The sequence below is a fragment of the Cognaticolwellia aestuarii genome (assembly GCF_002000025.1).
Lineage (GTDB): Bacteria > Pseudomonadota > Gammaproteobacteria > Enterobacterales > Alteromonadaceae > Cognaticolwellia > Cognaticolwellia aestuarii.
Genome location: NZ_MUZV01000002.1, coordinates 346,029 through 403,699 on the forward strand (window position 1 = coordinate 346,029; position 57,671 = coordinate 403,699).

Here is a 57,671-nt window from a genome sequence, read left to right on the forward strand (position 1 = left end):
ATATAGTAGTTAAACACAAAAGCGCTAACAAATATGATTTGTCCACTTCAATGTTAGCTTTACATCATCTATCATCCGTGAATGTTAATAAAATAAAGACGATTTTAAAGCAGTCCTTGATAGATTCGATACAATATTATTTTTATATAGTTACGTCAACTATGGGCAAAAAAGTTACGCCAATTTAGTTATATGAACGGCAGGTTTGGTAACTTAGTTGATGTAATTACCCATTGTATCACTGTCATTGCAAAGTTTAACAACCTGCGGGGTCACAACCTGCGGGGTCAGGTTCGCTGAAAAATAAAAGTCACTTAGGTTTGGATGAGTTGAACGCTTTAGATCTCCTATCACCGCCTTGTGGTAGTGGCTTGGCTCTTCTAGATAAGGTATTAGCAACCTGTTCAATAAACGAATCATCACCTAACGCCCATGCCTTATTTGTTGCATCGCGAATAGCCTGAATTGTATTTTCAGATAGATGTGAAAGAAAAAGGCTTTGGTAAGCAGACTTTCTTTCCGCTTGAGTATTTCCTAATGCCAAATACAAAGGGTGGGGTGTCAGTAGTGCAATATTGCTATCGCCCGCATTACCTTGATAACTTGACCATGGATACGCAGCCGGATGTTCAACCATCCTAGCTCTAACAGGGTTCAATTCGATGTAACGATATAGAGTTAATAGGTAACTTTCAGTGTCTACTAACGTCGATTTAAAACGACCTTCCCACAATGTTCCTGTTCGCTGATAGGTTTGATTTACATACCTTACGTAATATCTTCCTAAATTTTGCATAACTTGACTGATGCCATCAACCGAAGGAGCTGTCATTAATAAATGAACATGGTTAGTCATTAGAACAAATGCATGAATGGAAACATTATGCTTAGTAGCGGAATCTTTGAGTTTATCTAAATAAACGGTGTAATCCTGCTCAGCAAAGAAACACGCTTGGCGATTATTGCCTCGTTGAATTATGTGCTGAGGACAGCCAACGATGGATAGTCGAGGTAGACGAGCCATTTTGTATTCCTTTACATTCTTTGGGTATATAAAGTCTAATTCATAATTCTGTTTATTCAATTGAGACTACTTTCAACGAACCTGACCCCACAGGTTTCTTTATGGGTATCTAATCCAATAAAAACTATGTTATCTTTACTCATGCTAGCCTCCAGTTTTAGTTGTTTAACACACTAATTATGGCTCTGGTTTTACTGACCCACGAATTTGGAGGCTAGTACCTCGTGGGGAGTCATTATGTCTAGGTGATTATGTCGGCATTTTACACGCTGAAAGTTTTGGTTCTATTTATAGTTTGCCTAATATTCGACCAATTGATTATGATTTACGGGTATGCTACTTATTTACCTCAATTCGGTTCAGATGTTAACGCAGAATATATTAGTACTATGTGGTTTCATTTTTCTATTTTGGGCATAGCTTGCGCTTTACTCACATTTTTCTTATCGAAAATTTTTCTGTTGTCTTTTAAAGTGTCACTGATAATATTTACGCTCTCTGGAATTATGTTCAACTTATATACACCAGAGGGTAACCAATGGCATTGGAACAATGGTTATAAAGATCTTACTTTTCTTTATTTATTGTTTGGATTACTGGTTTTATTTTTACTAAATCATGCAAAAAAAGTGGTGCAAAAAACAACCTAACAAGCTGTTAAACAAGGATAATGATCTTCCCCCTCTAAAACGGACACCAAAATCTAACTAAGATGAGGTGTCTCATGCCAAAATACAACAATCCAAGACGAACTTGGAAGTACTCAAATGAATTCAAAGTTAATGCTGTTCAACTAAGTTATGTTGTTGGCGTTACCATTAAATCAGTCGCTGAAAAGCTCGACATACACCCATTTATGCTGTCACGATGGCGAAAAGAATATCGTGAAGGAATCATTGTGGCTGATAAACGTAAAAAAGTAGCTGGTCAATCTAAAATAAAAAAAGTACTGACTAAAGAACAAAAACTTGAACGAGAGAATAAGCAGCTTAAGGAGGAGTTGTACATTCTAAAAAAGTGGCAACGGTTTCTTGCCGAGGAACATCAGGCCGATATCGATTCATTGAAAAGCTCAGAGCAGACATAAAAGTTGTTAAATTATTAGATTTCTTTGGTGTGTCTAAAAGTGGATATTATGATTGGCGAGAACGACAACCGAGTAAAAGGGCGATAGTCGATAGTGAATTGAAACAAAAAATTCTTCACCTATTCTCTGAGCATAAAGGTCGATATGGCAGTCCTCGTATTTTTAAGGCGTTACAAAAGCAAGGATATAATATCGGTAAGAAACGCGTTGAACGCTTGTACCGTGGGCTTGGGCTGGTTGCTAGAGTCATGAAAGTAACAACACGTTCGGCTGGTTTAAAACGTTATCTGGCGACAGGCGATAACTTGCGTCCTGATGGTGATGTCCCATTAGCCGTAGATAAAGTTTGGGTTGCTGACGTGACGTATTTAAAAGTCAAAGGAGTCTGGCGTTATTTGTCGGTAATAATGGATTTATATTCACGGCGTATTATTAGCTGGAGTTTAGATCAAAATAGAACAGCACACGTAACGAAACGGACATTACAAAATGCGCTTAAAAAGCGAAAACCGTCTGGAGATTTAATGCTTCATACTGATAGAGGCGTTGAATATCGTGGGCAAGTGTATCAAAAAGTATTACAGCGACATGATATAACACATAGCTTAAGTCGCGCAGGAAAGTGTACTGATAATGCGCATATGGAATCATTTTTTCATTCAATGAAGACGGAAGTGATTCGTGGTAATGTTTATAAAACAGATGGGCAGTTGCGTGCAACGCTTGGCAATTACACAAAATGTGTTACAGGGTCTGTTCGCCAGTTGAATATGAAACACTGGCTGCGTGAAAATAAATGTGTCCGTTTTATCGGGGGAAGATCACAGACAATTAACCTAGCAATAACGTTCATATCTCAAATTATAAAATTAGCGCGAGACTACCGCTTTAATTCACAACATCAAAGGCGGAGTAATAAATAGCCGATCAGCAACTTTCACCATGTTCTATGTGATAAGAAATTACAACTGAGTTAGTAGCTCTATTAATAAATAGTTCAGCAGCTTTAATGCCTTTTTCTTCACTATTTTGATGCACAGTAGTTATGGGTAGTGTTGAGCGTAAAGCCTCATCAATGCCGTCAAAGCCAACCACTCTAATATCTTCAGGTATCTTAAGACCCATTGCATGAATTTCTTTAACTGCCGCCAAGGCAATAATATCACTCATACAAAGTAAAACATTAGGACGGGGGGTTGATGTTAGCGCTTCTCTAGCCGCAATTAATGCAAAGTGATGGTTACTTTTAGGAAGGTTCCATACACGATCCGATCTTAAATTAACATTCGAATCTTTAAGTGCTTGTCTGTAACCATTTAAACGTTGATGAGAGATAGAACACAAGGCATTACTCGTCGTAGGTAATTCATATACACGACACGTTAGATCAGACTCTAGTAGCCTTAAGCCTAAAATAGCAACTTCATCATCAGTTGATTTAATGGCCAGTTTTGCAATCTCATAAGCCGCTTTTTCATTGTCTATTCCAACAGAGGCATTACGGTCTATATCAAAATCGGCAGTGACAACTTTTTTCGAGGTTACTTTTAGCTGTTCTATTAATTCAGGGTTTCTAGGTGAGCCATAACAAATAAAGCCATCAACAAAATCAGCAACAGTATTAATGTTATCTGAGATACCTGAAAACAAAAGTAAGTGAACTTTATTTTTCTCTAAAACCGACGAAACCCCTTTCACAAAGTCACTTGCTACCGGGTCTGTTACCATATATTCAAGGCTGTCTGGCAACACCAAAGCTACAATATTAAACTGACCTTTTCTTAACGATTGGGCTGCTTTATTTGGACCTGAATATCCCAGTTTTTTGCACGACTCAAGAATATCAATGCGTTTATTTTTGGAGAGTTGGTCAGGTCTATTAAATGCATTTGAAACGGTGGCATTTGATACACCGAGTTCTTTAGCAACACTTTTAAGCGTCCAAACTTTCTTGTTAGTCATGTTTACCTTTTACCGTTATTTTAATAAAAAACCAGCAACTATTGAGCTGTTGATTAGTATACTACTGATTTTACGATATAAAAAACGCTGTATTATTATCTATTTGGCATTATATGTAATACATCATTACTTAAGACAACTTTAACAGGTTATTTAAACTGATAGTACGAGAGCTGTTATCTTTATTTATTTCAATATGTGAATTATTTTCAACTAAATCAACCACTAACGTAATGTTCTGTTTTTCATTTTTCCAAGACATTTTTAATGTCGATTTTTCACTGACAATCGAAAAATCACCATTAAAAGCCGCACAATTATTGCGTAATTGAATAAGTTCGATCATCGCTTTGGTAAATGGTTTTTTTAGTGCTGCTTCAATATCGGCACTATCAAGGTATGGACGATTTATATCTCTACCAACATTCGAGTTTGCTAATAATTCCATGGCATTCTTCTCAGCCAATAAACCTGCGTAATATACCTGTGGTGTTCCTGGTGCAAAAAACTGAATAGCTCTGGCAACTAAATAGTCAAAGTCACTTTGGCCAAGTGCATCGTAATAGGTACAATTTACTTGATATAAATCGACATTACTTGCAGCGGCACCTGTTGCTTTTTGGCTTTCACCAGCGCTGTTTACATGAATAGTTTCCACGAGATTATCAATTTCATCATTATTGAGTAGGCCAGGCTTTCCATTCATAGGGCCCACATCAATGATACCAATGCCATCGTGAGTATCTAACACGGTAATACAATTTTGGGGTGAAATATTTAACCATTTTGTTAGTGCAGTAAAGTCTTTAGTAAAAATGCTATGTAACACTAAAGGCGGTAAAGCAAAGTCATAAACTCGATCAACGCGCTGTGCAATTTCAATTTGAGTTTGATAATAAGAGTGAATTTCTACTAGTGTTTCAATGCCTAAATCATTTGCGGCTTTACTTAGCTCATCAATGAACTGAAACGTTTCATCTAGCATAAAGCAACTGGTTCCTGCTTTTTTAAGCGCATAACCCGCCGCATCTAAGCGGATCATCTTAATATTATTTTCAGAAAATGTTTTTAAAATACGATTTAAATATTCTTTACCTTTGTTCGATGTAATATCTATATCTATTTGATTATCAGTAAACGTTGTCCAAAAGTCGGCACTTTCATTATTGGGTAACGCAAAGTTGGTAAAGCAACTGCCTGGTCTAGGGCGGTATATTTTGTCTGTATCACTCTTACTTAAGCCGTTAGGGAACACTTTGTCTTTTGTTAAAAACAGATCCCAATATGGAGACTCTTTACCATACTGTAATACATTTTGAAACTCCTTAGACTTAGCCGACATATGATTAACGATAAGGTCAGCCATTAACTCATGTCCTTCACCTAATGCTTTTATATCGCTCCAATTACCTAATCGGCTGTCAACTTGGGTGTGCTCTATCGGGTCGAAACCTGCGTCACTTCCGTCAATAGGGTAATAAAATGGTAATAAATGAATGCCAGAGAATAAATCTGCCAGTTGATCATTTAAAATATTGTGTAATGTTTTAGTATCTGAACCGGTTAACCTATCAATGTAGGTGATTAGCTGAACATTATTTTTCATAACTTTACCATTTAATTTTAAGTTGCATCTTAATCGATTAAGCCTTATGTTTATATACTATGCAACTTTAATCAAGAATAATTTTTACTCTTTAAGTTGTTAAGACAATAAGAATTGAATACGCATTGAATAAGATGTTAATTTTTTAGCTATTATTTTAATAAAACGCTTTAAAATGGTGGCTTAATTAACTTAAAAAAACATCAACAATAATAATTAATCGTATTGCAGGGTCAAATATACACTTTAAAGCGTTAACTGTGTGGTTAACCTTTATTTAGAGTGTTGTTTAGTTTGGGGAATTATAATTATGACAACAAAATTTAATACGGAGCCATTATCTTTTAAAGAAAAGGTAGGTTATGGCATGGGGGATATGGCTTCAAACTTCTATATGGGGTTCTTTGCGCTGTTCCTGCTTTATTATTACACGGATGTGTACGGTATTTCTGCTGCTGCGGCAGCAACCATGTTATTGGTGACTAAAGTAATTGATGCCGTTAGTGATCCTGCTATGGGCTTACTTGCAGATCGCACAACCTCTAAGTGGGGCAAGTACCGACCTTACTTGCTTTGGATGGCCATCCCTTATGCATTGCTTGGTTACCTTTTATTCTTAGGTCCTGAACTTGGCAGCACAGGTAAATTAATTTTTGCCTATGTATCTTATTCATTGGTCATGCTCGCATATACCGCGATTAATGTTCCTTATTCTGGGCTCATGGCAGTTATTCATCCTGAATCAGGCGAACGGACTAAGGCAGCACAATTTAGATTTATTTTTGCCTCCATAGGGTCGTTAGTGGTTGGAGCCTCCGCTAAGCCTTTAGTTGAGTTTTTAGGTGCTGGCGATGAACTACTTGGCTTTCGCTTAACTATCATTTTATTTGCAGTGCTTTCCATTGCTGTTTTTTGGTTTACTTTTGCAGTCACCAGAGAAAGAGTAATGCCTAAAAAGCATGAGGCTAGTATTAAAGATGATCTGTCGACCTTACTGAAGAACAAGTCTTGGCTGATACTGGTTGGCACTGGGGTTTTTGTTGTAGTTGGTTTAGTTGCACGTTTTGCGTCAATCGCTTATTACACAAAATACTATATGAATGACGACGGAAGTAATGTGTTTTTGTGGATGGACCAGACCACATTTATTATTTCATGTGGTTTACTAGGTCAGCTATTTGGTGCTCTTATTACCCCTATGCTAGTCGCACGCTTTGAGAAACATAAATTAATGTTTGTTACTAATTTTTCCCATGCAATATTATTGTTTTTTGGTTTTACAATCTCACCAGATAATGTCGCACTTACGACTATAGTACACACCCTAGGGATTATTACCTTTGGTATTGCAATTACCTTGTTATTCACCATGTATACAGATTGTGTAGAGTACGGAGAATGGAAAACAGGTAACAATAGCGCAGGTTTAACGGTGTCAGCTTCTATGTTTTCATTGAAGTTTGGCTCAGCGGTAGGTGGTGCATTACCGGGTTTTATTCTTGCTGCATTTGGCTTTGTTGCTAATCAAACCCAAACACCTGAATCAATTGAAGGTATTCGTTATATGTTTAACATATTGCCCGCCGTATTCTTTTTGCTGGGAGCCGTGTTAATACTTTTCTATAAAGTTGATCGGGCTCAATTAACACAAATTGAATGTGATTTAGCTGAGCGTCGCAGCTAAGCTATTTAATATAAAGGGCATAAGTGAAAATTTACTTAAGCCCTTTATTCGTTAACAGCTTAAGCAATCAATAAGCTGGTATAGCAGAAGCACTTTATTGGAATAAGCTCACCAGGCAAATACTGAGTTACGGCGTATAGCTATTCAAAATTTATCTACAGCTAATATACTAGCAATAGCTGCTAGTTGTTCTATCTAAAATCATCTTAGTTATCAATAAATAATAAGAATAAATTCATTAAATTTAAAAAGTGCTTGCAAAGTAATCATATTTTAAATAATAATTAATCTTAATCGATTAAGTTGATTGCAGTATCAAACATAACTATTTTAATAATTAAAAACATACTATAAAAGCGACATGGGGTGACCAAATGCAACAGTTCACATATAAAAAATTACTATTGAGCACATTAACTTTAGCTATATGCTCAAGCTTAAGTGCCGCAGAAATAACCGATGAAGCCGCAGTAGAAAAAAAGGGCTTAGATTTTGAACGAATAGTTATAACAGGTGCTGCAGGTAAAGGCTCTACTGTTATGGCATCAAGTGTATCAGTAAGTAGCTTGTCTGCTGATCAAATTGAAGTAACAACACCAAGAAGTTCAGCTGAAGCTTTTAGATCAATCCCAGGTATTCGCTCTGAGTCTTCTGGTGGTGAAGGTAACGCAAATATTGCTGTACGTGGTCTTCCTGTGGCAGCTGGGGGCGCAAAATTTTTACAATTACAAGAAGATGGATTACCTATTTTACAATTTGGTGACATAGCCTTTGGTAATGCCGATATTTTTCTTAGACTCGATAGCACAATGTCATCAATCGAATCAATTCGGGGTGGTTCCGCTTCTACTCTCGCCACAAATGCTCCGGGCGGCATCATTAATATTATTAGTAAAACAGGTGAGTCTGATTCTGGCAGCATAGCGACAACTATTGGTTTAGATTACGATCATACCCGTACAGATTTTGAGTTTGGCGGTGAGCTAAACGACAGCATGTATTTCCATCTTGGTGGCTTTTATCGTCAAGGCGAAGGCCCAAGGGAAGCGGGTTACACTGGTAATAAAGGCGGACAAATTAAAGCTAATATTACGAAAGAATTTGATAAAGGTTACGTGAGACTTTATTACAAGCATTTGGATGATAAAACCATTGCTTACTTGCCCATGCCAGCTAGTTCAAATGGCAAGTCGGTGGGTAGTTTCGACCCTTCATATGATACGCCTCATTCAGCATACTTTACCTCAATATTAAGCACTGATGGTGATGGTAATCTTCGTCGTGCAGATATGCGTGATGGTATGAACCCAACAGTTGACTCTGTTGGTTTAGAGGCTGTATTTGACTTAGGTAATGACTGGTCGATTGAAAATAGATTTAGAACGTCAAGCACGAAAGGCAGTTTCACCTCGCCATTTCCAGAAAGCATTCAAGATAGCCAAACACTTGCTGATAGCATAGCGGGTAGCGGCGCGCAATTGACTTATGCTAATGGGCCCCAACAAGGTAGTGCTTATACTGGCGCTAACTTAATGCGTATTCATACCTTTGATGTTGAAATGAGCAACTTAGATTTTATGGTTAATGACTTAAAAATCTTAAAAACTATTGGTGATACCAACATTACTTTTGGTTATTACAAGTCATTACAAAATATCGAGCAATCATGGCTTTGGAATTCTTATTTATCAGAAGTTAAAGGCGACAACGCAGCACTTGTTAATGTTGCAGCGGCTGACGGTACAAGCTTTTCTGATAGTGGTTTAATTGCTTATGGAGTTCCAGCGTGGGACAACTGTTGTACGCGTAACTATGACCTTCAATATGATGTAACAGCACCTTATATTGCCATTAACTCAGTTTTTGGTGATTTTACTATCGATGCAAGTGTTCGTCATGACAGTGGTGAAGCCACAGGTACATATGCTGGTGCAGTGCAATCTGAAATAGACATGAACAGAGACGGCGAAATATCAGTGCCTGAAATGAGTGTATCTTCAGTAAACAATAGTGCGGCTTCTATTGTTAATTATGATTGGAGTTACACATCTTACTCAGTTGGTGTTAACTACATTGTCAATGACGATTTAGCTGTTTTTGGCCGACTAAGTCATGGCGGTACCGCTAATGCTGACCGTTTAGCTTTTGGCAAAATTGCAGCTGATGGCTCAGTAGCCGATGAAGATGCTGTTGATGAAGTTGATCAGTTCGAAGCTGGTATTAAGTTTCGCCAAGATAAACTATCGGTATTTGCGACGGCTTTCTTTGCTGAAACACAAGAACAAAATTTTGAAGCAACAAGCCAAAAATTCTTTGACCGTGTATATGAATCATATGGTCTTGAGTTAGAAAGTGCTTATTACATCGGTGATTTTGACATTCGAGGTAATGTTACTTGGACTGATGCAGAAATTACCAAAGATGGTGTAAATGCAGCCTCAGTGGGAAATACACCAAGAAGACAAGCTGACTTTGTATATTCACTAACTACCCGCTATAACTTTGAACAAGGCTCTGCTGGCCTAAGCTTAATAGGTACCTCAGAAGCTTATGCGCAAGATGGTGGAGATCAAAGTGCAGACGATATCCTTAAATTTGATGGCTACACACAAGTAAATGCCTTCGCTCAATATTACCTTTCAGACACATTTAGCATAGCTTTAAATGTTAATAACCTATTTGACACTACTGGTATAACAGAAGCTGAAGAAGGTAACATTCCTGCGAATGATATTATCAGAGCAAGAACGATTAACGGCAGAACAAGTAGTATTACGCTTAAATATGACTTTTAATTTGTCATTAACAACGTAAATAACAGTACAGTATGAACAAGCCCATTTTATATGGGCTTTTTTTTCAAGGTGGATCTATGTTTTCATTACTCAGTTATGGCGAAGTGTTGGTCGATTTTTTGCCAACGTCAGTCAATGATTCAAGTTATATTCCGTTAGCTGGAGGTGCGCCTGCCAATGTCGCAGTAGCCTTTGCTAAGTTAGGTGGAACAGCACACTTTGCTGGAGGTATTAGCGAAGACAACTTTGGTAGCATGCTTATGAAATCGCTAGAAAATGAAGGTGTTAATACTGATTTCGTTCAAAGAATAGAAGGCGCAAATACCGCATTAGTATTAGTTAGCTTAGACTCTTATGGTGAAAGAACATTTAATTTCTATCGACATAATACTGCCGACATGCAATATGGCATATCTCAAGTTGATAAAATTAACTGGCAAAATATTGGTTTTTTTCATTTTTGTTCAAATACATTAACAAGCCATCGAATGTACAGCGATACACTTTACGCGATAAGAAAGGCTAAAAGAAATAACGTATTAATTAGCTTTGATGTAAATTTACGTCAACAGCTTTGGCAAGACTTATCCCTATTACTGTCCCGAGTCGAAGCATGTATCGAAGCAAGCGATGTAGTCAAGTTGAGTAAAGACGAAGCTGAATACTTAGCAAAAATAAAGCAAGTTGATGCTAATTTTTATGTGCAACAATTACTACTTCTTGGTGCTAAACTTATTGTTATCACTGATGGTCCAAACCCTGTACAAGTAACTTGCGCTAGTTTTTCTATAATGCTTGAAGTACCTAAAATAGCTCCCGTTGATACTACTGGAGCAGGTGATAGCTTTATTTCAGGTTTTCTATTTTCGCTCGTCAAATCTGTGGGAGATGATGAAAATATAGATTCATTATATGAAATTATTGAGCAACGTGAACACGTTTCTTCTGCGGTGTTATTTGGTGCCAACTGCGGTGCGTTTACATGTCAGAAAAAAGGGGCCTTCACGGCATTGCCACACTTAGCTGATATCTAATATTCGACAACATTGGTTTTTGATATGTTTTTTGACATGTAAGTTGGTTGCGTGAGCCGCTATTTTTCAAGAGAGTGAACTGACGAGTTTTTATCGCATGCTCAGCACTATATTGATTTGTTAATTGTTATTGTAAGAAACTAGGAAGGCCTAAAGATTTTAGTTCTCTTTAGAAGAATTGGTTTCGGGAGCCGCTATTTTTGAAGAGAGTGAACTGACGAGTTTTTATCGCATGCTCAGCACTATATTGATTTGTTAATTGTTATTATAAGAAACTAGGAAGGCCTGAAGGTTTTAGTTCTCTTTAGAAAAATTGGTTGCGGGAGTCGCTATTTTTGAAGAGAGTGAACTGACGAGTTTTTATCGCATGCTCAGCACTATATTGATTTGTTACTTGTTATTATAAGAAACTAGGAAGGCCTGAAGGGTTTGGTTCTCTTTAGAAGAGTTGGTTGCGGGAGCCAGATTTGAACTGACGACCTTCGGGTTATGAGCCCGACGAGCTACCAGGCTGCTCCATCCCGCGTCCGAATGACCTACATTGAGTAGGAAAGCCAAGCTGTTTTAATTCTAACTTAAGAATTGGTTGCGGGAGCCAGATTTGAACTGACGACCTTCGGGTTATGAGCCCGACGAGCTACCAGGCTGCTCCATCCCGCGTCCGAATGACCTACATTGAGTAGGAAAGCCAAGCTGTTTTAATTCTAACTTAAGAATTGGTTGCGGGAGCCAGATTTGAACTGACGACCTTCGGGTTATGAGCCCGACGAGCTACCAGGCTGCTCCATCCCGCGTCCGAATGACCTACATAAAGTAGGTAAGCCAAGTTGTTTTAATTCTACTTAAGAATACTTAAAGGTTTGTCCTGTGGAGCTTGCCTGAAAGCGAGGCGTATAATAAGGATACCTTCGATGATTTGCAACCTGTTTTGAGATTAATTTTCGCTTTTATTGCATCTATTTCATTATCGTTTGTTTATTGAGTCTTAATTGCTCGAAATTCAATCGCTCAAAGGTTGTTAGCGGTAAATGCTGGTAAATAAATAGCAAATGTTTATATAGTTTACGCTAATTTGTAAAATGCCTATAAGTGCAGCGTGTCTTTGTTTATAATCGCGGGCATAAATTAGATTGGAAAACCTTTATGCAGCAATTTTTAGCATTAACCTCTCCAGGCATAGAAATATTACTGGCACAAGAACTTAAAGATCTGAACGCTGAGCAAGTTGTTCAAAAGCCTGAAGGTGTGTATTTTACCTCAACTATTGAGCACGCATATCACATCTGTCTACATTCACGCTTATCAACTCGTATATTGCTAAAACTCGGCGAAGGCGATGCGAATAATAAAGATGAGCTTTATGCTGCAGCTAAATCAATTGTTTGGTCGCAGCAATTCTCTGCTGATCATACTTTTGCTATTGATTTTGTTGGTACCAGTGATGAAATTAGAAATAGCCAGTTTGGTGCACTTACCGTTAAAGATGCTGTGGTTGATCATTTTCGTGATTTAGGCGAAGACAGACCATCGGTTGATAAATCGTCACCGCAGGTGAGTTTTCAAGCGCGATTGTTAAAGCAAAAAGTCGCTATTTACTTAGATTTTTCTGGCCGCGGGCTGTTTAAAAGAGGTTATCGTGAAAATACCGGTGCCGCTCCGCTAAAAGAACATTTGGCTGCGGCTATGATCACCCGTTCAGGTTGGTTAGAGGATACCTCTAAACCACTTGTAGATCCTATGTGTGGTTCAGGTACGATAGTCATTGAGGCGGTATTAATGGCGGCAGGTTATGCGCCAGGTATTGATAGAGCTGCATGGGGATTTGATCATTGGCTAGGACATCAACATGATGATTTTAAAGCCGCGAAGTCTGCAGCTATAGAGCAATCACATGTGGGTTTAACGCAATTAAAAACCAAAGTCTTCGGAATCGATTTAGACAGCAGGGTGCTAAAAACGGCACAACAGAATGCCAAAAATGCTGGCATACAACGCTTTATCGAGTTTTCTTGTAAAAATGCTAACGATATAAAAAATGCCTTTGGCCCAAAAGGAACGATATTATTTAACCCACCTTATGGTGAGCGAATTGGTGAGCTGCCTGAATTAGTGGAAAGTTTTGCTTTGTTAGGGCAAAAGTTTAAATCTCATTTTGTTAATTGGCGTGTCGCTGTGTTAACGGCCAATGTTGAGCTGTTAGCTATGATGAAAATGGTGACTTTTAAACGTTATAAGTTTAAAAATGGCCCATTAGACTGTCAGTTTGCGCTTTACAATTTAGATGATAAGCAAGTGGCTAGCAGCAATGTTAATGCTGAGTTTGATCAGAAAGATTCAGCATTTGCTAATCGATTATTGAAAAATAAGAAAAATTTAAAAGGTTGGTTAAAGCAAGAGCGAATAGAGTGTTATCGTTTATATGACGCTGATATTCCTGAGTATAATGTGGCAGTAGATGTTTATGGTGATCACCTAGTTATTCATGAGTACAGTGCGCCATCGATCATTGATCCTGATAAAGTTGCTAAGCGATTACAAGAAGTGGTTTATTTTGCACCTAAGGTACTTGGTATTCCTACAGAAAAAGTCATTATTAAAACCCGAGCAAAACAGAAGGGCAAAGAGCAATATCAACGTGTTGAACAAACCAAAAAATCAATGGTTGTTGATGAGTATGGTGCCAAGCTTAAAGTTAACTTGTGGGATTATCTCGATACTGGGCTTTTTCTTGACCACAGAAAAACACGTCAAATAGTAGCAAAAAAATCAAAAGGTAAATCGTTATTGAATTTATTTGCTTATACCGGTTCAGTGTCTTTGCAAGCGGCATTACATGGTGCTAGCAAAGTTACTACGGTTGATATGTCGAATACGTATTTGAGTTGGGCACAAGACAATTTCTTATTAAATAACCTTAGCGGTCATAAATATCAATTTGTGCAAGCAGACTGTTTACAGTGGCTAAAAAATAATGATGAGAAGTTTGATGTGGTGTTTATTGACCCGCCAACATTTTCAAACTCAAAGCGTATGGGCGAAAGCTTTGACGTACAGCGTGATCACGTAAGCTTAATTACCGACGGCATGAAATCGGTTGCAGCAGGCGGTGAATTAATGTTCACCAATAATAAGCGTAATTTTAAAATGGATTTTGACGCTATTGCGGCATTAGGGCTTAACGTACAAGAAATGAGTGATAAAACTCGCGATAAAGACTTTCAACGTAATAAGCATATTCATAACAGTTGGTTGATTACACGTAAGGTTAATTAAGATGTCAGTTAAGTTTAATCTATATGGCACTTTGGGCTGTCATTTGTGTGACGATGCCTTGGCACTCTGTCAGGCACAAATGCCAGCAGAGGATATTAGTGTTATCGATATTATTGATGATGAAAAGCTACTTGAGTTGTACCGTATTAGTATCCCAGTGTTAGAGCGTTTATCAGATAACAAAAAGCTATTTTGGCCATTTGAGCAAGCACAAATTTTGGAGTTGTTGTAATTTATGGAATTAATTCGTATTTCACAAGGTGAATTAGCCTTTGGTGAAGACAAGGTTTTAGATAAAGCCGACCTAAGTATACAAACAGGCGAACGCATTTGTTTGGTCGGTCGAAATGGCGCTGGTAAATCGACATTAATGAAAGTGCTAATGGGCTTTCAAACATTAGATGATGGCCAAGTACTGAAGTCGAGTACGATGCAAGTGGCGATGTTAGAGCAAGATCCACCAGAGTCGTCTGATATCAGTGTGTTTGATTATATTGCGCAGGGCGTAAAAGAAAATGCGGATCTGATAAAACGCTATCATGTTACTATTCAAGATGTTACTGATGATCCGTCTGAAGAGAACTTGACCAAACTGTCGCGTGTTCAGGAACAACTTGAGTTAGCAAACGCTTGGCAAGATGAACAGCGTATAGAAACGGTAATGACAACGTTAGCGCTCAATGCTGATGATAAAATTTGCGACTTATCTGGTGGTTGGTTGCGTAAACTGGCACTAGCAAAAGCCTTGGTGACGGCGCCAGATATTTTACTACTTGATGAACCAACTAACCATTTAGATATTAAAAGTGTTTTATGGTTAGAGACATTTTTGAAAGACTTTGCTGGCACCATACTGTTTATCAGTCATGACAGGGCATTCATTCGTGGCGTATCCACTCGTATTATAGATCTTGACCGCGGTATTTTGAAAAGCTACCCAGGTAATTACGATCTGTACATTGAGCAAAAAGCGCATGATTTACAAGTTGAAACTCAACAAAATGCCTTATTTGATAAACGCTTAGCAGAAGAAGAAGTTTGGATACGCCAAGGTGTTAAAGCACGTCGCACACGAAATGAAGGCCGAGTAAGAGCACTTGAAAAGCTCAGAAACGAGCGCCAAGCTCGTCGTGATGTTCGTAATCAAAGCACCATGAATATCACCCAAGGTGATCGATCAGGTAAGTTAGTATTTGAAGCGGAAGACCTATCGATAGCATTTGACGGCAAAGCAGTGATCAAGAATTTAGATTTATTGATCAGCCGTAATGACCGTTTAGCCTTTATTGGCGCTAATGGCACGGGTAAGTCGACCTTGATTAAAATGATCATGGGTAAACTGACCGCTACTAGCGGTAAAATGCGTTCTGGCGTTAATTTAGATATCGCTTATTTTGACCAACACCGTGATGCACTTGATCTAAATAAAACCGTGCAAGAGATTGTTGGTGAAGGTAAGCAAGAAGTGGTGGTAAATGGTAAACCTCGACACGTTTTAGGCTACTTGCAAGACTTTCTGTTTAGTCCTAAACGCGCACGTACACCGGTAAGAGCTTTATCAGGTGGAGAAAAAAACCGTTTATTATTAGCTCGACTGTTTTTGCGCCCAAGTAACCTACTAATACTTGATGAACCGACCAATGATTTGGACATTGAAACACTAGAATTATTAGAAGAAGTCGTTGCAAATTATGCAGGAACGGTTATTTTAGTCAGCCATGACCGTGATTTTGTCAATAATTGTGTAAGTAGTTGTCTTTATTTTGATGGCACCGGACATATCACGCAAATTGTCGGTGGTTATGACGATGTTGATAGTTACTTAGAATATAAAGATAAACAACGTCAAGCTATGGCACCTTCGGTAAAAAAAGTTAAAGCTGAAGAAAAAGTCGCCGAAGTGAAGGAAAAAATTGAACTAACGACAAAGAAAAAACTCTCTTATAAAGAACAAAGAGAGTTAGAGTCTTTGCCTGGTGTTATTGATGAGCTTGAAAATCAAATAGCTGACTTTCAAGAACAAGTAAATAGCGCTGATTTTTTTAATCAGAGTTCAGAACAAACCCATACGATATTGAACCAGTTAGCCGAAAGTGAGTCAAAGCTCGAAGTTGCTTACGCTAGATGGCAAGAATTAGATGATTAACAACGAAAGTGAGTTTAGTAGTTACATGAACAAATTTGTAAAATCGATTTTAGCATTAGGTATTACTAGTGCATTAGGAATATCCGCCGTTAATGCAGCAACATATCAAGTTATCGATAAAGGTGATGTTACTGGATTAAAATATACTTACTCACAACAAGAAAATAATAACGGTGAAGCTGCAATATCAGGCACCGACATTTATAACTTCCCCGTACAATACCAGTATATTGGTGATGGTGATTTTGATCTTATTGTTGATTTAGCCGAAAGTAGTCACGAGATAGTGGACGGCTTAGAAAATATTGAAAACGAAGAAGCTTTGCGTGCGGGTAATCCAACAGCAAATGATCTTTCATGGGTTATTCAATTTCTTAGAACTCGAACAGGTAATTCATTGTATCAACAATTTGGTGATATCTATGCGATGACCAACTTTAATGGTAGCACTGAATTCCTTAATGTTTTTGATACTAAGTTTGATGGTAGTGATGACTACACTCGCTCTACTCAAGACTATATTAGTGGTATAACTAATGAAGGTTGGGTTTATGGTAATGCTTCAGCACCTTTCTTACCTTTTCAATTTACCGAAAGCGATGGCGATGAAATCACTTATTGGGCGCGTGACTTTACGACCCGAGGTTTTTTCTCATCTGACGGTGGAGCCACTATTGTTGAAATTATCCCACCAAGTGAAACTGAGTTAGCTGAAGAATTCCGTTTTGGTGGTGAGTCGGCCATATTAGATATTAGTGACTCACACATTGCTGTTGGCTATGCTAGCACCAGTCTTGATCAAACAAGTATTGATGAAATCACGGATGAGTCTGGTGGTTGTGCTGATCCTGAAATTATTGCTGATTTACCTTATAGTATTTGTGTTCAGCGAGCCATTGCCGGTGCTTATAACCTTGAAGCCATTAAATGGACTATTGATGAACAAGGCATTGTTAGCTCAGAAACATTAGGGCAGTTAGTTACTCCGCATGAAGATGATACACGCGAATATACCAATCTTGCACAAGCTGTAAATAGTAATGGTGTGGCTGTTGGTTTCTCGCATGGTTGGTGGGATGAAAATGAAACAAGCCCGAGTGCTGATGAACGTCGTGAAATTTATGCCGTAGTTTATAAAAATGGTGAAGTTAAAGACTTTACCGATGATCACAGTAAATATTTTCGTTCGAAAGCTTATGATATTAATGATGCTGGTTTTGCTGTAGGGCATGCTAGTACTTATGTTAATGGTAGTCTGCGCACTAAGTTTTACTATGTAGATACCAATGCTGAAAATATGGAAATGATTTTACCCGATGATTTCTTTACCGGTAGTTCAAGCACGGCGCGTGCAATCAATGAAGCAGGTAAAATTGTCGGTGAAGGTGAAGTTGAAACGCATAATGACAGTGGCGGAATTTCGCCGAGAAGAACCCATGGCTTTATTTATGACATTACCAGTAAAACTTTTACTGATTTAAATGATTATTTAACTTGTGATAGCGCTTATACAATTATCGAAGCGCGAGATATTAATGATGCCAATGAGATTTCAGCAACAGCGTTAACCAAAGTACCTCGCCGTAATTCAAAAGGCGAGTTGATGCTTGATTCACAAGGTGAGCAGTTATTTGAAGATGTGGTACGTGCAGTGACATTGAAGCCAACAAATGGTGAAATTGAAGACTGTAGTAAAGTTGAAGAGAAAGTAGAACGAAAAGGCGCAGGCTTTGGTTTAGGCGCTTTGTGTTTGTTGATGTTAGTTGGGTTACGTAGAAGGTTTTTTTAATCATTAACTCAGTAATAGCATTGAATAAAAAGCCAGCATTTTGCTGGCTTTTTATGTTTTATCGAGTAGCTAAAGTGATATTGCTTAACACTGCATTAAAACAGAAATTCTAGTATTTATGCTTTAAGTATTATCGCGTCAATACTGGAACTAATCACTAAATTAACCACTGAACTAAAAGGTGGCTACTTTACTCTCAGTGCCTTTTCACCACGGGCAATACCAACACATCCCGATCTAACCGATTCAATGATCTCTGTTTCGTTAGCTAAGGTACTGATAAAAGCATTAAGCTTTTCTGCGTCACCGGTTAACTCTATGGTGTAGGTTTGTTTACCGATGTCGATAATCGCTCCTCTGAATATATCTGTTATACGCTTAACTTCGGTTCGTGATTTATCACTCATGGCTAATACTTTAATAAGTAATAGCTCTCGCTCGACGTGGCTTCTTTCGGTCAAGTCAGTAATTTTGATGACATCAATGAGTTTGTTTACTTGCTTAACTATTTGTTCCAGTATCTTGTCGTTGCCTTTAGTGGCGATAGTAATACGAGATAAACTTGGATCTTCCGTAGGCGCAACGGTTAAACTTTCAATGTTAAATGCTCTTTGTGAAAAAAGACCAACAATGCGAGAAAGTGATCCAGCTTCGTTCTCTAATAATATTGCTAAAATTCTGCGCATTAGGCTTTAACTCCTTTTTTTATCCACATTTCATCAATAGCACCGGTACGAATTTGCATCGGGTAAACATGTTCATTCTCATCAACCAGTACATCAACAAAAACCAGGCGGTTTTTAATGGCAAAAGCTTGTTGTATTTTTTCTTCTAACTCATCAAGAGCATTAATTTGAATGCCAACATGGCCATAAGACTCAGCTAGTTTGACAAAGTCAGGCAAAGACTCCATATAAGAAGAAGAATGACGACCGCCATAAACCATATCTTGCCATTGGCGTACCATACCTAATGAACGATTATTCAGTGAGATAATAACCACAGGTAAATTATACTGTAGGCAAGTTGATAGCTCTTGAATGTTCATCTGGATTGAACCGTCGCCTGTTATACAAATAACGTGACTATCTGGAAAGGCTAATTTAACCCCCATTGCCGCGGGTAAACCAAAGCCCATGGTGCCAAGCCCGCCTGAGTTAATCCATTGTCTTGGCTTAGCAAACGGGTAATACTGTGCTGCAAACATCTGATGTTGGCCAACATCAGAGCAAACATAAGCATCGCCCTGAGTTGCTTCATACATAGCCTCAATAACGCGTTGAGGCTTTATTTTTCCGTCAGTTTGTTCATAGCTAACGCTTTTTACTGCGCGCCACTGCGCTATTTGTTGCCACCAAGCTTGATTTTCTTGCTCGTTAATACTGAACTGTTTTTCATCAAGTTCAGTAAGTAATTGCTCTAGTACTATATCAACTAAACCAACTACCGGAATATGTGCGTTAATTGTTTTTGATATTGATGTTGGGTCAATATCAACATGGACAATGTTGGCGTTTGGACAGAATTTTTTAACATTATTAGTCACTCGGTCATCAAACCTTGCACCTAAGGCAAGAATAACATCAGCATGAGCCATGGCTTTATTGGCTTCTAAACTACCATGCATTCCTAACATACCAATAAAGTTATCATGCAGGCCAGATACACCGCCTAAGCCCATTAACGTATTGGTTACAGGAGCATTAAGTTTTTCAACTAACTGTGTTAATAGTGCCGCGGCATTAGCGATAATGACGCCGCCACCTGAGTAAATTACTAGGCGTTTAGCTTGGGTGATGGCCTGTACGGCTTTTTTGATTTGCCGATGATGGCCTTTAACTGTTGGGTTATATGAGCGGATATTGATTTCTGAATTTAGGGTAAACTCAGCAGTGAACTGTGGCATTAGTATATCTTTCGGTAACTCTATTACTACCGGGCCAGGTCTACCTGTGCTAGCAATATAAAACGCTTTAGCGATGGTGTTAGGAATGTCAGCGACTTTACGGCAGTTGAAACTGTGCTTAACTATTGGGCGAGAACAACCAACGATGTCAGTTTCTTGAAAGGCATCATCGCCAATTAGCCCCGTAGGCACTTGACCTGAAAGTACCACCATAGGAATTGAATCCATATAGGCGGTCGCGATGCCCGTAATACAGTTTGTTGCACCTGGACCTGACGTTGCTAAGACAACGCCGACTTCACCAGTAGCGCGTGCAAAGCCATCTGCCATATGTGTAGCAGCTTGCTCATGGCGCACCAAGATATGCTCAACATCATTTTGACGAAAAATTGCGTCGTAAATATCTAATACTGTGCCTCCTGGATAACCAAATAAATATTTAACTTTAAGTGCTGATAGGGTTTTTACTACCAGTTCAGCACCTGAAAATAGCTCTTTTGTCATATGTAATCCCTTCAATTATTAAATTTTTATAGATAAAGTGTAAAAAAAACCCTCGGTCTTTGCAGAGCGAGGGTTTGTTGTTTAAATTGGAATTTTATTTTTTACACACAACATCGTCCACGCATTGGTTGAGAGACCAAGACGACAGAGAGGAGAGCAGTAAGTGTGTTAATTAAGTTCATGTCAGAAAATAAATATAATAAAAAGTATGGCTATAGTTTTAAGGGGTTTGTTTACAAGTGTCAATGAAAAATTGTGTATTATTTATAAGTTTTTATTTATAAGTTTTTATTTATTGTTATATCAAGGGGACAATTTTTAAGGTTAATTGTTAATATCTAAACCCTGTATTTAAGTCAGAGATAACATTTTTCAACAGCATATTGCAGTATTTATGTTAGTCTGGTTTTATAGTTTTATACATCAAAGTTATTTGGAAGGATTTATGTTAAAAAATAAATTAATTGTATTGTTTGCACTTGTGGCTGTTATGGCGGGTTGCGTATCAACACAGCAGGCCAGAGTTGACTTTGACCGCAATAGTGAAATAAGCACATCGCATTATAAAACCTTTGCTTGGCTCAATGAAAATAAAGTGTTGGCAGAGCCTGTTGATGTTAATCCCGTGATGAAAGTGCGAATTGATAACGCTATAGAACAAGCTTTTATAGCGAAAGGCTATGAATTGGTGAGTGATGCCGAAAAAGCAGATTTCACTATTTCTTATACCATGGGGAGTCGTGATAAAGTTAAAGTTGATTCATTACCATCAAGCTACCGTCGAGGTTTTTATTGGGGGCACGGTTATTACGCAGGCATGGTTATAAATAATGATAATCATGTTAAAAACTATACCGAAGGAAAGCTAGCAATCGATGTTTACGATGTGAAAAGTCATCAGCCAGTATGGCATGGTTGGGCAGTTAAACGCATTAAGTCGTCGGAACAAGATAACCCAAGCAAAGCTATTAAAATGGTGGTTGAACAAGTGGTAGCACAATTTTAGCAAGCGGATTATTTAGTAAGTAGCTTAGCTACACTGAAAGTAAAAAGCGCAGTTTAGCTGCGCTTTTTTTTGCCTAAAGTGGCTAATAGTACCGTCATATTGTGCTATTTATTTTGGTGGCGTAAAGGCAAATTCAATACGGTTACCGCTGGGTTCACGAATAATCATATGAAGAGTTGGGCCTTTACCATTAGGCTCAGGGCCGAATTCAATTACAACATTAGGCATTGACTTGAATCGCTGATGTAATATCTCTAGCGTTTCTTCACTAGTAACTGTTAAAGCTAAGTGGTGTAACCCAACATTATTTTTTCTATCAAACTCAACAACTTTTTCCGGGTTTTTGCTCTGCCATAACGTTACGAAGATTTTACCATCCGTAACAAATACTGAAGGGTAGTCAGGGTAACCACCCGCTTGCTTCCAACCTAAAGTGTTGATAAAAAAGTCGCTTGAGGCTGAGAGGTTTTTAACTGTTAGGCCTAGATGATTTAGTCCTGACGTCATTACTTTTTTGGGCGCTTGAGAGTCAGCTGCTATTGCAAAAGGAATGGTTATACAGGGAAACAGTATTGCCGATATCAGCCATGATTTAATATTCATTTGAACCTCGTTAAGTTTAACTTTTATTATCTATTCAAGTTGACCTGCTACCGAGCCATAATCGTTCAATTTACGATAATGAAGCCTAAAAATAGAAAATTAAAGATTATTGCTGAGCTAGCCAAGCCTTAAATGCTGCTTGTAGCGCCGAAACTAGCTCAGGTGATGAGTTTTTACTTAGCGCCATACAATGCTCGGTGCTCATGTTCTGATGCAGCTGAAAGCCAACGTCTAGATCATCTATACTATATTCGGTATTTTTTAAACGATAAGCCAGTGCTTCCTTTGATTGAATTACTGCATCTATTTTGCCGTTTAAAAGGTTTTTAATGTTGCTTTCTTCATTGGCAGAGATAGTTAAATTACGACCAACAGCAAAGCCATTATTGACCATATAGTTATGGCTGTTATCGTTGCGTAATACCCCAATAATGGCTTTTTTTAGTGAGGTTAATGTTGTGATGTCAGTGGTATTGCTTTTTAGTTTATAGAGGTTTACTGGCGTTTTTGGGTGGATAGGGCAAAACCATGTAAAGTGTGGAGCACGTTTTTTGGTTTTATAGATCGAGTAAATAAGCACATTAGGTTTAGTTGTTGCCAAGTGATAACTACGCGCCCAAGGATAAGTACTAATGGTATAATCGATCTCTGTCGGGGCTAAAATAGCATTGATTTTTTCCGTAACAATACCTGAAACATCTTCGGCATTCTCAGGGTTTTGAATGATAAAAGGCGGCCAATGTTCACTGACTATTTCTAAATTTAAGTCTGTAGCTTTTACTTCAAATATAAGACCAATAAAAACTAAGCTGAAAATATATTTAAACAAGAACTTCCTCACCAAGGCTTTTTAAATTAATTGTTAAGTAACGTTACTTGCCGCTGCTTAATTTACTATTGTCGACCAAATTATAGATTAAATTCATCTGATAGTTGATATTAGGAGTAAAAACCCCCCATTTTTTTGCTATAACTTATGCATCAGTAACCTGGGGTTTATGTATTATTTCAACAGACAGATTACCCCTTAATCTAAGCCTAAAGTTGACTTAAATTGACTTAAGTTGAATTCAAATAAAGTATAGTAAAAATTTTAGTACAGTGATTAAAAGTCGATATCAGTGATAGCTTGTTGTTAGCGCTTGGTGCTCAGCATATTCGTTATAACTTCAGCTGTTTCTGTTGGCTCTTCCATTGGAAAACAATGGTATTGACCAAAGGTTTGCCATTGAATGTGTTTATTAACTTTGGCGGCTCTTTTTACCGCTTTAGGAATAAAGAAATAGCTTTTATTCGCGACCAGTATTTGCACAGGAATAGCAATATTACGTACTGCTTGCCATAAACCTTTTGGATAAGAGCCAAAAATTGATGCCTCCCAACTAGGCGCGCAACTTAATGTTAGATCATCTGCTTGATTGTTAAGTTTAACGGTTGAGTAGCGACAGTAATCCTCAATAACTTGTGGGTGCCAAGTTTTATAAAAGGGTTTACTGGCAATGTTTAATTTCATTGCTTCAAAGTTAGGCCATACCGCAGTGCGATTGGCGACCGATTTTACCATAGCTCTTTGACGCCAAACTCCAGTTACCCGCATTAGCTGCTGCGCTATGATCATCTCTGACTGAAATAAAACAGGGTCGAGTAAAATAATTTCACTGAATAAGTCTGGGTATTTATTTGCAGCAAGTAAAGTGAGTACACCGCCCATTGAATGACCAATACCAATAAGTGGACCATCCTCTTTTACATTAGCTTGTTGGTAAATAGCGTCGGCGACAGTATTTGCCATTTTCTGCCAATTTGGCATTTGTGTTGTCGGTTGGGTAGAGCCACCATGACCTGGTACGTCAGTTAACCAAATAGACCAGTCGCTAGGGAATTGTGAAGCCATCGCTGCTAAAGTCATGGCAGAAAACCCCGTGCCATGTAATAAATGAATGCGTTTGGCATTTTTAGCACCTGCGCGATAATAGCCATTCACCAACATTTGACTGTTAGATTTTTGCTGCCATTGTTGTGCGCCTTCTAAGGTAAAAGCACGAGCAGAGTCGTTATTTAATGGGGTTGAGCATTCAGACATGAAAGGATATTTAAACCGACAAAAGATATTTTATAGTGGATAAGATAACAACATAATTATCTGATGTGAATGTGTTTATTGAGTTTTATAGTTGGTGTAGGGAGGTCAACCAGCACAAAGTAGTTCTTAAATCATCAAGAAGCGTTATGTTTTACTGATAGTGCTTATTAACTATTATTCGCTTGTTTGTGGTGATTTTACTCAATCTAGTATCAGGCTGGGTAAGCTTATTCTGGTATATATGTTATTTTCAAGACAGAATTACTATTCTTTAGGTGCGTTGATGTTAATTCTATTGATATAATATGGTTAATTTCATTATTTACATTTTAATATTTTAGGGGTTCTGTGGATGTCGGAAGTAGAAAACCGTCCAACCAATTTTATTCGCCAAATTATCGATGCGGATCTTGCCAGTGGCAAACATAATAAAGTACAAACACGCTTTCCACCTGAGCCAAATGGTTATTTGCATATTGGCCATGCGAAATCTATCTGTTTAAACTTTGGTATTGCGCAAGATTACAATGGTTTATGTAATTTGCGCTTTGATGATACTAACCCTGAAAAAGAAGATATTGATTACGTAAACTCGATCCAAGCTGATGTTAAGTGGTTAGGCTTTCAGTGGGCCGGTGATATTCATTATTCGTCTGATTATTTTGACCGTTTATACGGTTATGCAGTTGAATTGATTGAAAAAGGCTTAGCTTATGTTTGCTTTTTAAATGCTGAAGAAACACGTGAATATCGTGGTACGTTAAAGCAACCAGGTAAAAATAGCCCTTATCGTGATACCTCGATTGAAGAAAACTTGGCGCTATTTGAAAAAATGAAAGCCGGTGACTTTAAAGAAGGTGAGTGTGCGTTACGCGCTAAAATTGATATGGCATCAAGTTTTATGTGTATGCGTGATCCGGTAATCTATCGGGTTAAATTTGCCCATCATCACCAAACCGGTGATAAATGGTGCATTTATCCAATGTATGATTTTACTCACTGTATTTCTGATGCTATTGAAGGTATTACGCACTCAATTTGTACCTTAGAGTTCCAAGATAATCGTCGCTTATATGACTGGGTTATCGAGAATATCTCTATTGAAACAACGCCACGTCAATACGAGTTCTCACGTTTAAACCTTGAATATACTGTGATGAGTAAACGTAAGCTCAATAGCCTTGTTGAAGAGAAGTTGGTGCATGGTTGGGATGACCCACGTATGCCAACGATTGCTGGCTTTCGTCGCCGAGGCTTTACCCCAAGTTCATTACGTGAATTTGCTAAGCGTATTGGGGTAACAAAAATGGATAATACCGTGGAAATGAGCGTATTAGATGCTTGTATTCGCGAAGATTTAAATGACAATGCACCACGCGCAATGGCAGTACTTGATCCTATTAAGTTGGTGATTGAGAATTACCCTGAAGAGCAAGTAGAAAACCTAACCGTGAAAAATCATCCAAGCGATGAAAGTCAAGGAGCGCGCAGTGTTCCGTTCGCTAAAGAACTTTATATCGAAGCAGAAGATTTTCGTGAAGAAGCGAACAAGAAATATAAACGCTTAGTGTTAGACAAAGCCGTTCGTTTACGTGGGGCTTATGTTGTTACAGCAACTCGTTGTGATAAAGATGAAGATGGCAAGGTAATAACAGTTTACTGCCAATATGATCCTGAAACTTTAGGCAAAAACCCAACCGACGGGACTAAACCTAAAGGTGTTATTCATTGGGTTGCCGCTGAACAAAGTCTTGATGCAGAAATACACTTATACGAACGTCTTTTTACTGTGCCAAACCCTGGTGCAGCAGAAGACTTCCATAGTGTGATTAACCCGGACTCTTTGGTTATTATTAATAAAGCTAAAGTAGAGCCTTATTTAGCAACAGCAAAACCTGAGCAAGCCTTTCAGTTTGAGCGTCAAGGTTATTTCTGTTTAGATAATAAAATATCAGCACAAGATAGCGCTGCCGGTAAGTTAGTCTTTAATCGTACCGTTGGTTTACGTGATACTTGGGCTAAAATCGGCAACTAATGTTATTTAATTAGCCGGTCTGAGTAAATGTCCATAAAAGCCCATAAGTGCAAACTTATGGGCTTTATTATTTCTGTTTGTTTAAAAAGGCTTTATGCTTCTGACAGCTTAAAGCCATAACTTACCTACAATTTAGTCGCCAACTTCATTGCCTGCACGAACTCAGCTAATGCATTTAACATCGCATGATGATCATTGAGATTATTTTCAATGATTTTTACCACCGCTGAGCCGCTAATTGCACCTTTGGCGCCAGTTGCTAATGCTGCTTTAACTTGCTCTGGTTTTGAAATACCAAAGCCAATGACTGACGGAGCTGCTTGATGTTTATTTAAGATATCAATCAGTTTATGTCCAGTCATTTCCGCTTCTGTTTCGGTCCCTGTTACGCCTACACGACTAAGTACATAAGTATAACCTGCGCCATACTCGGCTACTTTTGCTAAGGTATCGTCACAGGCATTAGGTGGGGCAATAAAAATTGGCGCAACACCATGTGCAGCAGCGGCTTGTCTAAATGGGCCACTTTCCCGTATTGGTAGGTCGGCGATAAGCACCGAATCAACACCTGCAGCGGCAACATCGCGATAAAAATTATCGATGCCACGAGCAAAAACTAAGTTTCCATATAATAGTAAACCAATCGGTATTTCAGGTGCGTAGGCACGTATTCGCGCTAGAATTTCTAAACAAGTATCGGTATTGATATTGGCTTTTAAAGCCCGTAACGCTGCCATTTGTATTGTTAAGCCATCTGCACTGGGATCAGAAAACGGTATACCAAGCTCTAACGCGTCAGCGCCGGCATCAATTAAGGTTTTAATGATAGCAAATGATTGCTCCGCATCAGGATCTCCAATAGTAACAAATGGAATAAAAGCGCCTTCATTTTTTTCTGCTAATGCTGCGAAAGCTTGGTTATAACGCTGACCGAGGGTCGATACTGAACTCATTATGCTTCTCCTCTATGTTTTACATCACTTTTTTCAGCAGTCTCTGGCGATATAATAGCATTGACATGGGCTAAATCTTTATCGCCTCGCCCCGATAAATTCACTAAAAAGATAGTTTCTTCGGTAACCTTATCGGCCATTTTTAACGCATGTGCTAAGGCATGAGAAGATTCTAATGCCGGAATTATGCCTTCGTTGCGAGCTAATAATTGAAAGGCAGCTAAAGCTTCATCGTCATTGATTGGCACATATTGTGCCCGACCAGAATCTTTTAATTGTGCGTGTTGCGGGCCAACAGCAGGGTAGTCAAGCCCAGCTGATACCGAATAAGACTCTTCAATTTGCCCAGCTTTATCTTGCATAATATAAGTATAATTACCATGCAACATACCTTTTGTGCCGGCGACTAAGGTCGCACCGTGGTGATCAGTATTAATGCCTTTACCACCAGCTTCAACGCCAATAAGTTTGACACCTTCATCACCAATAAAATCATTAAACATCCCAATAGCATTGGAGCCGCCGCCAACACACGCAATGACGTAATCAGGTAAGCTACCCTCTTCTGCTAATAATTGTTGCTTAGCTTCTTCACCGATCATTTTTTGAAATTCACGAACTATGGTAGGGAAAGGGTGCGGGCCCGCCGCAGTACCTAATAGGTAATGTGCATTTTCATAGTTAGCTGACCAATCACGTAATGCTTCATTGACCGCATCTTTTAAAGTGCCACTGCCTGCGGTGACAGGGATAACTTCGGCGCCCATCAATTGCATGCGAAAAACATTCGGTTGTTGACGCTGACAATCTACAGCGCCCATATAAACTTTACATTTTAGCCCCAGTAATGAACAAGCAATTGCCGTGGCAACACCATGTTGGCCAGCCCCAGTTTCAGCAATAACTTCAGTTTTACCCATGCGTTTTGCTAATAATGCTTGGCCTAATACTTGGTTGGTTTTGTGTGCGCCGCCATGAAGTAGGTCTTCACGTTTTAAGTAAATTTTCGCTAAAGGATTTTTTACAATATTACGACATAAGGTTAGTGGCGTTGGTCGACCAGCATAACTGGTAAGTAACTTATTGAACTCTTGTAAAAACGCTTCGTCACTTTGTGATTCGATAAATGCTTGTTCAAGTTGCTCTAAAGCCGGTACTAATAATTCACCGACAAACATGCCACCAAACTCACCAAAGTAGGCGGGTAGTGTTTTCTTATTTTGATTTTCAGTTGTTGAGTCTAACATATTAATAATTCCGTATTTTGGCGAAAACTTGTTGTAGTTTATCGCGACATTTAATACCTGGGCTTGATTCAACACCTGAGTTGATATCTAAGCCGAATAATTCTTGATTGCACAGTTGTTGACAAGCTTGGCTGATATTTTCTACATCTAAACCACCAGCTAAGAAGCAACGGGATAAGTCTTGCTCAGTTTCAGCTAACGCTTGCCAGTTAAAACTTTCGCCACTACCTGCGCGTTTACCGTCAAGTACGATGTGCTCAACATTATTAGTGAGTGTTGGTAGCGTTTGCTCAACAGCGTGGGCTTTAAATATTTGGCAGTTTGGCGCAAGTTGCTCACGTAAACCGTCAATGTATTCAGCGCTTTCCTGACCATGCAACTGCACGGCTGACAATTGAAGTGCTTTAGCTAAAGCAATAACTTCCTGTTGAGGGTGATCAACAAACACACCAACATACTTCAAACTTGGATTTTGCTTAACTATTTCAGCGGCTTGTGCTTGACTGATATATCTTGGCGATTTTTTGGCAAAAATAAGTCCACCAAACTCAGCACCTGCTTTTATAGCAAACCCTGCTTGTTCTGGGCGAGTTAAGCCACAAACTTTGTGATGACCAAAGATAAGTTGTCGACAAGCTAAGTCAATATCGGCTTCGGCCATTACTGAACTACCGACCAAGAAACCATCAACTGCTGGGGCGAGTTCTCTAACTTGTGCGTTGTTATAAATACCTGATTCAGAAAGTACGATGCGATCATCAGGAATGGTCGGTGCTAGGTCAAAAGTACGTGATATATCAGTAGAAAGATCACGTAAATTACGATTATTAATACCGATGAGCTTGGCGTTTAAGGCGATAGCTCGGTCACGCTCTTCTTCGTTAGAGACTTCGGTTAGAATAGCTAGGTTAAGCGACTCGGCAACAGCGGCAAGTTCATTATACTCGTCGTCAGTTAGTACACTTAACATCAGTAATATTGCATCAGCACCATAGTATCTTGCTAGATATACTTGATAGGTGTCAAAAAAGAAATCTTTATTTAGCACGGGGCAACTCACGATGTCACTAACCGTTCTGAGATAATTAAAGTCACCTTGAAAATACTTGTGCTCAGTCAGTACCGAAATAGCCGCGGCATAGTTATCATAAATGTTAGCAATGTCAGCAACGTTAAAGTCAGCTCTGATTAAGCCTTTAGATGGTGATGCTTTTTTACATTCTAAAATAAAACCGGCATAAGGCTTCTCTGTAGTACGCGTTAATGCTTGGTACATATCTTTTGTTGACGGTGTTAGGTCATCAATAAAGCTAGCTAATGGTAGTGATGTTTTAAGTGCTGCTATTTCAATACGACGATTATCGACGATTTGCTCAAGAATATTGCTCACTATGCTGTTGCTCCTGAATTAGATAATCGCACTAGGTTTGCTAAAGTCTTTGCCGCCACGCCAGAGCTAAGTACTTTGGCGGCGTGCTGAGCTGCCAATAACAAAGTATCAGCTTGACCATTTAATTGCTCGCGATGAAGGTAGAGCAGTGCCGCACAATTAATGATCACAGCACTGTTATGCGCTTCTTGACCTTTACCAGCCAGTATTGCTTTCACCATTTCAGCATTTTCTTGAGGCGTGCCTCCTTTAATATCGGCCAAGGTGTAATTATTTAAGCCAAAGTCGCTAGGTGTGATCTCTTTTTTAATTAACTGACCATTACAGATCTCAGTGACTTGGGTTTTACCATGCAAAGCGATTTCATCTAAACCGCTACCATGTACAACCCAAGCGTGTTTTACGCCAGTTAATAATAGTGCTTGAGCCATTGGGGTAATTAACTCAGGAATATAGACACCAAGTAGCATAATATCGGGCTTAGCTGGGTTAACCAGCGGTCCTAAAATGTTAAATAAGGTTCTAATTGCCATCGCTTTTCGCACAGGTGCCGCATGCTTAAAGCCCGTGTGATAAGCCGGAGCATATAAAAAGCAAATGTTTGCTTGTGCTAAACATTCGCTCGCCACTTCGGGTGACATCGTCAAATTAACCCCAAAGGCCTCGAGTAAATCTGCAGAGCCAGACATGCTCGACACACTTCTATTACCGTGCTTTGCCATTTTCAAGCCACAGGCTGCAGCTAAAAGTGCTGCTGTGGTGGAAATGTTGATGGTATTTGCACCATCTCCCCCAGTACCAACACAGTCTGCAACTGCCGTTGGTTGGCGAGGGAAATGACTAGCATTAGCACGAATAGCAATCGCGGCGCCGGCTATTTCAGCTGGCGTTTCACCTTTCATTTTTAATGCGGTCAATATGGCAGCTAAGCGCTCTGGTGCAACATAACCATTAATCACTTGTTCAAAAACATTATGACTTTGTTGTTGTGTTAACGAATCACCACTGACTAAAGTATTCAGCGCACTGTGTGTAATGTCATCGTTACACCCCGTTGATGTATGTGTAGCTGTGCGGCTAAGGTCATTTGTTGTCATGTGTATTCCCTTGGGCTTGATTAATAGTTTGCTTGGCTAAAAATGTTAAATGGCTAAGGCTTTGTGCCAATAAATGTGTACCAAATGTGGTGAGGATGGATTCAGGATGGAACTGAAAACCAATAGCAGCCTCAGTGCTATGTTCTATCGCCATAGGTAAGGTTATGCCTGCCTTATCGTTAGTTAAAGCAACCTCAGCTGTTATGGTCAGTTGTTGCGGTACTTTACTGGCAAAAAGTGAATGATAACGAGCAACAGGTAAAGGGTTAGTTATATCTTTAAAAGCGCCAACATTGTTATGACGCATATTTGAAGACTTACCATGTACCACTTCGGGAGCTCGGCCAATAACACCTCCATAATGCTGTATTAAGGCTTGGTGACCTAAACAAATACCTAAAATTGGGAATTGCCCAGCGCAGCGTGCAAGCAATGGCATTAAACAACCGGCATGCGTTGGATCACCGGGGCCAGGAGAAAGCACTAAAATAACGCCAGCACTGTTACTTTGCTGTTTTTCTTGTAATTTTTGAAAAATAAACTCGGCGCTGAGTGTATTGCGATAAATAGTCAGTTGATACCCTAAACAACGAAACTCATCAACCAAGTTATAGGTAAATGAATCAAGATTATCGAGCATGACAATCTCAGGTAAGATATTTGTAGTTGCATTGGCGTTGGCTGATAAATGAACCGTAGTCATTATTTAACCTCCTGTGCTGGTGCTGAACTATTTGAGCTTACTGAGGCTCTTTCTTGATGAGAAACGATTAGCTCTTTATCTTCAGCTTCATTAATCGCACTGATCACCGCTTGTGCTTTTTGTCTGGTTTCATTCGCTTCTGATTGCGGGTCAGAATCGAATACTACGCCTGCACCGGCTTGAATTTGTGCTTGTTTATTTTTTACAAAAGCTGAACGAATAACGATGCAAGTATCCATGTCCCCATCACCAGTTAAATAGCCAACAGCGCCGCCATAACTACCACGACGCTTACCTTCAACTTCTCGTATCAAAGACGTTGCTTTAACTTTTGGCGCGCCGGATAACGTGCCCATATTCATACAAGCTTGGTATGCATGTAGTGCGTCTAGCTCGAGTTCTAAGGTGCCACAAACACGAGAAACTAAATGCATAACATGAGAATAACGATCAACTTTTAATAAATCGGCAACATGGCGTGTACCGGGTTGACTCACGCGAGCAATGTCGTTTCGGGCTAAATCAACCAGCATAATGTGCTCAGCTAATTCTTTTTTGTCTAAGCGTAAGTCAAGTTCGATACGGCTGTCTAAATCTGGCGATAAACTGCCATCGGCATTAAAACCCCGTGGGCGGGTACCGGCAATTGGATAAATTTCTACTTGTCGGTTACTTTGTTGGTATTTTAGCGCTGACTCTGGTGATGCGCCGAAAATACAAAACTCGCTGTCTTGTAAATAAAACATATAAGGGCTTGGGTTACGATGCTTTAATGCTTTGTAGGCATTTAGAGTGTTTGAGCAAGGTAGGCTAAATGTTCGAGATGGTACGACCTGAAAAATATCACCAGCCAAAATATTTTCTTTTAAGTTGTTAACAATGTTACAAAAAGCTTCATCGTCGATGTCACAAGTTGGCGATTTTTTCGTTGCGTTATTTGTTATTGTTTTATTGGGTTTTACGGCAAAGCTTGCGGTAATATCGGTCAATAAACGGGTTTTAATCGAGCAAATTTTTGCTAATGCTAGGCTTTGTGCCTGCTGATAATGTTCGCCAGTAAATAGGTTGGCGATGACCTCACTTGATTGTTGCTCGTGATCTATTACCACTAATGTTTCGGCTAGGTAATAAACAAAATCAGGGCAGCTGTTCTCGCCATCAGCAACCTCGGGCAGCGTTTCACTCATTGCCATCATATCAAACGCAAAAGCACCACCAAGAAATACCGAAAAAGGATGCTGACTACTGTTGGTTAATTGGGTAAATAAACGCAAGCTTTGAAAAGGATTAACAGCAAGCAAACGTGAACGTTCATCAAGTTGTTGTGTTATCTCGGTGAACGTAGCGGTGAACGCCTGATTATCACCGGTTATCTCAGCATCTTGGGCTAAAGCTTGAATGGCAAAAGCAAGCGCATTTTCACCATTTTGACTTAATGCAGTAAAGGTAACCTTATTGGCGTTACAAACAATTTTTACTGCGGTATCGATCAACAATAAGCTTTTTAATTGATGTTTTTTATCAACTTCGGCTGACTCGAGTAAGAGTGTGTTTGTTTTTTCGGCACATAAAGTGTGAAAAACAGCGAGAGGATCGCTTTGGTAACTTAGACTATCAGTGATGGTTGTCACAGCACCAGGCTCAAGCCTATCTTGTGCAGCCTCAAGCTGCGATTTAGTCATATTATTTTCTTGGTTATTGCTCATGGGTCTTCCTATTAATCATTTATTTAACAACGGTCATCCAGCGTAAATAGGCAAAAGCCACCATAAGAACCAACGTTTAACTTTAATTCGTAACATTATAAACTCATTATATTTTCAGTTAATTAAAAGCAAAAAACCCGCAATAGGGTGCGGGTTTTCGAATTTTTTACTTACAAGTAAACATCACAACCCAATTATGTCGAGTTATGCCACCACCAAATTAAAGAAATAGTTTGTTTTACTTGTATCATTATCTGTTTTATCTCAGTAAAATTGTTTCATTCACTTGCCTAAATAGCGACTTGCATTTGTGTTAGGCAGTTTTAAGTCCCTATAGAAGAACCGATTCACGTAATGATGTCAACCACTGATTTTACAAATGAGCAAGATTTTTCAAACTTACGGATTGATCTGCATAGCCATACTAATTGCTCTGATGGCGCACTGACGCCACAGGAGCTGATAGAACGGGCAGTTAACTTTCAAATTGACGTGTTGGCAATCACCGATCACGACACGGTTAGCGGTCTTGTTAGTGCAAAACAAACTATATTAGAAAAAAATATTCCATTAACTTTGATCGATGGTATCGAAATTTCTACCCAGTGGCAGGGCTTTGAAATTCATATTGTCGGATTAAATATCGTTCCTGAGCATCAAGCGTTAGCGACGTTAATTTTGCAACAGCAGCAGCGACGAGAAGATCGCGCTATCGCCATGGGGGAAAAACTGGCGAAATGTGGCTTTGACGATGTTTATACCGACGCTAAAGCTATGGCGGGCGCAGGTTCAATTACTCGAGCGCATTTTGCGAGAGTTTTATTGCAACGTGGGGTGGTGAGTAAAATGCAATCTGCATTTGATAAGTACATCGGCAAAGGTAAGCGTGCTTATGTTAATCCTAACTGGTGTAGTATTGAAGACGCAGTAGCGACTATTCATGCGGCAGGCGGTGTTGCAGTAATGGCGCACCCGATCCGATATGACCTATCGACGAAATGGCTACGACGCTTAATCGTTGATTTTAAAGCTGCCCAAGGTGATGGTTTAGAAGTGGTGTTACCGCAGATGAATAACGAACAACGTAAATTAATGCTAAGCTTCTGTTTAGAATATGATTTACATGCATCTATGGGGTCTGATTTTCATCAGCCAAGTCGTTGGAGCGATTTAGGACGTAATTTAGTCATGCCAGAGCAAGCCAAGGGAATTTGGCAGTTATGGCAAGCTACGCCAAGTGATTAAAAATAAAACTTGTGCTCGCAATAAAGCTTAGTTTGATAGTAGGTTTCATCTTAATTCAAATTGACTATTGCCGCACATTGACATGATAAAACTATAATTTAGTTGGAGTGTATTATGAGTCAATTTTTTTATGTTCACCCTGATAACCCGCAAGGGCGCTTAATGAAACAAGCCGCGGCTATTATCAACCAAGGTGGTGTTATTGTTTATCCTACCGACTCAGGTTATGCCTTAGGTTGCCATATTGGTGATAAAAAGGCGCTAGAGCGTATTTGTAATATTCGCTCTATCGATAAAGCTCATAACTTTACCTTAATGTGTTGTGATTTATCTGAGTTATCAGAATATACACGCGTTGATAATAGTTACTTTAGGCTATTAAAGAATAATACACCGGGTCCATATACCTTTATTTTCAAAGGTTCGAAAGAGGTGCCGAAACGGTTATTAAATCCAAAACGCAAAACCATTGGCATTCGTGTACCAGATAATAATATTGCGCAAGCATTGTTAGCTGAATTGGGTGAGCCGATCATGTCGACAACCTTGATTATGCCTGGGGCTGAAATGGCTGAATTTGACCCAGAGCACATTCGCGATATTTTAGAGCATCAAGTTGATCTGATTATTAATGGTGGTCATTTGGGCGAACACCCAACTACAGTTATTGATTTTTCTAATGACGAAGTGGAAATTATTCGTGTTGGTGAAGGTGATCCTACGCCGTTTCAATAAAATGTTATGAGCAGCTCATCATTAAACTGCCTTAGCACCTGGAGTTATAGCGCTACCATGTTAAAAGTTAACTATGTCTGACCCTAAGACGAACTTATCAAGTATGAGTAAAGAAGGCCCTAGTCCTAACGCTGGTGTCATGGTACAGCAAGTACTTCCTTTTGCTTTACTGCGCGGAAAAGCCATGGTTGAAAAGCCACAAGACTTATTTATTCCGCCCGATGCGCTTGAAGTTATTTTAGAAATGTTTGAAGGGCCGCTAGACCTCTTATTATATTTAATTCGCAAGCAAAAATTTGATATTTTAGATTTACCTATTGCGCCTATTACCACGCAGTACATGACTTATGTCGATTTAATGAAAGATATTAAACTTGAATTGGCGGCGGAATACTTAGTCATGGCATCAATTTTAGCGGAAATTAAATCACGATTATTATTACCCAAACAAGCGGTTGAAGAAGATGAAGGCGATCCTCGTGCGGAACTAGTGAGAAAATTACAAGAATATGAGGTGATCAAAAATGCGGCACAAAACATTGATCAATTACCACGAATTGACCGTGACAGCTTTATTGCTAAGGTAGAATTAGCTGAAAATTTTATCCCTGAAGTTGCCAACACACAGGTAGACCTAGCGGAGTTAGTTGCCGCCTTGCAAGGCGTAATAAAACGTACACAAGCGTTTGAACATCATCATATTCAAAAAGAGTCCTTATCAACCCGTGAACGTATGGCAAAAATAATGGCAACGCTAAAAGAAGCAAAAAACAACCAAAGCTATTGTGACTTTAGTGATTTATTTACCATTAAAGAAGGAAAACAGGGGGTTGTTGTGACATTTTTAGCTATGCTTGAATTAATTAAAGAGTCGCTAATTACTTGTATTCAAACTCAGGTTTATGGCGAGATACGGGTAAGTTTACCTAAATCATAATTTAACACTAAAGCGCAGTGTTGATGATTTATGATAGGCCAGTAAATTATTCTAATGATAAAAGTAAGTAACAATGATACCTGATAAAATTCGCCACAAAGACATTGATGATGAAAAATTACAACGTTTAGTTGAAGCCGCATTATTCATTGCTGATAAGCCATTATCTGTGCAATTACTAAAACGGGATTTTTTAATTGAATATCGTGTTAGTAATCTGCGAATACGTGATATAATTATTGCAATTCAGGCTGATTATAAAGGTCGTGGTGTTGAGCTTAACAAGGTGGCTTCAGGCTATCGATTTCAAACACCTAGCGACCTAAGTGAAGATTTAGCGCATTTGTACCAAGAAAAAGCACCAAAATATTCGCGTGCTATTCTAGAAACCTTAGCGTTAATTGCCTACAAACAACCCATAACCCGCGGAGAAATTGAAGATATACGCGGTGTTGCTGTCAGTAGTCAAATTATTAAGACGCTGACTGATCGACATTGGATTAAAACGGTAGGGCATAAAGAAGTACCCGGTCGGCCTGTGTTATACGCAAGTACACAAGAGTTTCTTGATTACTTTTCGTTAACCTCGCTTGATCAATTGCCGACATTAATGCCAATAACGGATATTGCTAATTAAGCCGTTTAGCTAAAAATCACCAAAACGCAGGGTGCAATTACCCCTAAATTTAAAGAGACAGAGACGTAATAGTCGTTCGGTTAATATCCTGAACATCTGTGAAGTTACTGACGTGAGAGAGTTAAGACCTATGTCTGAAAAATTACAAAAAGTACTAGCGAGAGCGGGTGCCGGTTCACGCCGAGAAATGGAAAGTTATATCAGTGCTGGCCGTGTCAGTGTTGAAGGTAAAACTGCTTATTTAGGCGACCGTGTTGAAGGTAACGAACTTATTCGTGTTGATGGTCATCAAATTAAACTAAAGCCTGTACAAGACGATTTATGCCGAGTGTTAATGTATAACAAACCTGAAGGTGAAATGTGTACGCGCAAAGACCCTGAAGGAAGACCAACGGTATTTGATCGCTTACCTAAACTAGATGGTAGTCGTTGGGTTGCGGTAGGCCGTTTAGATATAAACACCTCTGGTATGTTACTTTTTACCACTGATGGTGAGCTAGCTAACCGTTTAATGCATCCTTCTAAACAAGTTGAACGCGAATATGCCGTACGTATATTCGGTGAAGTTAACGAAGCTATGCTACAAACATTACGCCATGGCGTGAAATTAGAAGATGGTCCTGCGAAGTTTCAAAAAATTACTTACCGTGGTGGTGAAGGGCGTAACCACTGGTTTCATGTTGTGCTATCTGAAGGACGTAATCGTGAAGTGCGTCGTTTATGGGAAAGCCAAGATGTACAAGTTAGCCGTTTGATCCGTGTTCGCTACGGCGACATGGAAATGAAACGTCAGTTACCCCTTGGTGGCTGGACTGAACTGAATTTACAAGATGTTAATTACTACAGAAAACTGGTTGATTTACCGCCTGAAACACAAAGTAAAGTCAAAGTAGATGAAAAGGCGATGGATAATGCGAAAAGTAGAAGAATTCGCCGTTCAGTGAAAAAGCATCAACACCGTAGCCAACAAGCAACTAGACGCAGACGCTAAGCTTTAGCAACAAAAGTTTACTTTACTAACAGCCGCTTTATTAGTGCATGTTTAGCAAGCTCAAGAATGACAAGTTCCCTAAATGGTTGAACTTGTCATTTTTATTTGTGTTAAAGGATTAAATTTCATTTTGGCAAGCGTTAGAAAATAAGATATTGTAAGCCTTAACAGCATTACTCGTTTACCTTAGTCGCCAAATTTATATAGGACAATACGTGCAAGAAACTCTTGAAAGAATTTACGTCGAAACCTCTGAGCAATTACACCAAGTCTGTCAACGTTATACGCAAGCCTCTGTACTTGCTATTGATACCGAATTTGTTCGTACCCGCACGCTTTACCCTAAACTAGGCCTGATTCAGATAAATGACGCTAAAACATTAGCGTTAATCGACCCTGTTGCGTTACCAGACTTATCGCCTTTTTGGCAATTACTTGAAAGCCCTAGCATTCAAAAAGTATTACATGCCTGTTCTGAAGATCTTGAGGTTTTCCTGACAGCAGGTAATTGTCGACCGGTTAACCTCATTGATAGTCAAATTATTATGTCATTTTTAGGACACGGTTTATCAATGGGGTATGCGGCGATGATTGCACATTACACTAACATTGAGCTTGATAAATCAGAGTCGCGAACTGATTGGATGAAACGACCATTAACGACTAAGCAGCTTAACTACGCTGCTGCTGATGTTGAACATTTATTTAATGTTTTACCGCAAGTCATGGCTGATATAGAAAAGTCAGGTTGGTTAGCTGCTGCTCAAGAAGAAAGTGACATTATGGTTGAGCGTAAGTTTACATCCATCGATGTAAGTCAGTTGTACCTGAATATTAAAATGGCATGGCGTTTAAATTCCCAGCAGCTCTACCGATTACAACAATTGGCTATTTGGCGTTATCAACAAGCGCAACAAAAAGATCGACCCATTGGCTTTATCGCTAAAGATCATACACTGTTGGGGCTAGCACAAGTTAATCCTGAAAATGTTGCGATTATGGCGAATATTGAAGGTGTTGAATACCTTGATGTTAAACACAAAGGTAATGCGATGTTGGCGGTATTAAAACGCGTCAATGAAGAGAAAAATGCTGTGCTACCTGAAGTCATTGTTCGATTAGATGAATATCCCGGATATAAGCAAAATTTCAAAAAATTAAAAAGTTATATCCATGAATTAAGTGAAGCAACTAATTTACAAGCGGAAAACTTTGCCTCGAAAAAGCAAATTAATCAATTTTTATCTTGGTATTTTAAACTTAACGGTGCCGAAAATAAAATTCATTTGGTTGATATTATGCGCGGTTGGCGCAAACCTTTATTCGGTGACAAGTTACTCGAATTTGTTGAAAATGGCTTCAAAGTAAATTAAATATTGATGCTAAAGATAATTTGTGGCGAGCAAAGTGTTGCTTTGTATCGCCAATATCTTGTCACAATAAAATGTTAGGTTAACTCGATATAGCGGTTGTAAACTGAATAAATATCTTGATTAATACTGTAAAAAAGTCATGTTAAGTCACACAATGATAACATTCCCTAAAACCATTCAATCATAGGTCTCCATTATGCTGTGTAGTGTTTATAAAAGTGCTAAAAAAGCACAAACGTATCTTTTTATTAATAAACGAGATGATTTCTCAGAAGTACCCGAAGCATTGATGAAAATGTTTGGTAAGCCAGAAATGGTCACCGTATTAAACCTTGCAACTAAAGATAAGCTTGGTTTTGCTGATCTGACTAAGGTAAAAGAAAGCTTAGCTGAACAAGGTTATTACTTGCAAATAACGCCAAAAGAAGAAGATTTATTAAAGAGCCATGTTGCCAGTATGAAAGTCGCTAATCAAAAAAACGCGGAGGAATCTTGATGCGTTATATAAAATCAGTTAAAGCCTTGTCAGTGTCACTGTGTTTAGCACTATTTTCTCAGTCAACATTCGCTGTTGAAAATAAAACAACACCGACACTCACACAAGCCGGCTTTGAGCAATATATCGTCAAGCTTAAGCAAGAAGCGCTTACCAAAGGTTATGAACAGGCCTTAATTGATGAATCGTTTGCGAATGCTACTTTTCATCAACGTGCGGTGAAAGCTGACCGTAGTCAACCGGAAAAAGTTGAAACACTGGATACATATTTACCAAAACGCTTACCTGACTGGAAAATAAAACGCGCCAGAGCCATGTATAAAAAGCATCAAGTGCTTTTAAATAAAATTGCCGCTGATTATGGTGTACAGCCTCGATTTATTGTCGCGCTTTGGGGACTTGAGACTAATTTTGGTAAAATTATGGGTAACTACAACGTTATTTCAGCTTTATCAACTTTAGCTTATGAGGGGCGTCGAGAAGCTTTTTTTAAAAAGCAATTATGGGCGGCATTAAACATCTTAAAAGAAGGTCACATTGACAGCACTAACATGAAAGGTTCATGGGCAGGCGCTATGGGGCAGAATCAATTTATGCCAACCTCATTTCTTGCTTACGCGGTTGATGGCGATGGTGACGGAAAAAAAGATATTTGGCGTAATGAAGCAGATGTTTTTGCCTCAATGGCAAACTATCTTAAAAATGAAGGTTGGAATGATGCTCTGACATGGGGCCGACAAGTAAAACTACCCAGTGGTTTTGATACCTCACTTGCAATTCCTCAAAATACAGGTGGTCGTAAAAATTGGTTAAAAGCATGGGCTAGAAGTGAAAAAACTTTAGCGCAGTGGCAAGCGTTAGGTATACGACGTACCGATGGCAGTGATCTCCCAAAGGTGGACGTGAAAGCAACATTGGTTTTTCCTGATGGTGTGAAAGGTCGTGCTTATTTAGCCTACAACAATTATAAAAGTTTAATGCATTGGAATTTATCCTACTATTTTGTCAGCTCAGTTGGACATTTATCTGATCATATTAAATACCCTGCAATTAAATAAGTTTTTATACCCCCTAATTAAGTGTGAATAAGTAGCGCCATGAGTAAAAAAAGTAATCGTTCGTTGTCGAAAGATAAAGCAAAAGCAAAAAAACAACCGATCGAGCGGTTTTGGGAAACTAAAACACTTGATGAAATGACCCGGCCTGAATGGGAGTCATTGTGTGATGGTTGTGCTAAATGTTGTTTACATAAATTTATTGATGACGAAGACACAACCGATGAAACTGAGTTAATGCCAACAACGCATATTGCTGAAGGCGAGCAGATGAATTATTCAAACATTGCTTGTCACTTACTTAACGATAAAAGCTGTCAGTGTTCAAAGTATGAACAACGCACTGTGCTCGTGCCTGATTGTGTGCAGTTGACACAAGAAAACTTGGATGATGTGTTTTTTATGCCGCCAAGTTGTACTTATAGGCGCTTAAAAGAAGGCCGAGGTATGCCTTCTTGGCACCCGTTATTACATAACGGTAAGAAGTCAGCCATGCATCAAGCAGGTATGTCAGTACGGGGAAAAATCATCAAAGATGACGATGTTGAGTTGGAAGACTTTGAAGATTATATCGTACTCTGGCCGTTACATGATATCGATTAAGCTTAGGTTTACCTCTTAAGTCGATGGAGAAATAAGCCGTTATTCAAGGTAATAGTTAAGCATAAGAAGGTTGATATGATCAGCCTACTTCTTAGTAAAAATTAACGTTAGGAGCCATACCAAACGAATTGATTGTCGCTTAGTAAGTTATTCGTTTGGTTGGTATGTAAGCAATGCGAGCAGAATTAAGATCTAAAATTGTCGAAGTGTGTGAAAAGAAAATTGCCAGTAAAGGGGACAATGTTGGTCTGTCATTTTATGCGTTTTTTGCTAATAAGAATGATACGCCTGAGTTACTCATGGAAGTAGCAACGTGGTGGATTCAAACCCATCAGCTAGATCATTTCGTCAAGGCTGATAAGATTAAAGTTATGGTAAAAGCGGGTTTGTAACTTGCTATAGTCTTTGTTAGACGAAATAACCTTATCACTTAGCAATTAAAAAACACTGAAATAAGGTAACTCATTGGCGGTTAAATAAAGACAACTGAGCAAGTGTTTATAGAAGCTAAGTTCAGCTAAGTTCAGTTAAACAAGACATGTGAATAATGACTAATGTTAGCTTGGCCTGCGCTATATTTTTTCGCTGATGAATTATAACCGGTTTAAGCAACTAAGCTAAAACACCGCCATGCAAATAACAAGACAACCAATTAAATAGCCATGTCCACGTATTAAATTGCCCAGCGGAAAAGAAATGTTTTGACAAATATTCACTAGACTATTTAGCTTTGGGCCGACAAATTTTAGATAAATAGTATTAAAATTGCGCAGCCAATCGTCATAATGACAAAATATTCGATACCATAGGTAACCTTTGTTAATAAAGCAAAATATACATATGAAACACAAAAGATAATAATGGTACTGATGAATGGGCCTAACAATGGTACGCCAGTGAAAAGGCTAATTAACACAATAGGAATACAATACAGCAATGAAGCAGGTAAATGTTGACCTTTAACATCATGTAGTTTCATAGCCGCAATGAGAAACAATAATTTAAATAACCTGAACTCTGGATAATGAGTGCTTGATATTCAAGTGAATCAAAAGCTTAAGTGGCTAAGTAAATGCTATAGCAAGGTAAACATCACTAATAAGCATCATCAATGCTTCATTTTATGCCATTTCCAAGGCAAAACGTTTCTCAATATCGAGCTATTTATCGACGTTCAGGTTAAATAGTATCCTGAGCTCGATAATAAATATATCTAATTCCTTTAGCCATTAATAACAAATATTTGCAGCTATTACTCTGTTTTAGCCATGAAGGCAGTTAGTGCAGATTTTACCATTAATACTCTCTGCTAATAATTTACTTTAGCTTTTTTTAACAATAGCCGTTTCGCTATCTCTGTTAGGCTCGCCTCTAGTAACCAGTAACTTAGCGGAGGGCTTTTTTTAGTTTCAATGGCTGTGCTTTTCTGCTTTACTGATACTCTTTCTATTTGCTTTTGCTTATTTTTCGCCATTTTAATGCTATCTCGACGTACTTGAGCACTATTTGCTTGTTCAGTAAAGCGGCGTCTACTTTCTGCTGACATGCTTGATAAGAAACTAGCGCTTGAGGCACTTTTTCCTGTGATTTTTGTTCTTGGTTTTGGTGTACTGCACATATTATCCTCAGCTATTACGTTATTTTAGTGAACGATATTTGTGTAAATGCTGCACGGCGAATAATGCGTGCATTTGTCCATTTACTATAACGGCCCTAACTTATTGATAAGCGCTTTAGCCGTTAATGCTAGCTTTATTAAATAATGAATCACCGAACCGAATAGTTGCATAATGCACAGTCGAATAATTACAAAAAAATAATGAAAACTAAGTAAATAGACCTTGCGTGGCGTAATTAAATTCTTATGAATTGTGACTAAGGATAGCGATAGGCAAAAGAAGTGAGCATTAAACGTAGAATTTCATCAAAAAGCTCATACGATGAAAGTAAAAAAGGACTGATAATTCAGCCCTTTAGTTATGACCGTTCTTATTTATCAATCGGCGCTAGATCGGTTAAATAACGTTGGCCGTTCTCTACATAGTGCATGGCTGACTTTGTGAACATGGCGCGTGTTGAATCATCAAGGGCTTTAACGACTTTTGCAGGTGATCCTAAAACTAAGTGACCATCAGGTACTTGCATGTTTTCAGTCACCAAGCTATTCGCACCAATTAAGCAGTTTTTACCAATATTTGCGCCATTTAATACCACCGCATTCATGCCGATTAAAGTATTGTCACCTATGGTGCAGCCATGCAGCATAACTTTATGACCAACAGTAACGTCACGGCCGATAGTCATAGGGAAGCCAGTATCAACATGTAAAATAGAGCCATCTTGAATATTGGTGTTTTCGCCGATGTTGACAGTTTCCATATCAGCACGAATAACAACATTAAACCAAATGCTAGCATGTTCACCTAATACAACATCACCAATGAGTGTGGCATTAGGGGCGATAAAGTTACTGTCAGTAACACTTGGCACTAGGTTAGCGAGTCGATAAATCATATTTCTATCCTTATTAGCATGTATTTCAATATATTAATCTATTATTGCTATAGCGCAAACTAGACCTTTGGGCTATAGCAAATAAAGTTATATCAGCTAGCTTATAGCGAAAATAGATAAGCTTGATGTATGAAAATTGAGCGAACAATGGTAAAACATTAGTCTAATTAGTCTAATTAATTAGAATTTTAACATTCAGTTGAATGAAATACTGGGCAAGTAAAAACAAGAAAACAAACTATTTACTTTACTTACTAACAGTATTTTTGTGATGAAATAAAGGTGATTTATGATTATTGGTATACCGAAAGAAACATTATTAGGTGAAAACCGAGTCGCTAGTGCGCCAACAGCAGTAGCGGATTTACTCAAGCTAGGCTTTGAAGTGCAAGTACAAAAAGGTTGCGGCACTAAAGCAAGTTTTACCGACCAAGAGTTTATTGAGGCAGGGGTGAGTGTTGTTACCAAAAAAAATGTTTGGCAGTCTGATATTATTTTTAAAGTAAATCCACCGAGTATCGACGAAGTTGAATCGATGAAAGACGGAGCAAAACTGATCAGCTTTATTGCGCCGGCTCAAAATGCCGATATTTTAACGGCATTAAAAGATAAAAGTATTACTACTTTAGCCATGGAAATGGTGCCAAGAATGACCCGCAGCCAATCAATGGACGCGTTAAGCTCTATGGCGAATATTGCAGGTTATCGTGCTGTCATTGAAGCGACCCATCATTTTGGCCGTTTTTTGACTGGCCAAATAACGGCAGCAGGTAAAATGCCTCCGGCTAAAGTCATGATTATTGGTGCCGGTGTTGCGGGGTTAGCTGCAATTGGCACCGCCAGTAGTTTGGGGGCTATTGTGCGCGCCTTTGATACTCGACCTGAAGTGAAAGAACAAATTGAAAGTATGGGGGCAGAGTTTCTCGAGCTTGACTACGAAGAGCCTGAAGATACTGGCTCTGGTGATGGTTACGCTAAAGAAATGAGTAAAGCTTTTATCGATGCGGAAATGGCGCTGTTTGCTGAGCAAGCAAAAGATGTTGATATTATTATAACCACTGCGATGATCCCAGGAAAGCCTGCGCCTAAGTTGATTACAACTGCTATGGTTGAGTCGATGAAAACTGGCAGTATCGTTGTTGATTTGGCGGCGGCAGGCGGCGGTAACTGTGAGTTAACTCAAGCAGGTAAGGTTGTGAATGCTAATGGCGTTAAAATCATCGGTTATACCGATTTAGTGTCACGATTACCGAATCAATCGTCACAATTGTATGCTAATAATTTGGTTAGTTTGGCGAAACTGTTGTGTAAAGAAAAAAACGGTTTATTCAATATAGATTTTGATGACGTTGTTATTCGCAATATGACGGTTGTTAAAGATAATGAGATAACTTTCCCACCACCACCTATTCAAGTCAGTGCCGCTCCTGCTAAGGCAAAAGCTGATACTAAGCAAGCCGTTGAAGTAAAACAAGAGCAACCAATGAGTTCGGGGAAAAAACACGCTTTTATGGCTGCGGGTGCTTTACTTTTTGCTTGGGTTGCGAGCGTTGCTCCGGCTGATTTTCTATCACACTTCACGGTTTTTGTTCTCGCTTGTGTTATTGGTTACAACGTCGTTTGGAATGTTAGTCATTCGCTGCATACGCCGCTGATGAGTGTCACTAATGCGATATCAGGCATTATTGTTGTTGGTGCTATTTTACAGGTTGGTAACAGTAACCCACTTATTCAAGTACTTGCTGGTGTTGCGATACTTATCGCGACGATCAATATTGTTGGTGGCTTTGTGGTCACGAAACGTATGTTAAAAATGTTTAGAAAATAAGGGCGATGTAATGGAATTTTCTCAAGGTTTAATCAGTGCCGCTTATATTCTAGCAGCGTTATTATTTATTTTTAGTTTGTCAGGGTTGAGCAAACAACAAACGGCAGAAACAGGTAATTGGTACGGTATTGTCGGTATGTCTATTGCGCTTATTGCCACCATTGCGGATCCGCGAGTTGACAATGTCTGGATAATTTTAGTGACGATGCTCATTGGTGCGGCTATTGGCCTGAAATTGGCGAAAAAAGTTGAAATGACACAGATGCCAGAGTTAGTGGCTATTTTACACAGTTTTGTTGGTTTAGCTGCAGTACTCGTTGGGTTCAATAGCTATTTTGAAATGGATCATTCTGCAATGGCTAATATTACAATTACAGCTAGCCAACAAATGGCGACCAATATTCACTTAGTTGAAGTATTTCTTGGCGTATTTATTGGTGCGGTAACCTTTACAGGCTCAATTGTTGCCTTTGCTAAGTTACGTGGCATTATCAATTCTGCTGCTTTAATGTTGCCTCATCGACATAAATTAAACTTAGCAGCCGGCGTTATATCATTTATCTTGATGGTGCTTTTTGTCCAACAAGGTGGTGGAGATAACCTACTTTATTTAATGGCATTAATTGCTTTTGTTTTTGGTTGGCATTTGGTGGCGTCAATTGGCGGCGCTGATATGCCGGTGGTTGTTTCTATGCTTAATTCCTATTCAGGGTGGGCTGCTGCTGCTGCCGGCTTTATGCTTAACAATGACTTATTAATTGTCACTGGTGCATTAGTAGGTTCATCAGGGGCAATCTTGTCTTACATTATGTGTAAAGCGATGAACCGCTCGTTTATTAGCGTCATTGCCGGTGGCTTTGGTACTGACGTGGTCATTGATACCGATACCGATTATGGCGATCACGTTGAGATTAATGCAGAAGCAGTTGCTGATATGTTAAACGGTGCAAAATCAGTAATTATTACCCCAGGTTACGGTATGGCGGTAGCACAAGCACAGTACCCTGTTTATGAAATGACACAAGCTTTGAAAGCCAAAGGCATTGATGTGCGTTTTGCTATTCATCCCGTTGCGGGTCGATTACCGGGCCATATGAACGTACTCTTAGCAGAAGCTAAAGTGCCTTATGACATAGTGTTAGGTATGGAAGAGATTAACGAAGACTTTGCTGAAACTGATGTGGTATTGGTGATCGGTGCAAATGATACGGTAAACCCTGCGGCGGCTGAAGATCCCACTAGTCCAATTGCTGGCATGCCAGTACTTGAAGTCTGGCATGCGAAAAATGTTGTGGTATTCAAGCGCTCGATGGCGGCAGGTTATGCTGGTGTACAAAATCCACTGTTTTTTAAAGATAACACGCAAATGTTATTCGGCGACGCCAAAGACTCTGTAGAAGAGATATTTAAAGCGCTTTAGTAATGAATCAATAACATATGTGCTCAAAGTTCAAATGCCGATAATACTTATCGGCATTTTTGTGTTTACGCTCGGTAATTACTCCCTTATTTATTATTTTTCACCTTCGCGCCTTGATGGTAGTTTACGCACTTATTTATTTTATTCTCCCTGACAGTAATAAAGTTATTTATCTGCTAAGCAATTTTGTTAAGCTGTTCAAAATAAAAATTAATTAGTTAACCTCAATTTGAGTCGTATGTTTAGTTTACTTAATCAGCTACTTATCTAGCTAACGCTGATAAAGTCGATATAACTTATAAACTTACGTCTAATTCAATATGACTTTTATATTAATCACTCAGGTGATTTTGCCATGTTTTAATCTTGGTATAGTTTAAGTCGTTTGAAAAACAAGCAGAGTTACAACTAGCAACAAATTCTTCGGAGAATAGCGTGGTAGAACCCAGTGTAATCGAGCCCAGTATTATTGAATTATGGGTTGGCACTATTAACGGTTATTTATGGGGCAGTATTTTAATCTATCTGCTCACTGCTTGTGGTATTTGGTTTACTATTCGTTTGAAAGGTCTACAAATTAGACGCTTCTTTCATATGTTTACCATTTTAAAATCCAGTCGAAAAAGCTCCACTCATGGCATATCTTCTTTTCAAGCCTTATGTACGTCGTTAGCGGCACGAGTAGGTACGGGTAACTTAATGGGCGTGGCAGTTGCTATCTCGTTAGGGGGAGCGGGTGCTGTTTTTTGGATGTGGCTAATTGCGTTAGTTGGCATGGCAACCGCTTTTGCTGAGAGTGCGTTAGGGCAACTTTATAAAGAGCGTGACAGTAATGGTAACTTCCGTGGTGGACCGGCTTATTATATGAGTAAAGGCTTAAAAAATAAAAAGCTCGCGGTAACTTTTTCTCTGTGTTTGTTTTTTGGTTATGGTTTTGTTTTTAGTGCAGTACAAGCAAACTCTATTACCAGTGCATTTAATGGTTCGTACGGCTTTGATCCTTTTTATACTGGTATTGTTATCACTATTGCCGCAGCGTTTATTGTGTTGGGTGGACTGAAAAATATTGCTCGTTTTGCTGAGCTAACCGTTCCTTTTATGGGGCTGCTCTACATTATTGTTTGTTTGGTGGTTATCTGGCTAAATATTGAAAAAGTCCCTATGGTTATTAGCGATATCTTCGCTTCGGCATTTGGCTTAAAAGAAGCGGGTAGTGGTTTGGTTGGTGCAGCTATCGTGCAAGGTATTAAACGAGGTTTATATTCAAATGAAGCGGGTATGGGTAGTTCACCTAATGCTGCTGCCGCTGCAGAGCCTTTTCCGCCTCATCCCGTTTCTCAAGGGTATATTCAAATGTTAGCGGTCTTTTTCGATACCATTGTTATCTGTTCTTGTACGGCTATTTTGATATTACTGTTCAAGGATACTGGCAGCCAAGCACAAGGCATTCAATTAACGCAACAAGCGCTTGCTTATCAAGTTGGCGCTTGGGGTAGCGACTTTATTACGATTGCAATATTGTTATTTGCTTTTACCTCGATTGTTGCCAATTATGCTTATGCAGATAATAACTTGAAGTACTTAAAAATGGATAATATGCAAGGGCGTTGGTTCCTGCGTGTTGGCTTTTTATTAATGTTGGTATTCGGCTCTGTGGCGACATTGCCTGAGGTTATTGCACTTGCTGATTTATCAACCGGCTTAATGACGATTGTTAATGTTAGTGCTTTATTTATGCTTTCTGGTGTGGTGGTAAAAATAACCAAAGATTACCACCAGCAGCAAGATAAAGGTTTGTTACCTACCTATCAGCCAGATGAAAAAGAACAGCAAGCGTTCAATTTAACCCAAGGGATTTGGCAAAAAAAATAATCTGGTGAGCAAGTATACATTATAAACAACCTATGGAGTTGGCACTAGCAAGCGTACTTAATTATTGGTGGAATATTTAATAGCAACAACTGGCAACAAAGCTGCTATAATCCGCGCCTTAATATTTTGGTGCTCTGCTATTTAGCTAGGTACGTTGTTTATGATAATACAGAAATGGTGATGTGATGAGTGTGGATGCAATAGGTTTATCGGCTAATTTACTAAAAGCGGTAAAAGCATGCGGTTATAAAAATTTAACGCCAATTCAACAACAAGCCATTCCTGTTATTCGCACAGGTGTCGATGTTTTAGCTAGTGCTCAAACGGGCACCGGTAAAACAGCTGCATTTACTTTGCCTATTCTTGATGCTTTAGCGAAAAAAGTTAAACCTAATGCCGATGGTTTTGATACTACCACAACAGTTAAAGCGTTAATTTTAACGCCAACTCGTGAATTAGCAGCACAAGTGGCTGAGAATGTAAAAACCTACAGTGAGTTTTTACCTTTGCGCTCTGGTGTGGTTTTTGGTGGTGTTAATATGCCGCCACAAACAAAAATGTTGAAAGCGGGCGTTGATGTTTTAGTGGCAACACCTGGTCGTTTAATTGAGCACCTTGAACAACGTAATTTAGATGTATCACAAGTACAGTTTCTTGTGCTTGATGAAGCTGATCGTATGTTAGATATGGGCTTTTATAACGATATTGAACGTGTGGTTGCTATGATTAAAGCAAAGCATCAAACTTTAATGTTCTCTGCAACATTTTCAAATAAAGTTAAAACGTTAGCGAAGAAAATACTTAAAACGCCGAAAACAATTGAAGTAGCACGTCAAAACTCCACGTCAGGCAAAGTAAAACAATCAGTGTATTGGGTTTCTGAAACACGAAAAGCTGAATTGTTGTCTGAGTTGATCGGTGTTAACAACTGGCAACAAGTGTTAGTTTTTGCCGGTACAAAAGAAAGTGCTAATATTTTAGCAAAAGAATTAAAGCTTGATGGTATCAAAACCGCTTTATGCCATGGTGATAAAACACAAGGTGCCCGTAATAAAGCATTAGAACAGTTTATCGACGGTAGTGTTCGTGTATTAGTTGCTACTGATGTTGCTGCCCGAGGCTTGGATATTGCCGATTTACCTTACGTGGTTAATTTCCATTTACCCTTTTTGGCAGAAGATTATGTTCACCGCATTGGTCGAACGGGCCGTGCGGGTAAATCAGGTACAGCCATTTCATTGGTAAGTCCAAAAGACGAACAATTTCTTGATAATATTGAAGCACTAATTGAACGTAAGTTTGAGCGTATAATTGTTCCAGGTTATGAGTTAGATCGCGCTTTACCTGGGCAATATGATGCAAAAGAAGATGCGCCATTGAAGAAGAGTCGTTATAAAGCGACACAAGAGAAAAACCAACTGTTAGCGCGTAAAAAAGAAAGCGCAACACCGGCGGCAAAACGTCGAGCTAAATCACAAAAACAAAAAAACAAAAGCCTTGGAAAAAGACGTTAATGGTGTTTAACTCTGGTGTTATTAAGCACAAAAAATAATCCATAATGTCTGAATACAATTGTTTTATTGAAGTACCTTTTCAAAATAGACATCAATGCTGGTTCTGTGCCGAACCAGCAGCAAGTCATTTTACTTTTCCACATCAAGCACATGTCATTTTTGATTGTCCACATCCCAAGTTAACAGTACCAAGTTGTAGCGAATGCTTAGATGCAGCCCTCAAAGCTAAAGTGAGGAGTATTTGGCAAGTGTCACAACAAGTGAAAAAGTTTTTGATGAGAAAGTATAAGAAAGACTTAGCGATTGGCTTAAACTGGACACGTGAAGAGCTTGCAGATGCTGGCTTTGAAGGTGGTAGTTTTTCTGGTTTTCAAAAAAGCGCTTGGTTTATGTATGAAGTGGCTAAACAGCGAGTGAATTTTTTCGGTTGGCCGCTTATCCTTGATGGTGTCGAGATAACGTCAGAAGGTGATAGCGAAAGTTTTAACTTTGACGGGGTTTGTTATCCTAGCATTGAAGAGGCTATTGAATATTACTGTGATAATTTTCGTCTAGACGCAGTGTTTTTCCGTCAAATATTGGCAAAAACTGGCCCAGATAAGTTTGCCCAAGCGGTAAGATTTTGCCGCTTGTACATTGCTGCCACACCTGCCGAGAAATCACGTGCATTACATGATTTCTAAAGTAACACCTAGCTATCTTAGTAGTTTCCTTTTTTATAGGGAAGTTATTAATCCTTAGCTTTGTTGTGAAACTATGCTCAGCTTGCGTGGAATGTTCATTTTTTGTGAGTATAACGCGGTATCTGCACGTTCAAAAAAGCTAGTCGCATTGTCAGCTTTATTCATAAATGCTAGGCCTAAGCTGCTGGTAACATTATACTTTGCCAAGAGTGCATCTTGTGACATAGCTTGATAAATTCGTTGCTCAATAACCATTAATGATTGCTGACAAGCATCGCCGATAATAATTGCAAATTCATCACCACCGAAGCGAAAAATACAATCGGTATCGCGCACACTTTGACGTAATGCTTGAGCAAAATGCACTAGCACACTATCACCGATAACGTGGCCAAAAGAGTCATTAATGGCTTTAAATTTATTTAAATCACATAGAATTAAGCCAACACGAGTGTGTCGACGAGCCGCTTGAGCCATAGTTCGTTTAATTTGTTCGTCAAAACTTCGACGGTTACCTAACTGTGTTAAACCGTCTTGCATAGCTAATTGCATCGCTTGATGGTATTTAACGGCATTGTTTAAGGGGTTTACCAGCAGCTGATGTAATTCATTGAGTATTTCATAGTTAGCAATACTTATCGGCATATTGACGGCATAAGTTATCATGCCAAAAAATTGGCCATTAAGTTTTAATTCAAACTGACGTTCAGCTTTGGCTTGCCTACTGCCGCGAGCGGTGGCACTTACATCGGTATGTTTGAAATAAATACCAGTAAAATCAAGATACTTTGCTACTTCAACCGAAAAAATATTTATCAGCTTTTTAACATCCAATGTTGTTTGTAATTGTTCCAGTAAAGCCAGATTCCGCTGGCTTTGCTGTTCATTATGTTGAAATAATGTGAAGGCATTAAATTTGGCGTTAGGATGATTAACAACATTGACAGTTCGCATACTTTTTCCTAGCAATTTTGACGATATAACTTTCTTAACTTAGCTAAAGCAAAAAGCATACCGATCTATAAATTGTCTAATATTATCTTAATGACTCGAGTCAACAGTTGTTTTTAGCAGGATTGGTAGTGTTCATCAGTTGCACTTTTACCTGCGTATTATATTAAGCAATACTTGTTAAGTTGCCGCTTTTAATTATATTTTTCTGCTAGTTAAAGAAAAAAATTTAGACAAGGTTGCTAGTGCAAGGCTACACTTAATGTGGTCCATTTGCTTCATTATAAGCGGAGCAGCTGAGTAGCGTCGTAATTACCCGTTTTACCATCTTGTAAGGAATACATGTGACAAGTCATCTTGAGTTACTCGCAATATTATCCAGTGCCGTTTTAATTGTTTGGCTTTTCCGTCGTTTGCAGTTGCCTGCAATCTTGGCATATCTAGTTGCCGGCGTTTTGGTGGGCGAGCACGGTTTAGCCCTAGCACAAGAGCATGTTGATTATGACCACTTTGCTGAACTGGGTATTGTATTTCTTCTGTTCACCCTTGGACTTGAGTTTTCATTACCTAAGCTCGTGGCAATGCGACACCTTGTGGTGACTGTTGGTAGCTTACAAGTTGGCATTTCACTTGTCATTTTTATGCTCGTCGCGATGCTATTAGGACAAAGTTTTGCTGCCGCAATTACTATTGGCGGCATATTGGCGTTATCTTCAACAGCGATCGTGATAAGGCAACTCAGTGAAAGTGGTGGCATGAAGAAAAAGTCAGGGCAACTCTCTGTTGCTGTGTTACTTTTTCAAGATGTTGCCGTGGTACCACTATTAATTGTTATCCCTTTGCTTGCTCAAGGCGGCGACTCATCTTTTCTTTTAGCACTACTTTTTGCTTTAGTGAAAGGGGTGTTTGTTGTTTCATTGTTGCTACTAGCGGGCAAATGGGTGTTACCTCGGTTATTTAATTTAGTGGCGCAAGTAAGAACCGATGAGCTGTTTGTCTTAACGACATTGTTAGTGACATTAGTGGCGTCAGCATTAACACAATGGTTTGGCCTTTCAATGGCATTAGGTGCTTTTTTAGCCGGAATGATGCTAGGTGAAAGCCAATATAAACATCAACTTGAAGCAGATATTAGGCCTTATAGAGATATTTTATTAGGTTTATTCTTTGTCACTGTTGGCATGAAACTTAATATCGGGGTAGTGTTTTCATCGCCATTACTGATTATTGTTTTGTTGGTTTGTTTTATGGTCGTTAAAGTGTTGGTGGTTGTGTTGCTAGCAAAGCGAGCTGGAGAGTCACCTAAAGACGCTTGGGCCGCAGGCATTATGTTAGCGCAAATGGGCGAGTTTGGTTTTGTTCTGATTGCTTTAGCTAGCCAAGTCGAAATTTTACCTGAAACTACCGCGTCAATTTTATTAGGAACTGGTGTGCTAAGTATGGCAATAACACCTTATATGATCAGCCATGCCCGTACTTGGGCATTATGGCTCAGCCGAGAAAAACAATTTGATACCAATACACTTGAGCAATTACCTAATAATACGACGTTAAGCGATCATGTTATTATTTGTGGTTTTGGTCGTATTGGACAAACCGTGAGTCGCTTTTTAAAGCAAGAATCAATTGATTTTGTTGCTATCGATATTGACCCATTAAGGACAACTAAAGCACGAGAAGCAGGTGAAAATGTACTTTTTGGCTCTTCACGACAAGCCGAGTTACTACATGCCGCGCATTTGTCAAAAGCAAAGCTTGTAGTCATTGCGTTTGGCGAAGATAAACAATCACTGGATGTTATTCAGAAGGTGCGCTCTTTAGCGCCTGATGTGCCTATTTTAGTTAGGACGCGTAATGATGATCAGTTAGACGAGTTGCATGCTGCAGGCGCTAATGAAGTAGTGCCTGAGAGCTTAGAAGGGAGTTTAATGCTTGTATCGCAAGTATTGTCGTTGACTGGGGTGCCTTTTTCCAGAATAGTTCGCCGTGTGCAAAAAGAACGAAAAAATCACTACAATCATTTACATGGCTTTTTTCAAGGTGAACATACCGATATGAGTCCTGAAGCGATTGATCGTATTGAGTTTGCTCATGCTATTATTATATCAGAGCAATCATTTGCTAATGGCCACTCTATTGGCTCATTAAAGCTTGATGAACGTCGAGTTGTTGTTGTGGCACTAAGGCGCGATGAGATTGAAACTGAAGCGCCTGATATTAGTATTATCTTACAACCACAAGATACATTGATTGTCCGTGGCAAGCCTAGACGAGTAGAGCGCGCAGAGCGCTTTGTACAAGAAGGGCATTAACATAATCGTTAATTACTTGTAATGACATGCCATCAACGGTTACCTCATTTATTTTTTACTGCAACTGCTAGCATTATATTTTGAGAAACTGGCGGATTTTAGCTTCTTGCTCTAGTGCGTCATTAAAGCCTAGGTTTATTAATTCTTTGCAGTAGTTTTTTTCGAAAAGTAAGTAACTTAGTAAACTCGATTCTGCATCATTACTAATGCCAATGCCACGCAGAAGCAGGCGTATTGGCAAAGGTAATTTGTCATAATATTTAACGGCAATACTGTTAAAGTTATGACTCGGGTTAAGCAAATAAGAGTCGATATTCTTTAAACCTGTAGCATTTTTTTTATGCTCATCAGGAATTAACGATAAAGTATGATTAACCCGCTCCATACGCTCAATATCACTTTGTAGAGTATCAGAGAAAACTGAATCTAGTAGATGACCAGCAATGGATGCTGTTGTCGGGGGATGAGGATTGTTCTCTTCTGCATGGATGGGATCTTTAGGCTGCTCAACACCCACAATAAATATTTTTTCCGCGCCTAAATGAATCGCAGGACTCAACGGGGATAACTGATGCACAGAGCCGTCGCCTAAATGGTTATGGCGTATTTTTACTGATGGAAATACTAATGGAATAGCCGCGGATGCCATCAAGTGTTGGCTATTTAATTGTGTTGGCTCTCCACGACGTTTAGCTCTGAACCAAGGAGAGATAGACTCTTCAGATTGGAAAAAGCTAATAGAGTTGCCGCTAGTATAGCTTGATGCCGTTACGGATACCGCAGATAAGTAGCCACGTCGAATATTGGTATCAATGCGATTAAAGTCGACTACAGTTTCCAACAGTTGTTTGAGCGGAGCATTGTTTAATAAACTTCTGGCGCTTTTATTTGCGTAATCAGCTTGAAAGCCGCCAAGTATCCCAGCAATTAAATGGCTAGACACACGCATAGCATCACTGTGATAAATACGACCAGGATCGAGATTTTTCCATACCCATTCCAATTTTTTAACCGCCAATTGAAAACATGAAGCGTAACAAGCGAGTGCAGTTGAATTGATTGCACCTGCCGAGGTACCACAAATAATTGGAAAGGGCACACCATGGTTACGTGGCATAAACTTAGCTATCGCAGATAAAACCCCGACCTGATAGGCTGCACGTGCGCCACCACCAGTTAATACAAGGGCATTATTACTGTTGATATAGCTGCGTTTATTTGTCATTAAATTAACCAAGTGAATTAAAATCGTGTTGTTGGGCGTGATTTTAATCAGTTTTCGAAAGGGTAGCTAGTTGAATTGAAGAAATTTTATTGATTTTGGTAAATGACAAGAAAAAAGGGTCAGCAAATGCTGACCCTTTTAATGACATAAGAATTATTAACTAGTAAAACATTGAACTTACACTAAGTATAAACGCCTACTGGAAAATAAATTTCTAGCTGCTAACGCGTTCGTTTGCAGCGTCGATTAATGGTTGCGATCCATTTTGAATAAGTGCTAAGTTAGCTGAAACAGTTTTCTTTGGTAATTTACTAATCATCAAAGAGCCCGTTGCAATTGAACCTCTAGTAGCAGCAAATTCTAACAAGTTTTGCCCATTACACTGAATACCGTCAAAGATATTACGAATTTTTAATTTATTCGACTTTAAGAATGAACGCATACGTTTCTTGTCGTCAGCGGCAACATACTCACATACACTTTGTGCAATGTCAGCGGCTTGCGCTTTCGGCGCAGATATAATAGACGTCATAGTTAAAGCAGTCATGGTAGTAACTAGTAATAATTTTTTCATTTTAATAACCTTTTATAATGCAAGTAGAGTTAGTAAAAGAAAAAACCACAGGATGTACCTAATAACACGGTAACTCCGCTGTCATAGATAAATATAAAATTATATAAACCCTTAGACCGGTGGTTTTGCGTAACACGTTTTCGCGTGTCTTGCCTTTTCTTTGTCAATTTCAGTATTACCAAAACTGTAGTAAATTGCAACCTATTTGTGATTAAACGTAACGCTGTGGCAGGTGTTAATTTGATTAATTCATTAATAAACAATGCTTTATTATTGGCTGTCTGTGCTGGATTTAGTAAGACAAAAAGTACTGTAACAGGTAATGCTGAAAGTATATCAATGTTAAAAAAAGGGGCTAAGCCCCTAATGTTTATCTGTGTGTCTAAAAAGTGTCTTACAAGCTTAGAAGCTCATTTCAGGTATATCACCTTCAACAACTAATTCACCTTCTGTTAATTTTACAATCTCTTCTACTGATACGCCCGGCGCACGTTCAAGTAGGTAAAATTTACCATTTTTGATTTCAATGAACGCTAAGTCAGTCAGTACTTTTTTAATACAACCTTTGCCCGTTAACGGCAACGTACAATTACTTAATAGCTTAGATACGCCATGCTTAGACGCATGTGTCATAGTCACAATAATATTATCAGCGCCCGCAACTAAATCCATTGCACCGCCCATGCCTTTGATTAGCTTACCCGGGATCATATATGAGGCAATGTTACCGTTTACATCGACTTCAAATGCACCTAAAACCGTTAAATCAACGTGCCCACCACGGATCATGGCAAAAGATTCCGCTGAATCAAAAATGGATGCCCCCGTTGCCATAGTAACGGTTTGCTTACCGGCGTTGATTAAGTCAGCATCAATTTCTGCTTCAGTAGGAAACTGCCCCATACCGAGAAGACCATTTTCAGATTGCAGCATAACCTCCATGCCTTCAGGTACGTAGTTTGCTACGAGCGTTGGAATACCTATGCCTAAATTAACGTAGTAACCATCTTGCAGCTCTTGTGCAACGCGTTGTGCTAATTGTTCTCTTGATAAAGCCATAAATTACTCCTTTT

45 protein-coding genes, 3 tRNA genes, 1 pseudogene and 1 riboswitch are annotated in these 57,671 nt (G+C 39.0%); of the genes and pseudogenes, 26 read left to right on the forward strand and 23 right to left on the reverse strand.

What is annotated here, in order from left to right; translation table 11 throughout:
• Nucleotides 1-310 precede the first annotated feature (310 nt).
• On the reverse strand, nucleotides 311-1,024 hold the full coding sequence (locus B0169_RS04785; RefSeq protein ID WP_077284810.1) for a transposase: 714 nt from the start codon (nucleotides 1,022-1,024) through the stop codon (nucleotides 311-313).
• A gap of 724 nt (nucleotides 1,025-1,748) precedes the next feature.
• Here B0169_RS04785 and B0169_RS04795 point away from each other — a divergent pair.
• Nucleotides 1,749-2,901: pseudogene (locus tag B0169_RS04795) on the forward strand (IS3 family transposase).
• 137 nt (nucleotides 2,902-3,038) lie between these two features.
• On the opposite strand, the gene B0169_RS04800 reads toward B0169_RS04795, so the two are convergent.
• Together B0169_RS04800 and gtfA are read right to left on the reverse strand one after the other, a co-directional pair.
• Nucleotides 3,039-4,073, reverse strand: a complete 1,035-nt coding sequence (locus tag B0169_RS04800; protein WP_077284812.1) for a LacI family DNA-binding transcriptional regulator — start codon at nucleotides 4,071-4,073, stop codon at nucleotides 3,039-3,041.
• 130 nt (nucleotides 4,074-4,203) lie between these two features.
• Nucleotides 4,204-5,679 (reverse strand): sucrose phosphorylase, encoded by a 1,476-nt coding sequence (gtfA, locus tag B0169_RS04805; protein WP_077284813.1) that lies wholly within the window; start codon nucleotides 5,677-5,679, stop codon nucleotides 4,204-4,206.
• A gap of 310 nt (nucleotides 5,680-5,989) precedes the next feature.
• Between gtfA and B0169_RS04810 the strand changes: the two genes are divergently transcribed.
• The 3 genes from B0169_RS04810 (at nucleotide 5,990) to B0169_RS04820 (ending at nucleotide 11,192) form a co-directional block, all read left to right on the forward strand.
• Nucleotides 5,990-7,363: an MFS transporter gene (locus B0169_RS04810; RefSeq protein ID WP_143323470.1), complete on the forward strand. Its 1,374-nt coding sequence runs from the start codon at nucleotides 5,990-5,992 to the stop codon at nucleotides 7,361-7,363.
• Nucleotides 7,364-7,737: 374 nt separating this feature from the next.
• Nucleotides 7,738-10,158, forward strand: a complete 2,421-nt coding sequence (locus B0169_RS04815) for a TonB-dependent receptor domain-containing protein (protein ID WP_077284814.1) — start codon at nucleotides 7,738-7,740, stop codon at nucleotides 10,156-10,158.
• Nucleotides 10,159-10,235: 77 nt separating this feature from the next.
• A complete protein-coding gene (locus B0169_RS04820; RefSeq protein WP_077284815.1) occupies nucleotides 10,236-11,192 on the forward strand; it encodes a carbohydrate kinase family protein in 957 nt (318 codons plus the stop codon).
• A gap of 449 nt (nucleotides 11,193-11,641) precedes the next feature.
• On the opposite strand, the gene B0169_RS04825 is transcribed toward B0169_RS04820, so the two are convergent.
• The 3 genes from B0169_RS04825 to B0169_RS04835 form a co-directional block, all read right to left on the reverse strand.
• Nucleotides 11,642-11,718, reverse strand: a tRNA-Met gene (locus B0169_RS04825).
• 57 nt (nucleotides 11,719-11,775) lie between these two features.
• Nucleotides 11,776-11,852, reverse strand: a tRNA-Met gene (locus B0169_RS04830).
• A gap of 57 nt (nucleotides 11,853-11,909) precedes the next feature.
• A tRNA-Met gene (locus B0169_RS04835) sits at nucleotides 11,910-11,986 on the reverse strand.
• Nucleotides 11,987-12,335: 349 nt separating this feature from the next.
• Here B0169_RS04835 and rlmKL point away from each other — a divergent pair.
• Genes rlmKL through B0169_RS04855 form a run of 4 tightly spaced genes read left to right on the forward strand, consistent with a single transcriptional unit; the run spans nucleotide 12,336 to nucleotide 18,400 of the window.
• On the forward strand, nucleotides 12,336-14,465 hold the full coding sequence (rlmKL, locus tag B0169_RS04840; protein WP_077284895.1) for a bifunctional 23S rRNA (guanine(2069)-N(7))-methyltransferase RlmK/23S rRNA (guanine(2445)-N(2))-methyltransferase RlmL: 2,130 nt from the start codon (nucleotides 12,336-12,338) through the stop codon (nucleotides 14,463-14,465).
• Between the two features lies 1 nt (nucleotide 14,466).
• Nucleotides 14,467-14,697: a glutaredoxin family protein gene (locus B0169_RS04845; RefSeq protein WP_077284816.1), complete on the forward strand. Its 231-nt coding sequence runs from the start codon at nucleotides 14,467-14,469 to the stop codon at nucleotides 14,695-14,697.
• Between the two features lie 3 nt (nucleotides 14,698-14,700).
• A complete protein-coding gene (gene uup, locus B0169_RS04850; protein WP_077284817.1) occupies nucleotides 14,701-16,611 on the forward strand; it encodes an ATP-binding cassette ATPase Uup in 1,911 nt (636 codons plus the stop codon).
• A gap of 25 nt (nucleotides 16,612-16,636) precedes the next feature.
• Nucleotides 16,637-18,400 (forward strand): DUF3466 family protein, encoded by a 1,764-nt coding sequence (locus tag B0169_RS04855; RefSeq protein ID WP_077284896.1) that lies wholly within the window; start codon nucleotides 16,637-16,639, stop codon nucleotides 18,398-18,400.
• Nucleotides 18,401-18,585: 185 nt separating this feature from the next.
• Here the strand turns inward: B0169_RS04855 and ilvN are convergent, their stop codons facing one another.
• Nucleotides 18,586-19,086, reverse strand: a complete 501-nt coding sequence (gene ilvN / locus B0169_RS04860) for an acetolactate synthase small subunit (RefSeq protein WP_077284818.1) — start codon at nucleotides 19,084-19,086, stop codon at nucleotides 18,586-18,588.
• Nucleotides 19,086-20,810: an acetolactate synthase 3 large subunit gene (locus B0169_RS04865; protein WP_077284819.1), complete on the reverse strand. Its 1,725-nt coding sequence runs from the start codon at nucleotides 20,808-20,810 to the stop codon at nucleotides 19,086-19,088. The genes ilvN and B0169_RS04865 overlap by 1 nt, the downstream gene beginning before the upstream one ends.
• 445 nt (nucleotides 20,811-21,255) lie before the next feature.
• Between B0169_RS04865 and B0169_RS04870 the strand changes: the two genes are divergently transcribed.
• The gene (locus tag B0169_RS04870; protein WP_077284820.1) at nucleotides 21,256-21,816 is read left to right on the forward strand and encodes a DUF4136 domain-containing protein; all 561 of its coding nucleotides are present in this window, start codon (nucleotides 21,256-21,258) and stop codon (nucleotides 21,814-21,816) included.
• Between the two features lie 108 nt (nucleotides 21,817-21,924).
• Here the strand turns inward: B0169_RS04870 and B0169_RS04875 are convergent, their stop codons facing one another.
• From B0169_RS04875 to B0169_RS04885, 3 genes are all read right to left on the reverse strand, one after another.
• The gene (locus B0169_RS04875; RefSeq protein WP_077284821.1) at nucleotides 21,925-22,419 is read right to left on the reverse strand and encodes a VOC family protein; all 495 of its coding nucleotides are present in this window, start codon (nucleotides 22,417-22,419) and stop codon (nucleotides 21,925-21,927) included.
• A gap of 106 nt (nucleotides 22,420-22,525) precedes the next feature.
• Nucleotides 22,526-23,248: a substrate-binding periplasmic protein gene (locus B0169_RS04880; RefSeq protein WP_158077052.1), complete on the reverse strand. Its 723-nt coding sequence runs from the start codon at nucleotides 23,246-23,248 to the stop codon at nucleotides 22,526-22,528.
• Between the two features lie 306 nt (nucleotides 23,249-23,554).
• On the reverse strand, nucleotides 23,555-24,502 hold the full coding sequence (locus B0169_RS04885; protein WP_077284823.1) for an alpha/beta fold hydrolase: 948 nt from the start codon (nucleotides 24,500-24,502) through the stop codon (nucleotides 23,555-23,557).
• Between the two features lie 352 nt (nucleotides 24,503-24,854).
• Here B0169_RS04885 and glnS point away from each other — a divergent pair, with 352 nt between their 5' ends.
• Nucleotides 24,855-26,537, forward strand: coding sequence for a glutamine--tRNA ligase (gene glnS / locus B0169_RS04890; RefSeq protein ID WP_077284824.1), 1,683 nt, complete (start codon nucleotides 24,855-24,857; stop codon nucleotides 26,535-26,537).
• 125 nt (nucleotides 26,538-26,662) lie between these two features.
• Here glnS and trpA read toward each other — a convergent pair whose 3' ends face one another.
• The 6 genes from trpA to B0169_RS04920 are packed head-to-tail and all read right to left on the reverse strand — an operon-like array spanning nucleotide 26,663 to nucleotide 33,609.
• Nucleotides 26,663-27,490 carry a tryptophan synthase subunit alpha gene (trpA, locus tag B0169_RS04895; protein ID WP_077284825.1) on the reverse strand — a complete coding sequence of 276 codons (828 nt, stop codon included), beginning with the start codon at nucleotides 27,488-27,490 and terminating at the stop codon, nucleotides 26,663-26,665.
• Nucleotides 27,490-28,737 carry a tryptophan synthase subunit beta gene (gene trpB / locus B0169_RS04900; RefSeq protein WP_077284826.1) on the reverse strand — a complete coding sequence of 416 codons (1,248 nt, stop codon included), beginning with the start codon at nucleotides 28,735-28,737 and terminating at the stop codon, nucleotides 27,490-27,492. Before trpB ends, trpA begins: the two co-directional genes overlap by 1 nt.
• A 1-nt stretch (nucleotide 28,738) precedes the next feature.
• The gene (gene trpCF / locus B0169_RS04905; protein ID WP_077284827.1) at nucleotides 28,739-30,127 is read right to left on the reverse strand and encodes a bifunctional indole-3-glycerol-phosphate synthase TrpC/phosphoribosylanthranilate isomerase TrpF; all 1,389 of its coding nucleotides are present in this window, start codon (nucleotides 30,125-30,127) and stop codon (nucleotides 28,739-28,741) included.
• Nucleotides 30,127-31,224: an anthranilate phosphoribosyltransferase gene (gene trpD / locus B0169_RS04910; protein WP_077284828.1), complete on the reverse strand. Its 1,098-nt coding sequence runs from the start codon at nucleotides 31,222-31,224 to the stop codon at nucleotides 30,127-30,129. Before trpD ends, trpCF begins: the two co-directional genes overlap by 1 nt.
• Complete coding sequence (locus B0169_RS04915; RefSeq protein ID WP_077284829.1) at nucleotides 31,211-31,927, reverse strand: aminodeoxychorismate/anthranilate synthase component II; 717 nt, start codon at nucleotides 31,925-31,927, stop codon at nucleotides 31,211-31,213. Before B0169_RS04915 ends, trpD begins: the two co-directional genes overlap by 14 nt.
• Nucleotides 31,927-33,609, reverse strand: a complete 1,683-nt coding sequence (locus tag B0169_RS04920; RefSeq protein WP_077284897.1) for an anthranilate synthase component 1 — start codon at nucleotides 33,607-33,609, stop codon at nucleotides 31,927-31,929. Before B0169_RS04920 ends, B0169_RS04915 begins: the two co-directional genes overlap by 1 nt.
• A 378-nt stretch (nucleotides 33,610-33,987) precedes the next feature.
• On the opposite strand from B0169_RS04920, the gene rnm reads away from it, so the two are divergent.
• The 10 genes from rnm to B0169_RS04970 all read left to right on the forward strand — a co-directional run bounded on the left by rnm (nucleotide 33,988) and on the right by B0169_RS04970 (nucleotide 42,097).
• Entirely contained in the window at nucleotides 33,988-34,878 is an 891-nt protein-coding gene (gene rnm / locus B0169_RS04925) for an RNase RNM (protein WP_077284830.1), read from the forward strand.
• A 114-nt stretch (nucleotides 34,879-34,992) separates the two neighbouring features.
• Nucleotides 34,993-35,613, forward strand: a complete 621-nt coding sequence (locus B0169_RS04930) for an L-threonylcarbamoyladenylate synthase (protein WP_077284831.1) — start codon at nucleotides 34,993-34,995, stop codon at nucleotides 35,611-35,613.
• Nucleotides 35,614-35,716: 103 nt separating this feature from the next.
• Nucleotides 35,717-36,550, forward strand: a complete 834-nt coding sequence (locus B0169_RS04935) for a segregation and condensation protein A (protein ID WP_235838477.1) — start codon at nucleotides 35,717-35,719, stop codon at nucleotides 36,548-36,550.
• Between the two features lie 73 nt (nucleotides 36,551-36,623).
• Entirely contained in the window at nucleotides 36,624-37,187 is a 564-nt protein-coding gene (scpB, locus tag B0169_RS04940) for an SMC-Scp complex subunit ScpB (RefSeq protein WP_077284833.1), read from the forward strand.
• A 130-nt stretch (nucleotides 37,188-37,317) separates the two neighbouring features.
• Complete coding sequence (gene rluB, locus B0169_RS04945) at nucleotides 37,318-38,178, forward strand: 23S rRNA pseudouridine(2605) synthase RluB (protein WP_143323471.1); 861 nt, start codon at nucleotides 37,318-37,320, stop codon at nucleotides 38,176-38,178.
• A 215-nt stretch (nucleotides 38,179-38,393) separates the two neighbouring features.
• On the forward strand, nucleotides 38,394-39,551 hold the full coding sequence (rnd, locus tag B0169_RS04950; protein WP_235838470.1) for a ribonuclease D: 1,158 nt from the start codon (nucleotides 38,394-38,396) through the stop codon (nucleotides 39,549-39,551).
• 196 nt (nucleotides 39,552-39,747) lie between these two features.
• A complete protein-coding gene (locus tag B0169_RS04955) occupies nucleotides 39,748-40,047 on the forward strand; it encodes a YcgL domain-containing protein (protein ID WP_077284835.1) in 300 nt (99 codons plus the stop codon).
• Nucleotides 40,047-41,105, forward strand: coding sequence for a lytic murein transglycosylase (locus tag B0169_RS04960; RefSeq protein WP_077284836.1), 1,059 nt, complete (start codon nucleotides 40,047-40,049; stop codon nucleotides 41,103-41,105). Before B0169_RS04955 ends, B0169_RS04960 begins: the two co-directional genes overlap by 1 nt.
• Nucleotides 41,106-41,144: 39 nt before the next feature.
• Complete coding sequence (locus B0169_RS04965; protein ID WP_077284837.1) at nucleotides 41,145-41,705, forward strand: YcgN family cysteine cluster protein; 561 nt, start codon at nucleotides 41,145-41,147, stop codon at nucleotides 41,703-41,705.
• A gap of 173 nt (nucleotides 41,706-41,878) precedes the next feature.
• Nucleotides 41,879-42,097 (forward strand): DUF6500 family protein, encoded by a 219-nt coding sequence (locus B0169_RS04970; protein ID WP_077284838.1) that lies wholly within the window; start codon nucleotides 41,879-41,881, stop codon nucleotides 42,095-42,097.
• A 917-nt stretch (nucleotides 42,098-43,014) separates the two neighbouring features.
• Here the strand turns inward: B0169_RS04970 and B0169_RS04980 are convergent.
• Together B0169_RS04980 and B0169_RS04985 are read right to left on the reverse strand one after the other, a co-directional pair.
• The gene (locus B0169_RS04980; protein ID WP_143323472.1) at nucleotides 43,015-43,323 is read right to left on the reverse strand and encodes a hypothetical protein; all 309 of its coding nucleotides are present in this window, start codon (nucleotides 43,321-43,323) and stop codon (nucleotides 43,015-43,017) included.
• A 371-nt stretch (nucleotides 43,324-43,694) separates the two neighbouring features.
• On the reverse strand, nucleotides 43,695-44,219 hold the full coding sequence (locus tag B0169_RS04985) for a gamma carbonic anhydrase family protein (RefSeq protein WP_077284841.1): 525 nt from the start codon (nucleotides 44,217-44,219) through the stop codon (nucleotides 43,695-43,697).
• A 289-nt stretch (nucleotides 44,220-44,508) separates the two neighbouring features.
• Here B0169_RS04985 and B0169_RS04990 point away from each other — a divergent pair, with 289 nt between their 5' ends.
• The 5 genes from B0169_RS04990 to B0169_RS05010 all read left to right on the forward strand — a co-directional run bounded on the left by B0169_RS04990 (nucleotide 44,509) and on the right by B0169_RS05010 (nucleotide 51,536).
• Complete coding sequence (locus B0169_RS04990; protein WP_077284842.1) at nucleotides 44,509-46,047, forward strand: Re/Si-specific NAD(P)(+) transhydrogenase subunit alpha; 1,539 nt, start codon at nucleotides 44,509-44,511, stop codon at nucleotides 46,045-46,047.
• Nucleotides 46,048-46,057: 10 nt separating this feature from the next.
• Nucleotides 46,058-47,467 carry a Re/Si-specific NAD(P)(+) transhydrogenase subunit beta gene (gene pntB / locus B0169_RS04995; RefSeq protein ID WP_077284843.1) on the forward strand — a complete coding sequence of 470 codons (1,410 nt, stop codon included), beginning with the start codon at nucleotides 46,058-46,060 and terminating at the stop codon, nucleotides 47,465-47,467.
• Nucleotides 47,468-47,932: 465 nt separating this feature from the next.
• On the forward strand, nucleotides 47,933-49,339 hold the full coding sequence (locus B0169_RS05000) for an alanine/glycine:cation symporter family protein (protein WP_077284899.1): 1,407 nt from the start codon (nucleotides 47,933-47,935) through the stop codon (nucleotides 49,337-49,339).
• Between the two features lie 185 nt (nucleotides 49,340-49,524).
• Nucleotides 49,525-50,853, forward strand: coding sequence for a DEAD/DEAH box helicase (locus B0169_RS05005; protein ID WP_077284844.1), 1,329 nt, complete (start codon nucleotides 49,525-49,527; stop codon nucleotides 50,851-50,853).
• Between the two features lie 44 nt (nucleotides 50,854-50,897).
• The gene (locus tag B0169_RS05010) at nucleotides 50,898-51,536 is read left to right on the forward strand and encodes a hypothetical protein (protein ID WP_077284845.1); all 639 of its coding nucleotides are present in this window, start codon (nucleotides 50,898-50,900) and stop codon (nucleotides 51,534-51,536) included.
• Nucleotides 51,537-51,590: 54 nt separating this feature from the next.
• Here B0169_RS05010 and B0169_RS05015 read toward each other — a convergent pair whose 3' ends face one another.
• Entirely contained in the window at nucleotides 51,591-52,490 is a 900-nt protein-coding gene (locus tag B0169_RS05015; protein ID WP_077284846.1) for a GGDEF domain-containing protein, read from the reverse strand.
• A gap of 341 nt (nucleotides 52,491-52,831) precedes the next feature.
• On the opposite strand from B0169_RS05015, the gene B0169_RS05020 reads away from it, so the two are divergent.
• Nucleotides 52,832-54,799: a cation:proton antiporter gene (locus tag B0169_RS05020; protein WP_143323473.1), complete on the forward strand. Its 1,968-nt coding sequence runs from the start codon at nucleotides 52,832-52,834 to the stop codon at nucleotides 54,797-54,799.
• Between the two features lie 73 nt (nucleotides 54,800-54,872).
• Here B0169_RS05020 and B0169_RS05025 read toward each other — a convergent pair whose 3' ends face one another.
• The 3 genes from B0169_RS05025 to B0169_RS05035 form a co-directional block, all read right to left on the reverse strand.
• Nucleotides 54,873-56,024, reverse strand: coding sequence for a patatin-like phospholipase family protein (locus tag B0169_RS05025; RefSeq protein ID WP_077284848.1), 1,152 nt, complete (start codon nucleotides 56,022-56,024; stop codon nucleotides 54,873-54,875).
• A 214-nt stretch (nucleotides 56,025-56,238) separates the two neighbouring features.
• The gene (locus B0169_RS05030) at nucleotides 56,239-56,598 is read right to left on the reverse strand and encodes a DUF3718 domain-containing protein (protein WP_077284849.1); all 360 of its coding nucleotides are present in this window, start codon (nucleotides 56,596-56,598) and stop codon (nucleotides 56,239-56,241) included.
• 65 nt (nucleotides 56,599-56,663) lie between these two features.
• A riboswitch (cyclic di-GMP riboswitch) is annotated at nucleotides 56,664-56,762 on the reverse strand.
• A 238-nt stretch (nucleotides 56,763-57,000) separates the two neighbouring features.
• Nucleotides 57,001-57,657: a 3-oxoacid CoA-transferase subunit B gene (locus B0169_RS05035; protein ID WP_077284850.1), complete on the reverse strand. Its 657-nt coding sequence runs from the start codon at nucleotides 57,655-57,657 to the stop codon at nucleotides 57,001-57,003.
• Between the last annotated feature and the right edge of the window lie 14 nt (nucleotides 57,658-57,671).

Excerpts from the sequence above, each read along its gene's own strand:
- B0169_RS05035 (WP_077284850.1), bottom strand. The coding sequence starts at position 57,657 with ATGGCTTTATCAAGAGAACAATTAGCACAACGCGTTGCACAAGAGCTG.
- B0169_RS05010 (WP_077284845.1), top strand. The coding sequence starts at position 50,898 with ATGTCTGAATACAATTGTTTTATTGAAGTACCTTTTCAAAATAGACAT.
- B0169_RS04855 (WP_077284896.1), top strand. The coding sequence starts at position 16,637 with ATGAACAAATTTGTAAAATCGATTTTAGCATTAGGTATTACTAGTGCA.
- B0169_RS04820 (WP_077284815.1), top strand. The coding sequence starts at position 10,236 with ATGTTTTCATTACTCAGTTATGGCGAAGTGTTGGTCGATTTTTTGCCA.
- B0169_RS04865 (WP_077284819.1), bottom strand. The coding sequence starts at position 20,810 with ATGACAAAAGAGCTATTTTCAGGTGCTGAACTGGTAGTAAAAACCCTA.
- B0169_RS04875 (WP_077284821.1), bottom strand. The coding sequence starts at position 22,419 with ATGAATATTAAATCATGGCTGATATCGGCAATACTGTTTCCCTGTATA.
- B0169_RS04800 (WP_077284812.1), bottom strand. The coding sequence starts at position 4,073 with ATGACTAACAAGAAAGTTTGGACGCTTAAAAGTGTTGCTAAAGAACTC.
- B0169_RS05025 (WP_077284848.1), bottom strand. The coding sequence starts at position 56,024 with ATGACAAATAAACGCAGCTATATCAACAGTAATAATGCCCTTGTATTA.
- uup (WP_077284817.1), top strand. The coding sequence starts at position 14,701 with ATGGAATTAATTCGTATTTCACAAGGTGAATTAGCCTTTGGTGAAGAC.
- B0169_RS04845 (WP_077284816.1), top strand. The coding sequence starts at position 14,467 with ATGTCAGTTAAGTTTAATCTATATGGCACTTTGGGCTGTCATTTGTGT.
- B0169_RS04980 (WP_143323472.1), bottom strand. The coding sequence starts at position 43,323 with ATGTGCAGTACACCAAAACCAAGAACAAAAATCACAGGAAAAAGTGCC.
- B0169_RS04955 (WP_077284835.1), top strand. The coding sequence starts at position 39,748 with ATGCTGTGTAGTGTTTATAAAAGTGCTAAAAAAGCACAAACGTATCTT.
- rnm (WP_077284830.1), top strand. The coding sequence starts at position 33,988 with ATGATGTCAACCACTGATTTTACAAATGAGCAAGATTTTTCAAACTTA.
- B0169_RS04870 (WP_077284820.1), top strand. The coding sequence starts at position 21,256 with ATGTTAAAAAATAAATTAATTGTATTGTTTGCACTTGTGGCTGTTATG.
- B0169_RS04935 (WP_235838477.1), top strand. The coding sequence starts at position 35,717 with ATGAGTAAAGAAGGCCCTAGTCCTAACGCTGGTGTCATGGTACAGCAA.
- glnS (WP_077284824.1), top strand. The coding sequence starts at position 24,855 with ATGTCGGAAGTAGAAAACCGTCCAACCAATTTTATTCGCCAAATTATC.
- B0169_RS04810 (WP_143323470.1), top strand. The coding sequence starts at position 5,990 with ATGACAACAAAATTTAATACGGAGCCATTATCTTTTAAAGAAAAGGTA.
- B0169_RS04965 (WP_077284837.1), top strand. The coding sequence starts at position 41,145 with ATGAGTAAAAAAAGTAATCGTTCGTTGTCGAAAGATAAAGCAAAAGCA.
- ilvN (WP_077284818.1), bottom strand. The coding sequence starts at position 19,086 with ATGCGCAGAATTTTAGCAATATTATTAGAGAACGAAGCTGGATCACTT.
- B0169_RS04920 (WP_077284897.1), bottom strand. The coding sequence starts at position 33,609 with ATGACTAAATCGCAGCTTGAGGCTGCACAAGATAGGCTTGAGCCTGGT.
- gtfA (WP_077284813.1), bottom strand. The coding sequence starts at position 5,679 with ATGAAAAATAATGTTCAGCTAATCACCTACATTGATAGGTTAACCGGT.
- B0169_RS05005 (WP_077284844.1), top strand. The coding sequence starts at position 49,525 with ATGAGTGTGGATGCAATAGGTTTATCGGCTAATTTACTAAAAGCGGTA.
- scpB (WP_077284833.1), top strand. The coding sequence starts at position 36,624 with ATGATACCTGATAAAATTCGCCACAAAGACATTGATGATGAAAAATTA.
- pntB (WP_077284843.1), top strand. The coding sequence starts at position 46,058 with ATGGAATTTTCTCAAGGTTTAATCAGTGCCGCTTATATTCTAGCAGCG.
- B0169_RS04915 (WP_077284829.1), bottom strand. The coding sequence starts at position 31,927 with ATGACTACGGTTCATTTATCAGCCAACGCCAATGCAACTACAAATATC.
- B0169_RS04960 (WP_077284836.1), top strand. The coding sequence starts at position 40,047 with ATGCGTTATATAAAATCAGTTAAAGCCTTGTCAGTGTCACTGTGTTTA.
- B0169_RS05015 (WP_077284846.1), bottom strand. The coding sequence starts at position 52,490 with ATGCGAACTGTCAATGTTGTTAATCATCCTAACGCCAAATTTAATGCC.
- trpD (WP_077284828.1), bottom strand. The coding sequence starts at position 31,224 with ATGACAACAAATGACCTTAGCCGCACAGCTACACATACATCAACGGGG.
- trpA (WP_077284825.1), bottom strand. The coding sequence starts at position 27,490 with ATGAGTTCAGTATCGACCCTCGGTCAGCGTTATAACCAAGCTTTCGCA.
- B0169_RS04990 (WP_077284842.1), top strand. The coding sequence starts at position 44,509 with ATGATTATTGGTATACCGAAAGAAACATTATTAGGTGAAAACCGAGTC.
- rluB (WP_143323471.1), top strand. The coding sequence starts at position 37,318 with ATGTCTGAAAAATTACAAAAAGTACTAGCGAGAGCGGGTGCCGGTTCA.
- trpB (WP_077284826.1), bottom strand. The coding sequence starts at position 28,737 with ATGTTAGACTCAACAACTGAAAATCAAAATAAGAAAACACTACCCGCC.
- B0169_RS04785 (WP_077284810.1), bottom strand. The coding sequence starts at position 1,024 with ATGGCTCGTCTACCTCGACTATCCATCGTTGGCTGTCCTCAGCACATA.
- B0169_RS04985 (WP_077284841.1), bottom strand. The coding sequence starts at position 44,219 with ATGATTTATCGACTCGCTAACCTAGTGCCAAGTGTTACTGACAGTAAC.
- rlmKL (WP_077284895.1), top strand. The coding sequence starts at position 12,336 with ATGCAGCAATTTTTAGCATTAACCTCTCCAGGCATAGAAATATTACTG.
- B0169_RS04970 (WP_077284838.1), top strand. The coding sequence starts at position 41,879 with ATGCGAGCAGAATTAAGATCTAAAATTGTCGAAGTGTGTGAAAAGAAA.
- B0169_RS04930 (WP_077284831.1), top strand. The coding sequence starts at position 34,993 with ATGAGTCAATTTTTTTATGTTCACCCTGATAACCCGCAAGGGCGCTTA.
- B0169_RS04885 (WP_077284823.1), bottom strand. The coding sequence starts at position 24,502 with ATGTCTGAATGCTCAACCCCATTAAATAACGACTCTGCTCGTGCTTTT.
- B0169_RS05030 (WP_077284849.1), bottom strand. The coding sequence starts at position 56,598 with ATGAAAAAATTATTACTAGTTACTACCATGACTGCTTTAACTATGACG.
- B0169_RS04815 (WP_077284814.1), top strand. The coding sequence starts at position 7,738 with ATGCAACAGTTCACATATAAAAAATTACTATTGAGCACATTAACTTTA.